Source organism: Paenibacillus sanguinis 2301083 = DSM 16941, assembly GCF_000374825.1.
GTDB classification, from domain to species: Bacteria; Bacillota; Bacilli; order Paenibacillales; family Paenibacillaceae; genus Fontibacillus; species Fontibacillus sanguinis.
The window spans coordinates 1-57,671 of the sequence record NZ_KB895376.1 but is presented as its reverse complement, the minus strand read 5'-3'; the positions used below and the strand labels follow the sequence as shown (position 1 = coordinate 57,671).

The 57,671-nt window shown below is 50.4% G+C and carries 53 protein-coding genes and 1 riboswitch (1 of these 54 running past the window's edge); of the genes, 41 read left to right on the top strand and 12 right to left on the bottom strand.

Features of this window, described 5'->3' with window-relative positions:
* The 3 genes in view from C557_RS0100275 to C557_RS0100265 are tightly spaced (at most 55 nt apart) and all read left to right on the top strand, a layout consistent with a single transcriptional unit that may run on beyond the window.
* On the top strand, nt 1-1,763 hold the 3' portion of the coding sequence (locus C557_RS0100275; protein ID WP_018749806.1) for a peptidase U32 family protein. 265 nt of this gene lie to the left of the window's left edge; 1,763 of the gene's 2,028 nt are visible here — the last part of the coding sequence; the start codon falls outside the window, past its left edge; its stop codon occupies nt 1,761-1,763.
* A 55-nt stretch (nt 1,764-1,818) separates the two neighbouring features.
* Nucleotides 1,819-3,102: an aspartate aminotransferase family protein gene (locus tag C557_RS0100270; RefSeq protein ID WP_018749805.1), complete on the top strand. Its 1,284-nt coding sequence runs from the start codon at nt 1,819-1,821 to the stop codon at nt 3,100-3,102.
* A gap of 36 nt (nt 3,103-3,138) precedes the next feature.
* Entirely contained in the window at nt 3,139-4,011 is an 873-nt protein-coding gene (locus C557_RS0100265) for a UbiA-like polyprenyltransferase (protein WP_018749804.1), read from the top strand.
* A gap of 184 nt (nt 4,012-4,195) precedes the next feature.
* Here C557_RS0100265 and C557_RS0100260 read toward each other — a convergent pair whose 3' ends face one another.
* The 4 genes from C557_RS0100260 to C557_RS0100245 form a co-directional block, all read right to left on the bottom strand.
* Nucleotides 4,196-5,179 (bottom strand): polyprenyl synthetase family protein, encoded by a 984-nt coding sequence (locus tag C557_RS0100260; protein WP_018749803.1) that lies wholly within the window; start codon nt 5,177-5,179, stop codon nt 4,196-4,198.
* A gap of 91 nt (nt 5,180-5,270) precedes the next feature.
* A complete protein-coding gene (locus C557_RS0100255) occupies nt 5,271-5,723 on the bottom strand; it encodes a hypothetical protein (protein ID WP_018749802.1) in 453 nt (150 codons plus the stop codon).
* 138 nt (nt 5,724-5,861) lie between these two features.
* Nucleotides 5,862-7,742, bottom strand: coding sequence for an NAD(P)/FAD-dependent oxidoreductase (locus C557_RS0100250; RefSeq protein ID WP_018749801.1), 1,881 nt, complete (start codon nt 7,740-7,742; stop codon nt 5,862-5,864).
* A 43-nt stretch (nt 7,743-7,785) separates the two neighbouring features.
* Nucleotides 7,786-8,685 carry an FMN-binding protein gene (locus tag C557_RS0100245; RefSeq protein ID WP_018749800.1) on the bottom strand — a complete coding sequence of 300 codons (900 nt, stop codon included), beginning with the start codon at nt 8,683-8,685 and terminating at the stop codon, nt 7,786-7,788.
* 416 nt (nt 8,686-9,101) lie between these two features.
* Between C557_RS0100245 and C557_RS0100240 the strand changes: the two genes are divergently transcribed.
* The 10 genes from C557_RS0100240 (at nt 9,102) to C557_RS0100195 (ending at nt 20,553) form a co-directional block, all read left to right on the top strand.
* Nucleotides 9,102-10,526: a sensor histidine kinase gene (locus C557_RS0100240; protein ID WP_026263218.1), complete on the top strand. Its 1,425-nt coding sequence runs from the start codon at nt 9,102-9,104 to the stop codon at nt 10,524-10,526.
* 63 nt (nt 10,527-10,589) lie between these two features.
* Nucleotides 10,590-10,970: a RidA family protein gene (locus C557_RS0100235; RefSeq protein ID WP_018749798.1), complete on the top strand. Its 381-nt coding sequence runs from the start codon at nt 10,590-10,592 to the stop codon at nt 10,968-10,970.
* A 287-nt stretch (nt 10,971-11,257) separates the two neighbouring features.
* A complete protein-coding gene (locus tag C557_RS0100230) occupies nt 11,258-14,443 on the top strand; it encodes a DEAD/DEAH box helicase (RefSeq protein WP_040676271.1) in 3,186 nt (1,061 codons plus the stop codon).
* Nucleotides 14,440-15,462 (top strand): hypothetical protein, encoded by a 1,023-nt coding sequence (locus C557_RS23980; RefSeq protein WP_018749796.1) that lies wholly within the window; start codon nt 14,440-14,442, stop codon nt 15,460-15,462. The genes C557_RS0100230 and C557_RS23980 overlap by 4 nt, the downstream gene beginning before the upstream one ends.
* Nucleotides 15,463-15,965: 503 nt before the next feature.
* A complete protein-coding gene (locus C557_RS24755; protein WP_205621577.1) occupies nt 15,966-16,199 on the top strand; it encodes a hypothetical protein in 234 nt (77 codons plus the stop codon).
* A 196-nt stretch (nt 16,200-16,395) separates the two neighbouring features.
* Nucleotides 16,396-16,563 (top strand): aspartyl-phosphate phosphatase Spo0E family protein, encoded by a 168-nt coding sequence (locus tag C557_RS24300; protein ID WP_018749794.1) that lies wholly within the window; start codon nt 16,396-16,398, stop codon nt 16,561-16,563.
* Nucleotides 16,564-16,755: 192 nt separating this feature from the next.
* Nucleotides 16,756-17,592, top strand: coding sequence for a zinc ribbon domain-containing protein (locus tag C557_RS0100210; RefSeq protein WP_018749793.1), 837 nt, complete (start codon nt 16,756-16,758; stop codon nt 17,590-17,592).
* Nucleotides 17,593-17,814: 222 nt separating this feature from the next.
* Complete coding sequence (locus C557_RS0100205; protein WP_018749792.1) at nt 17,815-18,120, top strand: hypothetical protein; 306 nt, start codon at nt 17,815-17,817, stop codon at nt 18,118-18,120.
* 76 nt (nt 18,121-18,196) lie between these two features.
* Nucleotides 18,197-18,296, top strand: a riboswitch (purine riboswitch).
* Nucleotides 18,297-18,480: 184 nt separating this feature from the next.
* Nucleotides 18,481-19,071: a xanthine phosphoribosyltransferase gene (locus tag C557_RS0100200; protein ID WP_018749791.1), complete on the top strand. Its 591-nt coding sequence runs from the start codon at nt 18,481-18,483 to the stop codon at nt 19,069-19,071.
* A gap of 81 nt (nt 19,072-19,152) precedes the next feature.
* Entirely contained in the window at nt 19,153-20,553 is a 1,401-nt protein-coding gene (locus C557_RS0100195; RefSeq protein ID WP_018749790.1) for a nucleobase:cation symporter-2 family protein, read from the top strand.
* Nucleotides 20,554-20,592: 39 nt separating this feature from the next.
* Here C557_RS0100195 and C557_RS0100190 read toward each other — a convergent pair whose 3' ends face one another.
* Nucleotides 20,593-20,931 (bottom strand): DUF4870 domain-containing protein, encoded by a 339-nt coding sequence (locus C557_RS0100190; protein WP_018749789.1) that lies wholly within the window; start codon nt 20,929-20,931, stop codon nt 20,593-20,595.
* Nucleotides 20,932-21,304: 373 nt separating this feature from the next.
* Here C557_RS0100190 and C557_RS0100185 point away from each other — a divergent pair, with 373 nt between their 5' ends.
* From C557_RS0100185 to C557_RS0100135, 10 genes are all read left to right on the top strand, one after another.
* Nucleotides 21,305-21,493 carry a hypothetical protein gene (locus C557_RS0100185; protein ID WP_018749788.1) on the top strand — a complete coding sequence of 63 codons (189 nt, stop codon included), beginning with the start codon at nt 21,305-21,307 and terminating at the stop codon, nt 21,491-21,493.
* A 131-nt stretch (nt 21,494-21,624) separates the two neighbouring features.
* The gene (map, locus tag C557_RS0100180; protein WP_018749787.1) at nt 21,625-22,380 is read left to right on the top strand and encodes a type I methionyl aminopeptidase; all 756 of its coding nucleotides are present in this window, start codon (nt 21,625-21,627) and stop codon (nt 22,378-22,380) included.
* A gap of 366 nt (nt 22,381-22,746) precedes the next feature.
* Nucleotides 22,747-23,805, top strand: coding sequence for a cytochrome c oxidase subunit II (coxB, locus tag C557_RS0100175; RefSeq protein ID WP_026263216.1), 1,059 nt, complete (start codon nt 22,747-22,749; stop codon nt 23,803-23,805).
* A gap of 292 nt (nt 23,806-24,097) precedes the next feature.
* Entirely contained in the window at nt 24,098-25,948 is a 1,851-nt protein-coding gene (gene ctaD / locus C557_RS0100170; protein WP_205621580.1) for a cytochrome c oxidase subunit I, read from the top strand.
* Entirely contained in the window at nt 25,945-26,571 is a 627-nt protein-coding gene (locus tag C557_RS0100165; RefSeq protein WP_018749784.1) for a cytochrome (ubi)quinol oxidase subunit III, read from the top strand. The genes ctaD and C557_RS0100165 overlap by 4 nt, the downstream gene beginning before the upstream one ends.
* 3 nt (nt 26,572-26,574) lie before the next feature.
* The gene (locus C557_RS0100160) at nt 26,575-26,898 is read left to right on the top strand and encodes a cytochrome C oxidase subunit IV family protein (RefSeq protein ID WP_018749783.1); all 324 of its coding nucleotides are present in this window, start codon (nt 26,575-26,577) and stop codon (nt 26,896-26,898) included.
* 175 nt (nt 26,899-27,073) lie between these two features.
* A complete protein-coding gene (ctaG, locus tag C557_RS0100155; RefSeq protein WP_018749782.1) occupies nt 27,074-27,979 on the top strand; it encodes a cytochrome c oxidase assembly factor CtaG in 906 nt (301 codons plus the stop codon).
* 240 nt (nt 27,980-28,219) lie between these two features.
* Nucleotides 28,220-28,684 carry a DUF420 domain-containing protein gene (locus C557_RS0100150; RefSeq protein ID WP_018749781.1) on the top strand — a complete coding sequence of 155 codons (465 nt, stop codon included), beginning with the start codon at nt 28,220-28,222 and terminating at the stop codon, nt 28,682-28,684.
* 266 nt (nt 28,685-28,950) lie between these two features.
* Nucleotides 28,951-29,856 (top strand): ABC transporter ATP-binding protein, encoded by a 906-nt coding sequence (locus C557_RS0100140; RefSeq protein WP_018749779.1) that lies wholly within the window; start codon nt 28,951-28,953, stop codon nt 29,854-29,856.
* Nucleotides 29,849-31,123, top strand: a complete 1,275-nt coding sequence (locus C557_RS0100135; RefSeq protein WP_018749778.1) for an ABC transporter permease — start codon at nt 29,849-29,851, stop codon at nt 31,121-31,123. The genes C557_RS0100140 and C557_RS0100135 overlap by 8 nt, the downstream gene beginning before the upstream one ends.
* A gap of 116 nt (nt 31,124-31,239) precedes the next feature.
* Here the strand turns inward: C557_RS0100135 and C557_RS0100130 are convergent, their stop codons facing one another.
* Complete coding sequence (locus C557_RS0100130) at nt 31,240-31,755, bottom strand: GNAT family N-acetyltransferase (protein WP_420805375.1); 516 nt, start codon at nt 31,753-31,755, stop codon at nt 31,240-31,242.
* Nucleotides 31,756-31,866: 111 nt separating this feature from the next.
* Between C557_RS0100130 and C557_RS0100125 the strand changes: the two genes are divergently transcribed.
* The 6 genes from C557_RS0100125 to C557_RS0100100 all read left to right on the top strand — a co-directional run bounded on the left by C557_RS0100125 (nt 31,867) and on the right by C557_RS0100100 (nt 38,251).
* A complete protein-coding gene (locus tag C557_RS0100125; RefSeq protein WP_018749776.1) occupies nt 31,867-32,682 on the top strand; it encodes a MerR family transcriptional regulator in 816 nt (271 codons plus the stop codon).
* Between the two features lie 200 nt (nt 32,683-32,882).
* Nucleotides 32,883-33,941, top strand: coding sequence for an ADP-ribosylglycohydrolase family protein (locus C557_RS0100120; protein WP_018749775.1), 1,059 nt, complete (start codon nt 32,883-32,885; stop codon nt 33,939-33,941).
* A gap of 36 nt (nt 33,942-33,977) precedes the next feature.
* Nucleotides 33,978-34,691 carry a response regulator transcription factor gene (locus C557_RS0100115; protein ID WP_018749774.1) on the top strand — a complete coding sequence of 238 codons (714 nt, stop codon included), beginning with the start codon at nt 33,978-33,980 and terminating at the stop codon, nt 34,689-34,691.
* Nucleotides 34,688-36,154 (top strand): sensor histidine kinase, encoded by a 1,467-nt coding sequence (locus C557_RS0100110; protein ID WP_018749773.1) that lies wholly within the window; start codon nt 34,688-34,690, stop codon nt 36,152-36,154. The genes C557_RS0100115 and C557_RS0100110 overlap by 4 nt, the downstream gene beginning before the upstream one ends.
* A gap of 29 nt (nt 36,155-36,183) precedes the next feature.
* Nucleotides 36,184-36,942, top strand: a complete 759-nt coding sequence (locus tag C557_RS23975) for a PepSY domain-containing protein (protein WP_018749772.1) — start codon at nt 36,184-36,186, stop codon at nt 36,940-36,942.
* A 640-nt stretch (nt 36,943-37,582) separates the two neighbouring features.
* Nucleotides 37,583-38,251: a PepSY domain-containing protein gene (locus C557_RS0100100; RefSeq protein WP_018749771.1), complete on the top strand. Its 669-nt coding sequence runs from the start codon at nt 37,583-37,585 to the stop codon at nt 38,249-38,251.
* A 55-nt stretch (nt 38,252-38,306) separates the two neighbouring features.
* Here the strand turns inward: C557_RS0100100 and C557_RS0100095 are convergent, their stop codons facing one another.
* Together C557_RS0100095 and C557_RS0100085 are read right to left on the bottom strand one after the other, a co-directional pair.
* Complete coding sequence (locus C557_RS0100095; RefSeq protein ID WP_018749770.1) at nt 38,307-40,181, bottom strand: LTA synthase family protein; 1,875 nt, start codon at nt 40,179-40,181, stop codon at nt 38,307-38,309.
* A 374-nt stretch (nt 40,182-40,555) separates the two neighbouring features.
* On the bottom strand, nt 40,556-41,050 hold the full coding sequence (locus C557_RS0100085) for a GAF domain-containing protein (RefSeq protein WP_018749768.1): 495 nt from the start codon (nt 41,048-41,050) through the stop codon (nt 40,556-40,558).
* Between the two features lie 217 nt (nt 41,051-41,267).
* On the opposite strand from C557_RS0100085, the gene C557_RS0100080 reads away from it, so the two are divergent.
* The 5 genes from C557_RS0100080 (at nt 41,268) to C557_RS25115 (ending at nt 44,478) form a co-directional block, all read left to right on the top strand.
* A complete protein-coding gene (locus C557_RS0100080) occupies nt 41,268-41,492 on the top strand; it encodes an aspartyl-phosphate phosphatase Spo0E family protein (RefSeq protein ID WP_018749767.1) in 225 nt (74 codons plus the stop codon).
* Nucleotides 41,493-41,551: 59 nt separating this feature from the next.
* Entirely contained in the window at nt 41,552-42,124 is a 573-nt protein-coding gene (locus C557_RS0100075; RefSeq protein WP_018749766.1) for a GNAT family N-acetyltransferase, read from the top strand.
* Between the two features lie 158 nt (nt 42,125-42,282).
* Entirely contained in the window at nt 42,283-43,806 is a 1,524-nt protein-coding gene (locus C557_RS0100070; RefSeq protein ID WP_018749765.1) for an MDR family MFS transporter, read from the top strand.
* A 140-nt stretch (nt 43,807-43,946) separates the two neighbouring features.
* Nucleotides 43,947-44,288, top strand: a complete 342-nt coding sequence (locus tag C557_RS0100065; RefSeq protein ID WP_018749764.1) for a hypothetical protein — start codon at nt 43,947-43,949, stop codon at nt 44,286-44,288.
* 16 nt (nt 44,289-44,304) lie between these two features.
* Nucleotides 44,305-44,478, top strand: coding sequence for a hypothetical protein (locus C557_RS25115; protein ID WP_018749763.1), 174 nt, complete (start codon nt 44,305-44,307; stop codon nt 44,476-44,478).
* An 87-nt stretch (nt 44,479-44,565) separates the two neighbouring features.
* On the opposite strand, the gene C557_RS0100055 is transcribed toward C557_RS25115, so the two are convergent.
* Both C557_RS0100055 and C557_RS0100050 read right to left on the bottom strand, forming a co-directional pair.
* Complete coding sequence (locus C557_RS0100055) at nt 44,566-45,033, bottom strand: MarR family winged helix-turn-helix transcriptional regulator (RefSeq protein WP_018749762.1); 468 nt, start codon at nt 45,031-45,033, stop codon at nt 44,566-44,568.
* A 901-nt stretch (nt 45,034-45,934) separates the two neighbouring features.
* Nucleotides 45,935-47,203, bottom strand: coding sequence for a BaiN/RdsA family NAD(P)/FAD-dependent oxidoreductase (locus C557_RS0100050; RefSeq protein ID WP_018749761.1), 1,269 nt, complete (start codon nt 47,201-47,203; stop codon nt 45,935-45,937).
* A gap of 294 nt (nt 47,204-47,497) precedes the next feature.
* Between C557_RS0100050 and C557_RS0100045 the strand changes: the two genes are divergently transcribed.
* The 5 genes from C557_RS0100045 (at nt 47,498) to C557_RS0100025 (ending at nt 53,565) form a co-directional block, all read left to right on the top strand.
* Nucleotides 47,498-47,932: a BrxA/BrxB family bacilliredoxin gene (locus C557_RS0100045; protein WP_018749760.1), complete on the top strand. Its 435-nt coding sequence runs from the start codon at nt 47,498-47,500 to the stop codon at nt 47,930-47,932.
* A 178-nt stretch (nt 47,933-48,110) separates the two neighbouring features.
* Nucleotides 48,111-48,920 (top strand): ammonia-dependent NAD(+) synthetase, encoded by an 810-nt coding sequence (nadE, locus tag C557_RS0100040; protein WP_018749759.1) that lies wholly within the window; start codon nt 48,111-48,113, stop codon nt 48,918-48,920.
* Nucleotides 48,921-49,117: 197 nt separating this feature from the next.
* Nucleotides 49,118-50,041 (top strand): ArsR/SmtB family transcription factor, encoded by a 924-nt coding sequence (locus C557_RS0100035; RefSeq protein WP_018749758.1) that lies wholly within the window; start codon nt 49,118-49,120, stop codon nt 50,039-50,041.
* A 393-nt stretch (nt 50,042-50,434) separates the two neighbouring features.
* Nucleotides 50,435-52,213 (top strand): glycoside hydrolase family 2 protein, encoded by a 1,779-nt coding sequence (locus C557_RS0100030; protein WP_040676290.1) that lies wholly within the window; start codon nt 50,435-50,437, stop codon nt 52,211-52,213.
* 26 nt (nt 52,214-52,239) lie between these two features.
* Nucleotides 52,240-53,565 (top strand): family 43 glycosylhydrolase, encoded by a 1,326-nt coding sequence (locus C557_RS0100025; protein WP_018749756.1) that lies wholly within the window; start codon nt 52,240-52,242, stop codon nt 53,563-53,565.
* A 929-nt stretch (nt 53,566-54,494) separates the two neighbouring features.
* Here the strand turns inward: C557_RS0100025 and C557_RS0100020 are convergent.
* A complete protein-coding gene (locus C557_RS0100020) occupies nt 54,495-55,397 on the bottom strand; it encodes an AraC family transcriptional regulator (protein ID WP_018749755.1) in 903 nt (300 codons plus the stop codon).
* A gap of 257 nt (nt 55,398-55,654) precedes the next feature.
* Here C557_RS0100020 and acpS point away from each other — a divergent pair, with 257 nt between their 5' ends.
* Both acpS and mutY read left to right on the top strand, forming a co-directional pair.
* Nucleotides 55,655-56,053, top strand: coding sequence for a holo-ACP synthase (gene acpS, locus C557_RS0100015; protein ID WP_018749754.1), 399 nt, complete (start codon nt 55,655-55,657; stop codon nt 56,051-56,053).
* Nucleotides 56,054-56,065: 12 nt separating this feature from the next.
* Entirely contained in the window at nt 56,066-57,298 is a 1,233-nt protein-coding gene (mutY, locus tag C557_RS0100010; RefSeq protein ID WP_018749753.1) for an A/G-specific adenine glycosylase, read from the top strand.
* A 134-nt stretch (nt 57,299-57,432) separates the two neighbouring features.
* Here the strand turns inward: mutY and C557_RS22710 are convergent.
* A partial coding sequence (locus tag C557_RS22710; RefSeq protein ID WP_018749752.1) for an integrase core domain-containing protein occupies nt 57,433-57,671 on the bottom strand: 239 nt, incomplete at its 5' end.

Sequence of the window (57,671 nt, the reverse complement as noted above, 5' to 3'; positions counted from 1 at the left end):
ACCTGCAGTTCCTGGATTCGGCAGGCCCGGATGCCATTATCGTGCAGGATTTTGCCGTCTTGTCCTTGATTCGGGAAATGGGACTTGGCATTAAGGTGCATTCCTCGGTCATGATGAACGTGCATAATGTAGAAATGGTTCGTGCGCTGCAAGAATTGGGTGTTACACGGGTGGTCACTTCACGGGAAATGGATCTGATGACTACAAGGTATCTTCAACAAGCAACCGGTATGGAGCTTGAGTATTTCGTTCATGGTGATATGTGTTCGGTGCATGGGGCTAACTGCTATTTTAGTTCCATGGTATTTGGCATGAGCAGCAATCGGGGCAAATGTCTCAAGCCATGCCGCTGGGATTACCGGGTCAAGAAGGATGGCTACGTATATCCTGCTGAATATCCGCTGGCTGTAAAAGACATGTTTATGTATGAGCATATCCCCGAATTGATTCATGGAGGGATTACCTCCTTCAAGATTGAAGGACGGATGCGTGACGCAGAGTTTGTTCTTATGCTCGTTCAGGCTTATGGAGATGCCATCGATCGTTATATCGATGACCCTGTTGGTTTTGAGCGCAGCCGGGATACCAAGCTGTTGTATGAAAATCGCAAGCGTGATTTCTCCACGGGCTACGCCTTTGGTCGTCCGGGATTATCGAATATTAACCGTCGTTATGAGGGAACCGGGAAATTTTACAGCACTGGCAAAGTGTTCAGCACACCGACCGCTGAGCGGGAGCTTGGCGAGAAGCGGGTGGGCGCAATCCGTGAAGCGTTGGCTTCCGTGGGAAAAGAGAAGAAGCCAGACGGCCTTGGCAAGAGCGTTATGGAACCAGGAGTGTCTGTGCATGTGAATAATTTCTCGCAGGCGAAAGCCGCTCTGGAGGCGGGCGCAGACTATATCTATCTCTCTGGTGATGTATATGAACCGGACCGTCCATTTACCAAGGAGGACATCAAGTCTCTGGCTTCTATAAAGGGTGCTGCCAGGCTGGTATTGTGCCTTCCGCGTATGATGACTGAGCTGCATTTTGAAATTTATGATGGCTTATTGTCCGGAGAAAGGTTGCCCATTGATGGCTTGATGGTTACCAATTTGGGGGCCATTCGTAAATTTGCCGGCAAAGGGTATCCACTGATTGGAGACTACAACCTGAACGTATACAATCAGCTCTCTGCGGCATTTTACCGTGAACTTGGAGTTACCCGTTTGACCGCATCGATGGAGCTGCCGCTGAAGGATCTGACGGACTTGTTGGCACATGCGCAGGACCCCTTGGAGGTTATTGTCCATGGTTCACCAGCTCTGATGTATATGGAGCATGATTTATATGAAAATGCCGAGGCCTTCCAGTCTATTGGGGAAGAAGATAACCATTATGTAGATAACCATGTTCTGGTGCTTATGACCGATAAAGGCGAGAATCCGGTGTACCGTGACGTTCACGGCCGGAATCATCTCATGATGGCCAAGGAGCTTTGCCTGATGCCAGCCGTTAAGGAGCTTCTGGACGCTGGCTTGTCCGTGTTCCGTATCGAGGGAGCGACCTATCGCCCGGAGCAGCTTGGCGCGATCGTGCGTGCCTATAAGGCCGCATTGGCTGATCCTGCGGCATCTGCCAAGTTTTTTGCGGAGCTTGCACCAGTTTATGCCGGCTATACGTTAGGCGCGCTACAATTTGATGGTGGGCGTGCCAGCGGCATGGCCGGACCAGGGGCAGAGGCCGCGACGGAGGAAGTGGAGAGCGCCCCGGCGCTTCATTAAGAAGCCCAAAGAGTGGAGTATGGCAAGTAAACAATGGAGAAGGGAAGCGTAGAACATGCAGAGCTATATCGGACCGGACGGTATTTTGGAGAAGCGTAAACAATTTTTCTATCCATGCACCAGTCATTTTTACCGGAACCCGCCGCAACTGGTAAAGGGGTCCATGCAATACTTGTATGGTCACGATGGCAAGCGGTACACCGATTTCTTCGCCGGTGTATCCGTGGTTGCCAGCGGGCACTGTAACCCGGAGATTGCGGAGCGCACGGCGGAGCAGCTACGAACGTTGCAGCATACGTGTACGATCTATTTGACACAGCCCAACGTGGACCTGGCGGAGCGGCTGGCCAAGGTGCTGCCAGGCGGTCTCAGCCGCACCTTCTTTGTCAACAGCGGCTCGGAAGCGAATGAGGGGGCGTTGCTGCTGGCCCGTCTTCATACGGGCCGCAGGGGCTTTCTGGCGCTGGAGCAGGGGCTGCATGGCCGGACTTACCTGACGATGAGCGTCACCGGCCTGAAGATGTGGCGTACAGACCCGGAGCTTGCGCAGGACAGCGATGTGACCTTCATCCCGCGGCCTTATGAGCCGGGTATGAGCGCCGATGAAGCGGGGCACCGCTCTATCGCAGCGTTGAAGAGCGTTCTGGCGGCGAAGGGGGACACCATCGCTGCCATGATCGTGGAGCCGATTCAGGGCAATGCCGGGATCGTGACGCCGCCGGATTGGTATTTCGCTGAAGTGAAGCGGCTGTTAAAGCAATATGGGGTGTTGTTGATTGCTGATGAGATACAGACCGGCTTCGGTCGGACAGGGCGGATGTTTGCTATGGATCGTTACCAGGTAACGCCGGATATTTTAACTATGGCAAAGGCGCTTGGCAGCGGAATTCCGATTGCGGGGTTTGCCACGACCGATGAGCTTGCCGCCAGCTTTAACCGCCCGTCGGCGTCCACATTCGGAGGGAATCCTGTATCCTGTATTACCGCGCTGGCGGTGCTGGACTATATTGAGGCACATCATTTGCCCGAGCGGGCCGAGCGGTTAGGAAGCCTGCTGCGAGCGGGCCTGGAGCAGCTTGCCGCACGGTTCCCGGCGTCTGTATCCGAGGTGCGGGGAGAAGGTCTGATGCTCGGCGCAGAACTACGTGCCAATGACCCTGATGCAGCGGCAAGACTTACGGATGATGTGCTTGAAGGCATGCTGCAACACGGGTTTATTATCGGGAAGAACGGTGTGGATCGTAATGTGCTTGCCTTCCAGCCTCCACTGGTCATTACGGAGGAGGATGTGCACGGGATGCTGGAAGCTCTGGAAGCTGTGCTGGGAGAATTGGCCTGACTCAGGCCTATGTATTAAAGGAGTGTGTACTTAATCATGGAAGTTGCCAGAAAAATCGGTACTAAAATAAGGCTGTACAGCGAGCTGGTCATGTTTTCACATACGTTGTTTTCCTTGCCATTTGCCATCATTTCCATGGTATGGGCTGCGGAAGGGATACCCTCCTGGAGAGTTATGTTCTGGGGACTGATCGCTCTGATTGGTGCACGGAATGGAGCCAACGCATTCAACCGTGTAGTCGACCGTGTCTTTGATGAGCAGAATCCGCGGACAGCCCACCGCCATTTACCGCGAAAGCTGTTGGAATCCCGTGAGGTTCTTGTGTTCGTTGTGATCAATTATGCCATCTTTATTTTTGCTGCGGGTATGCTCAACTGGCTTTGCCTGATTTTATCGCCGGTGGCGATCTTCCTGATCTCCTCCTACTCGTATACCAAGCGGTTTACGTACTTAAGCCATCTGTATTTGGGCTTTACCATCGCTTCCGCTCCCATCGGGGCTTGGTTCGCGGTGACGGGGCAATTCGCCTTCACACCGTTTATTCTGGGCACCATTGTCATGCTGTGGATTGCCGGGTTTGATATTATTTACGGAACGCAGGACATCGATTTCGACCGTAGTCACGGCCTCTGGTCGATCCCCAGCGCCTTTGGTCTTAAGAATGGCTTGCGTATTGCCGCCGGGCTGCATTTGATTATGGTGCTGCTCTTGATTGCTCTGATTCCGATTCGACAGCTCGGGTGGATGTACATGGCAGGAATTGCTCTATCTATTCTCCTTCTATTGACCGAGCACAAGATCATCAAGCCCGCAAACCGTAAGCGGATGAACGTGGCCTCTTACAATTTGAATCAGGTAATCAGCATGGTGATATTGCTGTTTACTCTCGGAGATTTTATGTTGAAGTGATTGCTGTATCCAATAGTTAAAGGCGATGCCAAGGGAGTTCATATCCCGGCATCGCCTTTGTTTTTATCTTAAGATTATAGAATTTATAAGTTTTCAGTGGAGCTGAACAATTCTATAATCGCAAGAAAAACTACCGCTTAACGTGGTCTGGCTTCAAAGATCGTACATCAATAGATGCTTTTTCTTATTTCTCCCGTCCACCCAGGTAATCCAGCAGAGCTTGCAGGTCCTGGTGGGAGGGATAATCATTGAGCTGATGAATAATTTCTTGCGCTTCGTGCAGATATTGCTGACTTAGCGCTTCCGTTTGCTGAAGTGCATCGCTAGCCCGGATGGCTGCAACGACTTCATCTACTTGGGCGGCGGAACTATCCGCTGATATCGCTCTGATCTGACTTGCCAGGCTTTCATCGCGCAAGGCAAACAGGACGGGAAGGGTAACCTGGCCTCCGCGCAGATCGCCACCGGCAGGCTTGCCCAGCTTCTGTACCGATTGCGTAAAGTCGAGCAGGTCATCGCGGATCTGGAAGGCCATGCCCAGCTTCTCCCCAAAGGAATAGAGCAGGTCAGAAGTGACAGTATCGGCTCCGGTAGCCTGAGCTCCGATTTGCAGGCAGGTTGCCATGAGCTGCGCTGTTTTATTTTTGGATTTCTCCAAATATTGCTCTATGGTCACGTCGTAGTCGTACAGGTGGGATAACTGCTGGTATTCCCCCAGGCAAAGCCTTGTTGTTGCCAGAGAAGAGAACTGGTAAGCAAAGCGTTCCCGCTCCGCAGAATAGGCGGAGATCAGCTCGATCACTCGGGCCGACATATAGTTGCCGATATGCAAGGCTTCGCTAACACCAAGCTTGACATGCATAGCCTTCTGGCCGCGCCGTAGCGGCGAGTCATCAATGATGTCATCATGAATTAACGAAGCAGCATGAATAAATTCAGCCGCAGCGGCCAGCCGCCATACCTTCTGCGGGTCGGAGACAGGCCCAAACCGGCTACCCACGATAACCATCAAGGGGCGAACTCGCTTGCCGCCAGACCGAATTAATTCCATGATGCTCTTGGCAAGCTGAGAAGAGCGGGGGACATCCCGGTCAAATTTGACCATATTCTCAATCTCGCGGTCTACGGTGTTCAATGGGATATTCAGCGCTTCTTCAAGTCTCCTCATGGCGTCTCCTCCTTGAAAATATAAGCGGCCTCTCACAACAAAAGCGAGCCAAGCTGCGAAGGCCTGGCTCGCTTCACAGGCAAGACATTGGCTAAATGGCCTGACTGGCGGTACTGCGGTTATGCTCAAGTCGCAGGAATAACTCCCAGCCCTTAAGCAGCCGCTCGTCCTCGGGGCGGCCTTCTGCACGTTTGATTTGAATTTGTTTGATAACGGGAGCCAGATGAGAGAGCAAATCGTATTCCTCCCATTTGAGGCAAAGCTCTACGTAAAAGCTGTATAGGTAGTCGCCGTCCAACACCCTGCGGGTTAGCTCCTCGCCAGCGGCAAGATGCTCACAATCCCTATGGCGCTGCAAAGCGAGCTTGATTGCAATGTAAATGGTAAGCAAGCGGCATTGTCGTTCCGCATTCATATCGTATTGCTCCAGAAGTATCGCCATAGGTGCTGCCTCCAGGGCAGGTAAATCTACAATAATGCCGGCCTCGGGCGAACATTCGCCCTGCAATAAGCGATAAGCATCTTGGATGAGATGATGATTCATAAGGACACACTCCTTAAAAGCAGGTAGGCTTGCAGGGGCTCCAGCACCGATTTCGGCAGGAATAGAAAAAGGAAAGTAATGTGCGCCCCTGGCGCACATTACTCCGGGTTTCAAGCTCTCAAGAGCAAAGGTGACTGTCTACTCCGTGTATAAATACCATCTTCGTACAAACGGGATTCGTTTCCATTGTTTCTTGAGCCAAGGAAGAACATAGTAATCCAGACCAAACATGCTGCCCGAACCGCCGATCAAGGCGATGCCTGCAGTCATATACCATAGCATCTCGGTCGATGCCATGCTGGAAGACCAGATCATGACGCCCAGTGCGACTGTAGCTGCAGAAGCTACGGCTGTAAAGAGACCAGCGATCAACATCAGGCCAATCGCAATTTCCGCGAACACCATAAAGAATTGGAAGACAGTAGCCAAGGCGGTATAACCACCATCTGGTGTGTAGAAGAAAATATCCATAACGCCATTAACCATCGACTTGATAAATCCAGGCACCGGCAACGCAGTGACTGCTGTCGATGCGCTTTCCACTGCAGAAGCAGCAGCTTGAGCATCAACCGTTTCAGTAACGGCACCAGCAGCTTCACTGGCAGCGGAGACTGCATCTGCTGCATGAGGAGCAGCCGGAATCAAGAAAATGTTGGAAGGGTCTTTAAGGATTTTAGGCAATTTGTCGATCCCTTCCTCAAGCCATTTGTAACCAACAAAGAGACGAAGCGGCAACAGCCAGAAGTTTGGTGAACGCTTGGAGAAATGACCACCAAGGAAGCTTCTGCGGTTATTTACATGGAAGAACTCATGCATCATGTAAGTCCAGACTTTAGCAAAGCCAGCTACGGTAAAGAGATAATACATGTTAATCATGTGCTTGCTGAGCATGGCCATGAAGCCGGTCAACATGAACATTTTGTTTGGCAAGCCCACGTTGGCTACGCCGTAACGGCTACCGATACATACCATTGTGCCATGGAACCCAGGCTTGTAGGATTTCTTCGGCTTGCCGTGAATATCAGCATGAATATTATGAGCGATAAGCGGTCCGGCTTGCTCGGCATTTTCCACCATTTGCGGCACCGGACGTGTTTCGCCTTCAGGAATAAAGAAGATGTTGTCGCCAACGATATATACGTCTTCATGATCAACGCTTTGCAGCTTGTCATTGGTGACGATCCGTTTACGGCCTTCTTGCTTAACATCAAGCTTGCCAACCAGTTCAGAGCCTTCAACACCGGCTGTCCAAACGATGGTATTCGCTTCAAGCTCTTGCCCTTCGCCCAATTGGACGCTGGATGGTGTAACGCCTGTGATTTTCGCACTCGTTACAATTTCTACGTTCATTTTGCGCAGACGTTTCGCTGCTTTTTCAATCAACTTATCAGGCAGGATCGGCAGGATCTTCGGAGCCATATCGGCAACGACCAGACGAACCTCGCTTGGATCGATGAAGAATTCTTTGCACAGCTCGTCCCGGAATTCAGCCAGTTCCCCAACCAATTCCACACCGGTAAAGCCGGCGCCAACGACAACAAAGGAAAGCATTTTACGGCGTTTAGCCGGATTATTTACTTTAGCCGCTTCGCTAAACATACGGCGAACTTGCTCTTTCAAGCGAACGGCGTCTTCATAGGACCACAGGGTCAACGCATGCTCTTCAGCACCTGGAATACCAAAGAAGGTAGGCTTACAGCCCGAGCCGATAACCAGGTAATCATACTTGTAGGTATGCTGCTCTGAACGAAGCTCCTTGGCATTGAAGTCGATATTGTCGATGGAGTCCAGAACAACATCAACTTTTTGACCAGCAAAAATTTTCTTAAGCTCGATTTTGACAGAATCTTCAGGAGCCCGGTTCGCTGCGACTTCGTGCAACTCGGTCAAAAGCGTATGGTACGGGTTGCGGTCGATCAACTGGATCTCCACATCTTTATCTTTTTTTAACAGTTTGGCCAGGTGTTTGGAAGTGACAACACCACCGTAACCACCGCCCAAAACTACGATCTTCTTCAAGAGACTCACCTCTTCTTAATTTAAGTTCATTAGGGAATATATATTATTTGGCTTGTTCAAGCGCTTTGCCAACAAGCTCGAAATAAGATTGTAGGCTGATAGTTGCTCCAGCGATTGCATCGGTTTTGCCTTCTTCATTGAAAGCTACTGCCGCAGGATCTTGATTTTCCACCAGGTAGGCTTCAGCAAGGGCAGCTTCTTCATGCCACTCGGAGGCAGCACCGCCAGCTTTCATGCCATAGTTGCCGTCGATCGAGGCTTGCTTTTTGTCTTCACCTTTTTCATTCACACCACTGAAGTTAACTTTTACAATTTTGCCGGCAGCTACAACAACATCCACAGTTTCTTTCCAGCCGGATTGCGGATCAAACTCAGCGCCTTCTTCATGATAAGTACCATCTTTGTACTTTACTGAATCAACCGGGCCAGCAGCCAAGGCTTGGTCAGCCAGTGTGAAGAATTCATTCACATGAACAGATACGCCAGCGATAGCATCTGTTTTACCTTCTTCATTTAGGGTAATATCTTTAGGGTCTTGCTTTTCTATCAGATATTGTTCCGCTTTCTCGGCTTGTTCATGCCATTCGGAGGCAGCACCGCCAGCTTTCATGCCGTATTTGCCTTCCTTGGAGTAGGTTACTTTATCCACGGGAACTGTTGCATTAATAGCATTCCAATTTGCTTCTGTAATCTTTCCTCCAGAAACTGTGAGAGTAACATAGTATTGCCAGCCTGTTTTTGCATCGGCTTCACCTTGGGCATAGTAGACGCCGTCCTGGTAGCTGCCGGCTTCAGCACTGTTCGTGCTATTGCTTGCAGGGGTTTCATTAGCAGCAGGCGTATTGCTCGCCGGCTCTGTTGTATCAGCGCCATTGCTCGAACCACAGCCTGCCAACAAACCTAACAGCAGAGCGCTGCTAAGAATGATTGAAGCTTTTTTCATGATAGAGACCTCCAGTGAATGAATTATATATATTAAAATGTGAAGACATTTTAATAACTTCCTTATTTAACTACATAAAGTCAAAACGGGCAAGGGCTAAAAGTGGCCTGCTGCAAAGGAATTGAGCAGTTTGAAAATCGTTTGTCGAGGGAATTTTAGCATATAAAAAAAAGCGATAATGTGAAATGAATCACATTAGTTGTGACATAGCTCAACGCCCTGAATCGAGCAAACCCATGCCCCGTAAGGGATATAGAACGTGCAAACGGTTGCTTAATATTTAAAATATTTATTTTTTAGAAAGCTTGGATATGGCATACTGGAAGCATTGCTGTCAAAAGCGAGGAATGAGCAACTTCGGATCAGCGGCAGGATTATGGCAACTTGGCCATGAAATTAATTTTGGGGGTGACTTGATGGGACTTGGAAATACATTTTTACTTAACTTGGGTATGCTGGTTACCGTCACATATCTGGCTAATATCCTATATAAGTATGGGCTTCGTAGAACCTCGCCACGCATGATTTATATTTTATCGGTGCTGTTGATTATCGTATCGGGATGGGTTTGTATGAAGTTTGGCTTCCGCCTGAAGGATGATGTGCTATTTGATTTGCGGTATGTGCCGTTAATCATCGCCACCTTCGTGTATGCCCAACCAGCCACTGTCATTCTGATTGGCGTGGGCATTGGGATGGCCCGTTTGAGCTTTGGCGTGAGTGAGGCTGCAGTCGTTGGTCTGGTTAATCTCACCATTTTGGGTTTTGTCGGGGCAGGGCTAAGTATCTGGATGAAGCGAACCAATTACCGGTTCTTTGTCAAGGGTCTGGTTACAATCTTAATTATTAACATTGTTAACCATGTGAATCTTGCCTGGTTTGGCGTCATTCCGTTCAGCAAGTATATGCTGGAGATTATGCCGGTAACTTTACCTCTGGGCATTTTTCTTAGCATACTGTTTGCCTTGATTCTACGCGATTTTCAGTTAGGGCATCGGCAGAATCTGGAGCTTAAATACGCAAATGAATTACTTCGCAAGCAAACAGATGAGCTGCATAAGGCTAAAATTGTTTTGGAGGATCGGGCTAAGCAATTGGCTCAGGCTTCCAGATACAAATCTGAATTTTTGGCAAATATGTCCCATGAGCTAAGAACTCCGCTGAACAGCATCATTAACCTGGCGGAAATTATCTCAGAGAGCGACGAGGCAGACGAGGATATTCCGGAATACGGACGGCTCATCCATAAGTCCGGTCATGATTTGCTGCAAATTGTAAATGATGTGCTCGATTTATCCAAGGTAGAAGCCGGTCGACTGGAGGTTGTCGAGGAGGAGGTTGTGCTTGCCGAGTTGCCGGACTGGATGCAGATGCATTTTGAACACATTGCCCAGCAGAAGAATATCCAATTTGTGATTAATCTGGAGCAGGGGCTGCCCAATACGATCATAAGTGACGCACAGCGCATTAATCAAATCTTGCGCAACCTATTGTCTAATGCCTTCAAATTTACTCAAGAGGGCCACGTACAGCTTGATATCCGCCGTGCTGAGAGCGAGGAGATTCCGCATCCCGGCGAATGGCTTGCCTTCGTTGTCACCGATACCGGAATCGGCGTGTCGAAGGACATGCAGGAGGCAGTGTTCGAGGCGTTTCAGCAGGCCGATGGCTCGATTAGCCGTAAATTCGGCGGAACAGGCCTGGGATTGTCCATCAGCAGCAATTTGGCCAGACTGCTCGGCGGCTTCATCGATATGGACAGCACGGAGGGAGAAGGCAGCTCATTTGCTTTCTACCTGCCGTTAAGGCCCGGGAAGATATGCCCTGATCACACGGATTAAGTTGCTCTTGCGGGGTGATTATCGCTACAATGTTAGAAGTAAAGTTAAGAAGGGATGAGGAAAATGGAGAAACAAGTGATATCGACGACAGCAGCGCCGGGGGCAATTGGTCCCTATTCGCAAGGGATCGGGCTAGGTGATTTAGTTTTCACCTCCGGACAACTGGGTCTGGTGCCGGAGACGGGAGAACTGGCAGACGGTGTCGAAGCGCAAGCCGCCCAAGCGCTGCGTAATGTGGCTGCTGTGTTGGAAGCTGCCGGCAGCGGTCTGGATAAGGTTATTAAAACGACGGTATTTCTGAAAGACATGAACGATTTTGCCAAAGTAAATGAGGTGTATGGCACGTTCTTCACAGCACCTTATCCCGCACGCAGCGCAGTCGAGGTGGCTCGTCTGCCTAAGGACGGTCTGGTCGAAATTGAAGTTATTGCCTTGAGATCTTAAGAAGTCTCATTTATTCACTCTGCTCCCAAACAAAATCGTTATTGCATAGTATGGAGGGGTTCGGCGTGCATTCGTCCGAAACCCTCTTCTCTTTTCGGTTTTATATGGTTCGTTTTTCGTATAAACTATAAGCATATGTTCAAAAATTCGCGTTTTCAGGACCAAGTCTTGTGCTTCCGCTGGACGTTTTTTTTAACGTTTTAGTTGAGTGGAGCTGAGACTGAGGAGCGGATCGTACGTTGCGGGTAATAAATAAGGATGGAATTAGGAATCGACGGGAGATCATCATGAATCAACGCCTGTATGGAATTTGGCTCGGGGAGGTGCTGTTCTGCTTCTCCGGGGAATTATCGGAGTCCAAAGTAGATGCATGGACCGCATTGCTGAGGGGTGTGGAGCTTGAATCCGGGGATCGGCCGTTTCAACATGCTGTGTTGCGGCTGGCTGAGATTCGGTTCCCTTACGCTACTCTGCGAAAGTCCTCCAAGACAAGGGAACGCCGCAGCTTGATTGGCCGTACGCTGGAGGGCTTAACGCTGCCGGTTGATAAGACCTGGCAGCTGCTGCTTAACTGGGATGAATCAGCTTGGGAGCAGAGAGGCTTCAAGCCTGGGGTGGAAATGCGCTATTGGAGCAAGGCGGCCCGGTTCGTGCTTGAGTTGCTCATCCGGGGACGTATCGCGCCTTCGGTGCGTCCCTCACCCATTTCCGGGGCGCGGCGCAGGGGAGCGCAAGGACAGGTGCAAGCCGTCTGGGGGCCGTTGCTTACCGAGCCGAAGGATGAAGAACGGTTCCGGCTTTTGGCCGGCTCCATGCCACCCGTCTGCCTTGCGGCGGTACAAAGCCTGCCCGCTGAGGAAGGTAGTTCGCTGGAGGAGCGGCAGATGGCGATTTTGCATCATTTCATGACAGCGATGATCGATCATGAAGCACGGGGAGCGGTGCGGGATTTAGGAAGAAAGCTTAACCCTGCGCGTGCCGATTATCGTCGGGGGTTTTCGCCGCTAGCCGAATTGTGGTGGAACAGCTTGTTAACCGGAGGGCACCCCCCGGATATTCAAGCGAGTACAGCGGAGCTGGCCGGGTTGACCCAAGAGGTGTCTGAGGCTGGAGGGATGCGGCCAAAAGCTGAGAAGGCAGATGTGAAGACCTTGGGTGAACGCACAGACAGTCTGCGGCTTTGTCTTCGATTGGAGCCAGTCTTCATAGAAGATGATAGCGGTGTTCCGAAGGATAATGAGGCGGGGGATTCAAGCCTGTCACGGACGTCGGGTTGGAGATTAAGTATTTGGGGCGAAGGGGTGGAAGAAGCTTCTGTGCTGCTGCCAGCAGGGCTGATCTGGAGCTATCCTGCCTCAGACATGCACATTCATGGTGTGTTGTACCGCAATGTTCAGGAGACCTTGCTGCTTCGGCTAAGTAAAGCTGCCAGTCTATCCAGTGAATTGGCGGATGTCATGAAGATGTGGCGGCCAGAGGAGTTAATCCTCGGGCCTGAGGTGATTTACCGTTTCTTAGGCAAATCCGTTTCCGTGCTGCGTAAGCATGGGGTTACTATACAAATGCCCTCCAAATGGACGCGGGAGGGACGGCGGTCCACAGGGGTCCGCATTAAAGCTGAGGGCTGGGCAAGCTCGAAAGAGGCTTCGACAGAGGGAACTCCCAAGCTGGGGATCGAGCAGCTTGTCAACTTTGAGGCTGAAGCGATTCTTGGAGGCCGGACTATAAGCCGGGAGGAACTGGCGGAGCTTGCGGCGGCGAAGCACCCGCTTGTTTTTTTTCGCGGGGAATGGATCGAGGTAGACGTCAAGGAGATTCGTCAGGTATTAAAATTTATGAAGCGCCGTGAAGAAGGTACGCTCTTGTTCCGCGATCTTATGCACTTGTCTACGGGTGAAGGAAGTATACAGTTCGAGGGTGTAAACATCGAAGAGGTGGAGACCTCGGGCCTGTTATCGGCATTTGTCTCCGGCTCAGCCTTGCGGCATCTACAGCCCAGACCTGTGCCACAAGGACTAAACGGTACGCTGCGGCCTTATCAGGTGCGTGGATATCAATGGCTCTCAACGATGCGGGATTTGGGCTTCGGTGCGTTGTTGGCCGATGACATGGGGCTTGGCAAGACTATTCAGGTTATTACCGTATTGCTGGACCATGTGAATAATAATTCGGGGAAAAGCTTGATTATCTGTCCAACTTCACTGCTTGGCAACTGGCAGCGTGAGATTGCCAGGTTTGCGCCAGCGCTGCGTTTGTATGTGCATCATGGGAGCGGTCGTCACCGGGGAGAGCGATTTGAACAAGAGTATGCCGACGGCGATGTTCTGCTTACGACCTATCAGTTGGCTGGCCGCGATGCAAAAGAACTGCGTTCGGTAGAGTGGAGCACGGTTGTTCTGGACGAAGCGCAATATATTAAAAATTATGGCACCAAGCAGGCGCAAAGTGTCATGAAGCTTAATGCGCCTCACCGCATCGCGATGACGGGGACTCCGGTGGAGAATCGATTGGGTGAATTGTGGTCTATCTTTCAATTCCTGAACCCGGGGTATTTGGGGACACAGGCCTCTTTCCGCTCCCGGTTTGCCTCGGGTGCAGAGCAGCCAAACGATGAATTGCAGAAGCTGCGTCAACTGGTAGCCCCATTTTTGCTGCGCCGGCTAAAGAGTGATCCGGATATTCGCAAGGATTTGCCGGAGAAGATTGAGTTAAAATCCTATTGCACATTGACGACGGAGCAGGCTCGGCTTTACCGCTTGGTGACGGATGAACTCATGAACCGGCTTGGCGAGCATGAGGGCATCGCCCGCAAAGGCCTGGTCCTGTCATCGCTGACTCGCTTGAAGCAAATCTGCAACCATCCTGTGTTGGCAAGAGGGTCTATACAGATGTCCGAGTCGGCGGTTCCGGGACGTTCCGGGAAGTTGGAGCGCCTGGAGGAACTATTGGACCTGATTATGGACAGTGGGGAGGCGGTGCTGATCTTCACGCAATATGTACGAATGGGGGAACTGCTGCAAGAGCGTTTGACGGAGCAATATGGACAGCGGCCATTTTTTCTGCATGGTGGTGTGCCCAAGGCAGAGCGGGATGAGATGGTTCGGGCCTTTCAAGAGGGGAAGGGTTCTCCGATTTTTGTACTGTCCTTGAAGGCTGGAGGGGTAGGTCTGAACCTGACCCGTGCCAATCATGTCGTCCATTATGATCGGTGGTGGAACCCGGCGGTGGAGAATCAGGCGACAGACCGGGTATTTCGCATCGGTCAGCGCAAAAATGTGGAGGTTCATAAGCTGATCTGTCAGGGAACATTGGAAGAGCGCATCGACGAACTAATTGAACGGAAAAAATCGCTATCCGAGCAAGTGGTCGGCTCAGGTGAGCAATGGCTGACAGAAATGAACGATGAAGAATTGCAAAGCTTGATTATGCTGCAAGAGGGAAGCTTTGGCGAGCCGGGAGGAGGTTACCTATGAGCACTGGTGATACAGATAAGCCGGAAAAGGGACAGCAGCCTGAAAAAACGGGATTTGAGCAGCAATCCAAGGAATTGCTGGGCCGCATTCGACTTGACGAGGGTGGGTTAAAGGTAACTGCGGCGGTGGAACATACGGTGCTGATCCCGGTCAACTCATGGCTAGAGAGGACACGGAAAGAAGTCGTAGAGCAGCTCCAGCAGCAGCCTGAACGGATTGCGAATTTGGTGGAGCAAGGCGCCGTTGCCTTGTTGCCGCTATTGCCAGAGCATGTGCCCTGGCTGAAGGAGATGGAGGATGCCAGTCAGGATGAGAGCCTCCATGCCAAGAGCTTTCATGCTGGCAAGGGCATAGCTAAAACGGAGGCCCCAGGGACTGCCGGTGTTAAGGCCATTGGGCCTGGGAGCGAACGGGTGGCAGCTGGAGATAACGTCGCCTCCAAGGCTGTCCGCGCTACCCATAACCGGAGCGAGGCCGTTCCTGCGGTTCAGCAACCCGGCTGGAGCGGCAACGCGCGGTGCTCTTGCAGCGACCCGTGTTGCGCCTGGGTCGCCCCGGCCCAAGCGGCCGTAGCCGCCGCTTGGGCTAGCGGCGCGGACGAGCGCCTGCGGCTGCTCGGCTGGACGCGCGAAGCGCTGCTCGCCGCCGTCTGGGCGGCGTGGGCTGCGGCTGCACCGCTGGCGGACGCCGAGGCCGCGTTGCGCCGGGCTGCGGGCCCGCGCACGAGCGAGCGGCGCCCTGCGGCAGGGCCGCTTGGCCAAACGCTGGCCGAGCGCCTGGCCGAAGCAGCCGAGCAAGGCCGGCTGCATGAGCCCGCGCCCGAGTTCCACGATATTCACGTGGAACTCGGACCGGCGGAGCCTGCGGCTGCGGGTGAGCCGCAGGGCCCGGACCCGGCGCCGTGGGCCGCGATGCTGCCCGGCGTGCGGGGGGCGGCGACCGGTCTTTCGCTGGTCGCCGGTCAGGTCATGCAGCGGGCGGAGGAGCTCGCCGCCCCGCTGCGCACCAAGCCGCGGTGATCGCGGCTTGGGCCTTGGTGGCCTTGGTGGCCTGCGCGGCGTCGCTCCGCAGCCCGCACTTTAGATTTAGACCAACACTGTCGGCCTCCTGTTAGGACCGTAATGGAATTCCTCATGTTAATTTCGCATAATCACCTACAATTTTCCATTTAGACGGAAAACCTCCAGCTAATTTAGCTGATTCAACCAGAAAAGTCAATTTTCAGTCAAATAAACTGGAGCATTTCCCCCTAGTATAGCCTCCAAGTGTTTAACCTCTACTATTATTAATCAAGACTGATGGCTGTCAATCGGGGGTTGTTAAGCAGCAGCTTAAATCGTTTCACCAAGCCTATTCCTGTCAAATTGTTGGATGATATAGCTAAAGTGCTTAGGTATCCAGAGGGATGTTATATTCGGAGTATGTCGAAGAATGCTTCAGAGAGCAGCCTCATTGGCGACGTGTAAAAGTTTTGCTATTGCGTTGTCTTGACCTGCAAAGGTTGGATATGGTTGCTGATATATTGAACCAACTTATGGAAGAACCTCAATATGTAGCAGCTGTGTTCGAAATGGCGGAGGAATTGTATAAGGTTGGCCGCAAAGTAGATGCAATTCCGCTATATCGGTGTGTCGTTCAAAATGAGATAAAACAACACTCCGAGCGTTTAGCGATTAGCCATTACAAATGGTTTCGCGCCGAGATCAGCCAGCCACTGGATATTGATAAATACTATGATTCAAGCAAGACTTCATAAAAGTCACATTTCATGTTAGTAGCCCTGTACCACCAGTTGCTATTCAACCCATGTCTCATGGTGAAGGCGGGCAGCTGGCTAACGATGCAACGATAGAAGAAACGAATCTCGCCATGAGGTCGTTTTTTTATTTTTTCCTTGTTTTTGGCAACCTATACTAATATAAGGAGGGAGGAAGAGAGGAGAAAGACACAGCATGAAGAAATCGCCGATTGAGAAGAAGCGTCTGGAGATGCATAAGCTGGCTCAAAAGTACGGGATTTCCGCTTCTCAGGTACTGAAAAAGTCAAAAGAGCTGGACCAATTATTGAACAGGTATTACCTGGAGCAGTTAAAAGATAGTAAAAATCCTGAACAAAATTAAAATTTGAATTAGTAGCCCCCCCCCCCATAAAAAGCCGTTAATCGTGTGCTTATTCATGTCGTAAAATACATATGGGATTGATATCCAATTCATTTCCAAAGGGTGGAAGCCGCGCCCTGAGTCGGAAGTCGGTTTTCATAGCAGCATGAAATCTGGTATGATAATGAATATTTCGCGGGGAGGAGTCATCTCATGAATATTTTACAACGGCTGAAAGATGGGGCGGGCAAGGTGACTGATCGTGCGCAAAATGTCGTAGAGATCGGGAAGCTAAATACGCAAATTTCAAATATCGAACGTGAACTTGGATTATACTTTCAAAAAATGGGTGAGGTCTTCTACGAGGCTTACCGCAAAAAGGATATGTCCGAAGCGGATAAGGAAATGCTTGATCTGGCTAAAACCTGCGATTTGCTGACCGAGGAACGGGATGAAATCCGTATGAAGGTAGCCGAGTTGAAGAATGAACGGCTATGCGGCGCTTGTGGGCGGAGTGTGGCCGAAGACGCCTTGTTCTGCCAATACTGTGGACATAAGCTGTTGAAGGCCAAAGCGGCAGCAACAGAGCAGCATACTGATTCACCCGCCAGGGAAGCGGCAGCAAGCTCTTCGACGGCTCAGACGGTTCACTCCTTGCTGGAAGAAGGGGCGTTCACGTCGACTGCCGAATCCCAGGCAGGTGAATTGAAGCTGGATGGTAAGCTGGAGCAGTTGCTTGCGGCTGCCTTGCAGGAGGAAAAAAGCGAGTATGGCGAACCGCAACAGGAGCCTGAGTCCAAGCCGCCAACAGTTGATCCTGAAGAGGAGGAACGCTTGCAACGCAACCTCGAACGGGAGCGTAAGCGGCAGGATGAACTGGACCTGCGAATCCGCAAGTGGACCGAAACGGCGGAAGCGGCAGCGCAAAAAGAGGAAGCTGCCCAAGAGCAGGCTCAGACTCGGGTGGCTACAACCAAATGCCAAATCTGCGGCTCGATTCTGGTCAAGGGGACCAAATGGTGTCCCCACTGTGGCTCAGAGCAAATCTAGCTAGCGACGGGGTTACGCTAACCCATCGACGCCTGGCTAGCTTGATGGTAAATAGAAAAGTTCACGTTGTTGTAATAAAATAAACCGCCCAAGCGGCGGGGATGTCCGTAGTATATAGTAAGTACGCAGCCGCCGGGGTTCTGCTCCGGCGGCTGTATGCTTATGAAGACGGCAGGGGAAGCTAAATGCCGCATAACTATCATTTTCGGGAGCGTGAGTCACATGGAATGTATCGTACATTTTGATGTTGTACATAAAGAGGGAATCAAGGAGCTGCGTGGATTGATCTTCATTGATGAGGGCGAGATGCCGGAAGAAAGCGATCTTCTGCAAATGTTCGCAGACATGGGCTATCAATTGCAGCTTCAAGACAGGGAGAACCTGATCTTCAAGCCAACGCAGCCCGGTGCGGATTATGAAGAAATCCGTGTGCGTCGTTTGGACACAGGCCAAACCACGTACAAGGAGGATGGGGAGTTGAAATCCATCCTGACCCATTTACTACCGAAAAATCCTGGACCTCTATAGCTGGCGCTGAGATTCCTCTTCCATTCCCGTGCACATTTGCGTTATACTATCTAACATTGTGTACTAAGTAAGGTTCTTTCTTGAACCACCTCTTTCTCGTATAAGTGCAAGAATGGGCTTGCATGTCTCTACCTGATCACCGGAATGATCGGACTACGGGGAACGCTATGGAACTGCTTGGGGGCCGGAGGGCGTAGTTGACGTCTGTTTTTTCGGTTGTCTCTAGTGATGAATAGGGTTTCTGTCCGCATGTCCATTTCCGATTTAGGGAATGGGCTTTTTTGCGTTTTGCGTTTTGTGTTTTGGCATGGGTTGAACAAGACCTGAATCATGTTAAAGAAGACCAAGGGGGAAGTTGCTATGAAGCTGCTGCAAGACAAAGTCATGAAGGAAGGCATCGTACTGGGGAATCAGGTGCTGAAGGTGGACTCTTTCCTCAATCATCAGATGGACCCGGTGCTCATGAAGGAAGTGGGTGCGGAATTTGCCCGGCGCTTTGCGGATGCAGGAGTTACCAAGGTGCTGACGATTGAATCTTCGGGAATTGCTCCGGCGATTATGACAGCACTGGAACTGAAAGTACCGATGATCTTTGCCCGCAAGCATAAATCGTTGACGCTCAAGGACGATATTTTTGTGGAAAAAGTATACTCGTTCACGAAGCAGGAAACGAACGAGATTACCGTGTCGAAGAAGTTCCTGTCTGCTAAGGATCGAGTATTGATCGTGGATGACTTTCTGGCAAATGGCGAGGCGGCTTTTGGCCTGGCCCGCGTGACGGAGAAAGCCGGCGCCAGTGTGGCCGGGATCGGAATTGTGATCGAGAAGTCGTTCCAGCCGGGAGCGCGGCTGCTGACGGAAGCGGGCTACCGCGTAGATTCGCTGGTGCGCATCGCCTCGCTGGACGAAGGAAAGGTGACTTTTTTTAACCAACGCACATCGGAAGAATAAGCATTTGGTCCTGAAAACTCGACTTTTTGAACCACACTATAAATATAAATTACGGGTTCACCGGGGAGGAACTTGATTTACATGGAACAAGAACGAGTATTTCAAAGACACCGTCATCCATTCAAGACGTTGTCGCTAGGCTTGCAGCATGTCCTGGCTATGTATGCCGGTGCTGTGATTGTGCCACTGATTGTAGGGGGCGCGCTGGACTTTACCCATCAGCAAATGACATATCTGATTGCTATTGACTTGCTGGCTTGTGGTGTTGCTACCTTGCTGCAGGTTTGGGGGAACCGCTTCTTCGGGATAGGCCTTCCGGTCATGCTCGGCTGTGCGTTCCAGGCGGTATCGCCGATGATTGCTATCGGGTTAGAGGATGGGGCAGGGGTATCCGCTATTTATGGGGCCATTATTGCCTCCGGTCTATTCGTGCTTGTGTTTGCCGGTCTATTTGGCAAATTAATTGCATTATTCCCACCGGTGGTCACCGGATCAGTCGTCACGATCATTGGCGTCACGTTGATTCCGGTAGCCATTTCTGACTTGGGCGGTGGCAATCCAGGAGTGAATCCTGAATTTGGCAGCCCGTTTAACCTGACATTAGGCTTTGGTGTGCTGCTGTTTATCATACTCATGAATCGTTTTGCCACCGGGTTTCTGCGCTCTGTCTCTGTACTGCTTGGGTTGCTTGCAGGTACGCTCGTCGCTGCTTTCGCGGGACAAGTAGACCTGACACCGCTGAAGGAAGCAGGCTGGTTCCATGCGGTACAGCCCTTCTACTTCGGCAAGCCGACGTTCCATGTTTCTGCGATTTTGACGATGATCCTTGTGGCGATTGTCAGCGTAGCGGAATCCACTGGCGTATTTATGGCGCTGGGCAAGATCGTGGGCAAAGACCTGACCTCCAGGGACTTGACCCGTGGTTACCGGGCGGAAGGCTTGGCTATTATCCTGGGTGGAATTTTCAATTCCTTCCCGTATACGACTTATTCCCAGAATGTGGGCCTGGTGCAAATGAGCCGGGTGAAAACGCGCGATGTCATCTTTGTTGCCGGGGGACTTCTGGTGCTGATCGGCTTCGTACCGAAGATCGCCGCTTTGACACAGCTCGTACCGACATCGGTGCTAGGGGGAGCGATGATAGCCTTGTTTGGGCTTGTCTTGTCCTCGGGCATCCGTATGCTGGGCGATCAAGTGGATTTGAACCGGCATGAAAATTTGCTGATTATCGCTTGCTCCGTAGGGATGGGGCTGGGCGTTACCGTCTTGCCTGAAATCTTTGACCGTTTGCCGGCGGGGCTGCGCATTTTGCTTGATAATGGCATTGTGGCGGGCAGCTTTACCGCTATTGTTATGAATTTGCTGTTTAATGGGCTAAAGGGCAATGGCAATGGCAATACATCCGCGAAAACGGATGGGGCGGCAAAGCAAGATGCAGCGCCGGACACCTTGACGATGGAATCGGGACAAGTCGGTAGCTGAGCTAAGGGCCTGTAACCTTAGGTCAAGCATCGGCTTGGGCTACATCCGATGAAGCTGCTTCTCGGCCAGTTCACCGATCCAGGGCAGCTTTAGCCATTTACCCTGTAGAGTTGCCAGCATGAGCACAACCCAAAGGGTTACGCCCAATAGTGTGAGCAGCATGCTGACGACCACGCCGATCACGGGCAAGAAGCCGGAAAGGGCATGTGCCAGCATTAGCCCGCCGAACAGCATGACCGATTGCAGAGCATGGAACAGGACGAAGCGGCTGCGCTTCTCCAGTACGAGAAAGATGACGCCGCCAACAAAGGCGAACAAATAACACAAGAAGCCAGCGACGTTCTCGTATAAACCAGTAGATGATTTGAATGGGGACATGGGCCAACCAACCTTCTTTCTGGAAAAAGGATGTCTTCATCACCCACTATATGACGAGCCTTCCCTTGAAAGAACCGCTTGGCCGCGATCGGCAGCAATCGTATATAGATCAGGAGCTTGGCATGAACTCCGTGAGCTGTGAGCTTGCGGAGTTTCTGCATTTTTTGAGAGGAATTTGCGTACAATGAAAAAAACGCTTGCATAAATGTATGTTTGAAAGAAAGCTGAAACCTGTTTCTGAATATGCTACAATAAGCAATAGGAGGTTTTTTCACAACTGAATAGCCGGCACGACTTCAAGAATTTCACCAAACACTTTTCGGCGTCACGAAATCGGAGCATTTACCTTAAACGTTCTGGGAGGGAAAGAGTTATGGCAACGAAAGGTCATGATGAAGTAAAAGAAAGTTTACGGGAAATGACCCGAATCTTTAAACCTAAAGATCCGAAGAAGTTCGTGAAAGAATATGTTCGTAAATATCGTATTATGGGCGGCTATGAGGAGGAATTGACTCACCTGGTAGAGCATGAAATGGGAAAAATGAATTCCTCCGTTTCTTGATGGATTAATAGGCAAGTATATGATCGTTCCGGCGCGTAGGTGATGCGTCCGGGACGTTTTTTTGTCTAGGGCCAAGCCGTCTTGAACCGGACAAAGGCAAAAGTGGAGTATGGGAAGGGAGACAAAGGAACGTGAAGGTGCGTTTAAAAACAAAAGATGAGATTGCCCGAATTCGTGAGGCAGGTAACATTCTTGCGGAATGCCACCAAGGCATTGCCAGTCTGATCGGACCTGGAATCACCACGATGGAGATCGATGCGTTTGTGGAGTCGTTCCTCGCTAAGCGCGGGGCGACTCCGGAGCAGAAGGGGTATCACGGGTTCCCTTATGCGACCTGTGCTTCGGTGAACGATGTGGTATGCCACGGTTTTCCCGGGACACGCAAGCTGGAAGCAGGAGATATCGTGACGATTGACATCGTGGTGAACAAAAAGGGCTGGCTGGCGGATTCAGGTTGGTCGTATCGGATCGGAGAGGTTAGCGAGGCCGCGGAGAATCTGCTGACGGTAACGGAGCAAGCTCTGCTGGCAGGTATTGCTCAGGCTGTGCCGGGGCATAAAATCGGCGACATTGGTTATGCGGTGCAGCGAGTAGCCAAGGCATCCAAGATCGGTATCGTGAAGGCCCTGATTGGGCATGGCATTGGCCGAGTTATGCATGAAGCGCCGGATGTGCCGAACTTCGGTCGGCCGCACACAGGGATTACCTTGCAGCCAGGCATGGTAATCACCATTGAGCCTATATTTACAGGTGGTGAGACCGGTGCAGTTCTATGGGAAGATGATGGCTGGACCATTCGGACAGCGGATGGAAGTCTCGGTGCACATTATGAGCATACGCTGGCTATTACGGAAGATGGGCCGTTAGTTTTATCTGTTGTAGAGTAGAGAGGGGCAACCTCTCTTTTTTTTTACGTCTTGATGTCGAAAAGTTTAGAAAAATGTCAAAAACGGGCTTAAGCTGTAGCCTGGCTGCATAGTCTAAATTCGTCTGTTTTTGATAGCCCTTTCAAACACAAATTCAAAAATAGAAAACGCTAACAAAACCTTGTGGAATACGGATTTTTTTGGTTTTCATAATTTTGGAAACCAATGTTGAATCATTGACAAAAAAGGGGTTCGATCATATATTTAATAGGTGATCATTATAATTGACACAAACATGCTTTTCGTGGTATTAATTGCAATTTCTAAATGGTATGTGGCAGAAATGATGAAATGAAACGGAAGAAAACGGAAGAAGTGGGGTAGATCATGATGAAATCGTGGAAGGCTGTAAGGCGGCTATTACCCTTGTTTGCCATGCTATCGCTCATCCTGTCCGCATGCGGCCGTGAAGACCTGTCTGTGCTAAGGCCGCAAGGGCCTGTGGCGGAAGGCCAATTCGGGCTGATTATGCTGTCGATTACCATCATGATAGCCGTGATGCTCGTGGTGTTCGGCATCGCTGCCTATGTGTGGATCAAATTCCGCCGCAAGCCTGGGGAGACGGAGATTCCCAAGCAGGTTGAGGGCAGTCATAAGCTGGAGATCCTCTGGACGGCGATTCCGCTGGTACTGGTTCTGATTCTGGCGGTAGCTACGGTACAGAAGGTTTTTGCCTTTGGAGAGGATTATTCCAAGGATGCCAATGCGGTTAAGGTTAAGGTGACCTCGCATTTGTATTGGTGGGAATTTGCTTACCCGGAATACGGGATTACAACAGCTCAGGATTTGATTATTCCAACGGGGAAGAAGATTGCCCTTGAGCTGAAGACAGCCGATGTGCTGCACTCGTTCTGGGTTCCTTCGCTGGGTGGCAAGACGGATACCAACACGGATGGAACGATCAATAAAGCTTGGCTGGAAGCAGACCATGAAGGGGTATTCCTGGGCAAATGCGCCGAATTGTGCGGGACTTCCCATGCCTTCATGGAGTTCAAGGTCAAGGCTGTAAGTCAGGAGTCGTTCGACCGTTGGATTGAGTCGATGAAGGCTCCGGTCCAGACGATTGAAGATCCGGCGCTGGCAGAAGTGTTCAAGGCGCAATGCTTGAGCTGCCACGCAGTTGGCGATCAGGGAGGGCCGCTTGGACCTAACCTTACGGGGATTGGCAATCGAGAGACGGTGGCGAGTATTCTACATAACGCCGAGGCTTCAGGCAATCCAATTAACGGAAAGCCGGTCAAGGACAATCTGGTAGAGTGGCTGACCGACCCGCAGAAGGTGAAGCCGGGCAACAAGATGCCAAGCCCCAAAGAGGACCTGGGGCTGACTGATGGCGAGATTGAGGCGATTGCCGAGTATCTGGCGAACAGCACCTTATCCTACTAGAGGTTGTTCAAAAAATCGTCTTCCCAGAACGAAGCTGTTCGAGAAGTGTATTCGACATCGAATCTTGAATTCAGCCGGGCCTTCCGTTGCTCACGTAGATCTGTCTACGCTCCGCTACTCAGTCCCTAGCTTCATCCAACCTTCTCGGTCCTGTAAACCCGACTTTTTGAACTTGTACTCTACTAGAGGTTGTTCAAAAAATCGTCTTCCCAGAACGAACCGGATGGATAGGAATTTAAAGGAGGTACAAACCTTGGCTCACGCCCACACTGTCAAGCGGCACAAGGGGTTGATGGATTGGTTGACGACAGTCGACCATAAGAAAATCGCCGTTTTGTATTTGCTGGCTGGCGGCTTCTTCTTTGGCATCGGCGGTATTGAGGCCTTACTAATTCGTATTCAGCTTGCCAAGCCAATGAATGATTTTGTAACCGCGCAGCAATTTAACGAACTCATTACGATGCATGGGACTACGATGATTTTCCTGGGTGTCATGCCCATTATTTTTGCATTGATGAATGCTGTTATTCCGCTCCAGATCGGCGCGCGTGATGTGGCGTTTCCATTCCTTAACTCGCTGGGGTTCTGGACCTTCCTCTTCGGCGGACTGCTGCTGAACCTGAGCTGGATTATGGGTGGAGCGCCGGATGCAGGCTGGACCGCCTACACTCCGCTATCAAGCACAGAATACAGCACGACGCATGGGGTTGATTTCTATACGATTGGTCTGCAAATCGCTGGCCTGGGTACGCTGATCGGCGGGATTAACTTCCTGGCGACAATCATTACAATGCGAGCTCCGGGCATGTCCTTCATGCGTATGCCGATGTTCACCTGGACCACCTTTGTGACGTCCGCGATGATCCTGTTCGCTTTCCCGGCGATTACCGTAGGTCTCGTGTTATTGACATTCGACCGGATTCTGGACGCCAATTTTTTTGACGTCGCGAATGGCGGGAATCCGATTCTCTGGCAGCATATTTTCTGGATATTCGGTCATCCCGAGGTTTATATTCTGATTTTGCCGGCCTTTGGTATGATTTCCGAGGTAGTCAGCACCTTTTCCCGCAAGCGGTTGTTCGGGTATAGCTCCATGGTGTTCGCTACCATCCTGATTGCATTCCTTGGCTTCATGGTCTGGGCGCATCATATGTTCACCACGGGGATGGGACCGGTTGCCAATGCCTTGTTCTCCATTGCCACCATGTTGATCGCCGTACCGACCGGGATTAAGATTTTTAACTGGCTTTTTACGATGTGGGGAGGACAAATTCGCTTTACCACAGCTAACCTGTTTGCTTCCGGGTTTATCCCGACCTTTGTGATGGGCGGAGTGACAGGCGTGATGTTGGCCTCAGCGCCTGCCGACTACCAATACCATGATACTTATTTTGTAGTGGCGCATTTTCACTACGTTATTGTCGGGGGCTTGGTATTGGGCTTGTTTGCTGGCCTGCATTACTGGTGGCCAAAGATGTTCGGTCGTGTGCTGGACGAGAGATTAGGCAAATGGGAATTTTGGACCTTTATCATCGGCTTCCATATGACCTTCTTCATTCAGCATTTCCTTGGTTTGATCGGGATGCAGCGACGCGTATTTACGTATTTGCCGAATCAGGGCTTTGACCTGATGAACCTGATCAGCACCATTGGTGCATTCCTGATGGGCGTTGGCGTGATTATATTCCTGGTCAATGCGGCAATTACGGCCAAGCGGCCGCAGGATGCGGCTGCGGATGCCTGGGAGGATGGACGTACACTGGAATGGGCTATACCGTCGCCGCCGGAAGAGTACAACTTCAAGCAAATTCCGCTGGTGCGTGGTATCGATGCTTTCTGGAAAGAGAAGGTGGCTGGCAATCGCGAGATGATGCCGGCTGAGCCTGTAGGGCCAATTCACATGCCATCACCAACCATTTTGCCGTTCATCATGTCCGTAGGCTTGTTTATAGCGGGGTTGGGCTTTATGTTCACAAATGATGATTTTGGCCATGGCCTGATTAATTTTCTCTTCAACAAATACATTGTTGTCGGCATCGGTCTGGGGATTACGTTCATTTCGATGTTGCTTCGTTCCTTGAATGATGACCCGGGCTGGCATATTGAGCCAGAGGAACTGAACGGGAAGGAGGTCAAAGCATGACGACGCCACAAACGCTAAACGCAGCGGAGACACTTCCGTTGGAACCGGAGAAGGCCACGCTGGAAGGGCGCAATAAAATATTGGCCTTCTGGTTGTTTCTTGGCGGTGAGGCGGTATTGTTCGGAACCTTGTTTGCCACCTTCCTGACCTTGCGCAATCAAGTTGCAGACGGTCCCTCCGCCAAGGAGCTGTTTCACTTGCCCCTGACTGCGGCCATGACCTTTATTCTCTTAGTCAGCAGCTTAATGAGCGTATTTGCCATTCAGGCGATGCACCGGGGAGACAAGAGGAAGCTGGCCGTTTGGCTTGGTGCGACAGTTGTGCTGGGCCTGGGCTTTCTGGGCATGGAGATTTATGAATTCGCTGAATACGTAATACACAAAGGATACGGCATGACAACGAGCGCCTTTAGCTCGGCGTTCTATACGCTCGTTGGTTTTCACGGGGCGCATGTATTGTTCGGAATCGTTTGGATTGCGCTGCTGATCGGGCAATTGTTAAAGAAGGGGCTCACCGTGGTTACCGCGCCGAAGATTTATGTGGCAGCGATGTACTGGCACTTTATTGACGTGGTATGGGTGTTCATCTTTACGGTTGTTTATCTGCTCGGAAGGGTGGTCTAGCCTATGGTCAATCAGGAATCGGAAGGACGTGCACCGATAGTGAAGCAGCGCCGGCGACATGAAGGACCTGAGAAGCATGTCATTGCTTTTATTTTCTCGATCGTCCTGACGCTGATCGCATTTGCGGCTGTAGCCGCCGGCGGAGTGAATGTGGCCTTCACCGTGATCTTGCTGCTGGTGATGGCAGTATTGCAAGTTTTGGTCCAACTTGGTTACTGGATGCACATGAAGGATAAGGGGCATATGATCCCGATTATCTTTATGGCCGGTGGTTTCTTCGTTGCCTTCCTGGCCATTATTGCCGCCTTGTATTGGATGTGGTGGTAGATGTAGTAATATAATTTCAGCGGAAAATGATTTCTGCAAAAACGGTACCATTCCTTAATAGTCGGGTTCTTGTTGAACCCCTTTTTAGAGGGATGCTGTCACCGTTTTTGTCTGTTATTAGGGACTTGTTCACAATTTGGACAGAACTAACATCGGCAGGAAAGGAGGGATGAACGTGCTTGGCTTGGAATATTTTAAATTTGCCGATGTATGGAGTCCGGTATTTCTGGCTGTCATTTTGCTATTGCTCGGGGGATATATTGTACTGATTGGCCCGGGCTCAGAAAGATGGGGATCGGGAGAGGCGACACCGACCTTCCGGAAAGTGTTGTTTGTTCTGGGACTTTTCTTGCTTTACATGGCCCAGGGTGGTCCAGTAGAGCTGCTTGGTCATATCATGTTCAGCTTTCATATGATCAGCATGGCTTTGTCTTATCTGGTTGCTCCTCCGTTGCTAATGTTTGGACTGCCACCCTGGGTATGGAGACGAGTGGTCGGCTTTCTCCGGGATACCCCGCTAAGGAAGCTGCGGTTTATGATTCACCCTGTGGTTGCTGCGGTGGTGTTCAACGGGCTATTCTCGTTCTACCATCTTCCGATAGTGCATGACTATGTAATGTTGCATTTCGGGGTGCATCGCCTGTACTATATCGTCTTGTTCATAGCAGCGCTGCTGATGTGGTGGACACTGGCTTCCCCATTGCCTGAGAAGGCGGGAGTGCAGGGACTCAAGAAGCTGGGCTTTATCTTTCTGAATATGGTCCTCTTGACGCCAGCCTGCGGTTTGATTATCTTTGCTAAGGAGCCCTTGTACGCTACCTACAGTGATCCTGCAATCTGGTCGCGGGCGATGGGATATTGTGTGTCCGGCGACCCTTCCAAGCTGCTTAGCGAGTTTGGAGGACCGGAGTTCTTTGGCTATTTGCCGCCCGATGTTGACCAGCAGGTGGGAGGCATCCTGATGAAGTTCATTCAGGAGATCATCTTCGCTTCGATGCTGGCCTACGTCTTCGTTCAGTGGTATAAGCAGGAGAACCATGAGTCTGCGGAAGAAGAAATACCGCCTCGTTCTTTCATTTGAGGCTTAAGTCTATAATTAGTTGGACTAAAGAATAGGCTGAATAAGCAAGCGAGAAAAATGATTCTGAAGAAGCGGAGCGTTCGCCTTTGTGAGTGGATTTCAACCGCATAAGAATCTATTAGATAAGAGAAATCCATGAGCAACAGCGATCGTAAGAACATTTTCTCGTCTGCTTCTTTGCGTAAATCACTTGTCTAACTGATCTAAATATAAGAAAATCACCGTTTAGGAGGAAGAAACTTGGATATATTTTTATTGTTCCCGACCATCAGCACTGCTTTTATTGTAATTAGTGCCGTGCTGGTAGCCATCGGATGGTGGCTGATTATCAAGGGGAAGCGGGAAGCGCACAAGAAGACGATGATTGGCGCGGCTGTTGCTGCGTTGCTATTCTTCATCATTTACATGTCACGAACAGTATTTATCGGCAATACTTCATGGGGCGGACCGGATAGCTTGAAGGGCTATTATCAGACCTTCCTGATCTTCCACATTATTCTCGCGACGGTCGCGGCTGTTTTTGGTATTACGACACTGGTGCTTGGCTTTAAAGCCAAATACGCAAAGCACCGCAAATGGGGCAGGGTTACCTCGGTAATCTGGTTCTTGACAGCAATCACGGGTGTAGCCGTATATGTGCTGCTGTATTTGCTCTATCCGGGTGGCCACACAAAGCCGGTCTGGGAAGTTATTCTTGGTATGTAATGATTTGATTTAATGAAAAATGGCGATATGAAGGGTATACCTTTGTATCGTTTTTTTTATACTTCTCTGGAGGAATGTCCCGGGCTTGAAATCATTCTGAAGCAAAGTGTATAACATAAGAGCAGAGAAGGAGAGGAACAGAACTTCATGAATCAGAGAGAGCAATTGGAATTGTGGCTGCCAGCTTATCCGCCTGTTGGACTTGTTGGAGAAGCGGTAGCTTGTTTATTAGATTAATTAATAAGGGACAGGGAGGGAGAGGGAGCATGACACATCCGTTAGTGCTGAATCAGGTCATGAAGCAATTTGGGGATAAGACGGCGGTAAGTCCAATTTCACTACAGGTTGAAGAGGGAGAAATTTACGGTCTTCTGGGGGCCAATGGCGCGGGCAAAACGACAACCATGCGCATGGTGCTCGGCTTGATCTATCCGGACGGAGGGCAAATCACTTATCATGGCAAGCCTTACAGCAAGGAGCTTCAATCTCTCATGGGATATCTACCCGAGGAACGGGGGTTATATCCTAAGGTGAAGGTGAGTGATCAGATTATATATCTGGCCCGTCTGCGCGGGATGAATGCAGCGGAAGCCGCTATAAATCTGAAATACTGGCTGGATCGCTTTGACGTTCCGGAATATTACAATCAGAAAATTGAAGAGTTGTCCAAGGGGAATCAGCAGAAAATGGGCTTTATTGCTGCCATCGTGCACAAGCCGAAGCTGGTCATTATGGATGAAGCGTTCAGCGGGCTGGACCCGGTCAACGTGGAATTATTGAAGGAGACGGTTAAGGAGCTGCGGGATCAGGGAACGAGCATTCTGTTCTCCACCCACCGCATGGAGCATGTGGAGGAATTGTGCCAAAACATTACAATTCTGCATCGCTCACAAACGGTGCTGCAAGGCAACCTGAAGGAGATCAAGAAGCGTTACCCGCGTGAAGAGGTTTTATTGCATACGGCTGGAGAGGTCACGGGATTACAAGAAATTAGCGGTGTGCGGCAGGTGGAACGAAGTGAACGGGGATACGTCATTCGGATAACCCAGGCTTTAGCCGCCCAGGAGATTTTGCGCAAAGCGATGGATGTTAGTGTAGTTGAGCACTTTGAAATTAAAGAGCCAACCCTGAATCAAATCTTTATCAAAGAGGTGGGTGAGTCGAATGCATAAAATGGGTACAGTGATTGCCTTTACATTCATGAACAAAGTGAAGACGAAGTCCTTTGTGATTACTACGCTGGTGTTGGCTTTGCTGGTATCGGTTGGTCTGCACGTACCCTATTTTATCGACCGCTTTACCCATGCTGGAGAGACAGCGCCGCAGCAGATAGGCCTCGTTTATAACGAACAAGCGGAGCTGGCGAAGTCATTGCAAGTCTATCTAGAGAAGCAGTCTGCGCAGGACTACAAGCTGCTCCCTTACGAGGCAGCCGATGAGACGATGCTTCATCAAGCAGTTCAATCCGGGGAAATCGATGGCTACCTTATGTTTGCTCAAGGTACTGAGGACAGCTTCCCGGCGATCACCTACACTTCAAAATCCGGCACGATTAGCCCAGGTCTCCAGGCGACACTGCAAGCCGCCCTGCAAAATGTCAAGACCGAGTACTTGACCAGGGGGATGCTCAGCGAGAAGCAGCTCGCTGCCTTGAATGCTCCCGTACAGCTTGGTGTAGCTCAAGTCTCTACAAGCGCGGCGCAAGCAGAGGGGGAGAAGGCCGGGGAATTCAATTACGTACTCGTTTACGTGCTGATTATTCTGTTCTTCATGACGATCACGATGACAGGGAATATGATTTCGGCTGAGGTGACTGCGGAGAAGAGCTCGCGAATTATGGAAATCCTCATTACCAGTGTGTCTCCACTAGCCCAGATGTTCGGGAAAATCATCGGGATGTTCTATATTGGACTGCTGCAAATCGGTATCTTCGCCGGGGTCATTGCACTGAACATCGCGCTGCCTTACAATCGGTTGGTCTTGGCAGACTTTAACCTGGATGTATCCGACATTCAAATCGAGGTACTCATCCTGGGATTCATTTTCTATATACTTGGCTACTTCTTATATGCGACGTTGTTTGCGGCTATTGGCTCGCTGGTCAGCCGTACAGAGGAATTGGGACAGGCGATTATGCCCATCACCATGCTGACTCTGGCGGCCTTCTACATCGGTATCTTTAGCCTCAGTATGCCCAATTCCCTATTGATGAAGGTGAGCTCTTATATTCCGTTCGTCTCACCGGTGTCCATGATTGTGAGGGTGGGCCTCGGCACACCGCCGATCTGGGAAATTGTCTTGTCGTTAGTCATATTGGTTATTGCCATTCTCGCCTTCGGGTGGTTATCCGCGAAGATTTATCGCACAGGCGTTCTGCTCTATGGAAAGCGTCCAACCTTCAAGGAGCTGCGCAAAGCGATGAAGGCTTACAAAATGTAGAGACTACAAATTGCTATAAATCCCCCAATTCTATCGGTGATCAGGCTGTGGGACAGCCTGATTCCGATGAGTGGAGTGCTATACACCGCTTCCTGAGTCTTTAATGTAGCTCCGGGTCAGCTATTGTAAACCTGCTCAAGCAGAACCTTGTTCATCTTTTCATATTGCAGGTCGGTCAAAAGCTCCGGGTAACTCATGATCTTCAAATGCAATAGCGGATTGCCTGGCCGTAGGGGAGGCTGGATATGATCATAACTATTGAGGTGAAAACCAAGCCGCTCGTAGAATTGAACCCGCTTCCGCTGCAGCTCCGTCTCCAGAGGTTCGACCTCCAGAATGATCGGCAGTTCGGATTGCTCCATGTAACGCCTCATTAATTGATTCCCGATGCCCTTGCCGCGAATCGTCGGGGAGACGGCCAAATTCTCAATATATCTAAAAAAATCAAATTCCCAGCTGCAGAGTAAAGCGATGACCTCGTTATTTGTATTGGTTTCGGTTAATATCTGATAATTCTGATTCGCTAGCAGTTTTTTCTGATCTGAATAGGTCCGGAATTCTGTAACAGGAAAGGACTTCTCCATGATGCTGTATACCTGATCAAAGTTCTTCAGTTGAATCAACTTCCTCACTCCTTAACATCGGTGTTTTGAATTGTTGACCTGTATAAGCCACTCTAAACTCTGGTACAATACTAGAGTCAAGTGAGGATCATGAGTTGAATTTGTTGAGGAGCAGGGTCAATGAGAGACTATTATAAAATAAGTGAAATCTCGAAGCTATATGGCATTGGTGTAGATTCTTTGCGTTACTATGAAGAGTTGGGTATATTAGAACCGCGTCGAAATGCCAGCAATTATCGTATCTATGGTTTGAATGATATCTATAAGCTGAATATTATTCGCGATCTGCGCATGCTCGACTTTTCTATGCAGCAAATCAAGGATTATCTCGATGATCAGTGTCTGGATAAGTCTTTGACGCTTTTGCATGAGGAGCAGCGGCTGATCCAGGCGCAAATCAGGAAGCTGCAACAAAGGAAGCAGCGAATTCAGGAAAGAATCCAGGTGTTATCTGCTGCAGCAAAGGTCAGTACGGGGATGTTCAAAGTTGAGAAGCTGCCTGTCCGCCCTTGCTTGCGTTTCAATGTAAAGATTACAAGAGATGAAGAAATGGATTTCGCCGTAAAAAAACTGCATGCCAAGCACGAGTACAAGATCCCTGATTTTGGGAACCAGCTCTATGGGGCCTCTGTTTGTGTTGATGAGCTTGCTTCAGGCAGGCCCGTGGTGTTTGATTCGGTGTTTTTTATCCTGTCCCCTGAGGAGCAGGATTATGACTTCGTACTTCCTGAAGGAGATTATTTATCTGTGTATTACCGCGGGGGGTATCAACAGAGCGCGGACAGACTGCTGGAAGCTCTCAGGCATATTGAGGAAAATAGTCTGCAAGTGCTGGGAAATCCCTTTGAAATCTATGAGGTGGATAATAGAGATACGCTGCTGGAGGAAGAATTTCTGACGCAAATTCAAATCCGGGTCAGCAAAAAGGATAAATAACTCAACTTTCGCAGCCTAAATTTCCAAAAAAACCTTGATATAGCTGGGTATAACGGAGATCCATTCGTGTAGCTACCTTGCAGAGTAATCCGTCGCATCGCAGAGCAAGACCGCGTTCTTAATGAAGACGTTCTTAATGAAGATTAGTACAATTGCATGATCAATATATTGTGTTACTTTAAGCGGGGAGGGGATGCAGAGTGAAGAACGATGAACGGTTCAGGGCTTGCTTGTTGGGCGGGGCTATCGGGGATGCTCTGGGTTATCCTGTAGAATTTATGAGCCTGGAGCAAATTAAGGCGCAATATGGCCCGGAGGGAATTACAAATTTAACCTTGGACAAATATACCAGGAAAGCACTGGTGTCCGACGATACGCAGATGATGTTGTTTACGGCGGACGGGATCGTGCGGGGGTATGAACGGTGCAGTGAACGGGGAATTGGTTCCTTTGTCGGCAGCGGGGTATATCCGGCCTATTTAAGATGGCTGTATACACAGACAGGGCACCTGGATCATGAGCAATGGCTGCGTCCTGAGAGGGGATTGGGTAATGCGGCAAGACGCTGGATTTTGGATGTGGAAGAACTGTTCGCTCGCCGGGCGCCGGGGCTCACCTGCCTTTCGGCTCTGGAAAGCGGCAAGGTAGGGACGATGGAAGAACCGCTTAACGACAGCAAGGGCTGTGGCGGAGTGATGCGGGTGGCTCCGGTAGGGTTATTTTTGTATAATGATCCGGAATATGCGTTTCGTACAGGATGTGAAGTAGCGGCATTGACGCATGGGCATCCTACCGGCTATTTGGCGGCGGGAGCCTTGGCCTTGATGATTGCCGAATTGTCGAACGGTAACACCATGGAGGGAAGTGCAAGCTCTGCCATGCAGGAGCTGACCAAATGGCCGCATAGCGAAGAAACGTTGACGGCTATGGAGCAGGCGATGGAGCTGGCGGATAGCAGCTTGGCTGCTGAAGAAGCCATCACCCGTCTGGGCGAAGGCTGGATTGCCGAGGAAGCCTTAGCTATTGCTCTATATTCCGCTTTACGGGAAGAGGGATTTACGCAGGCCTTAGTCGTGTCTGTCAACCATAACGGAGATAGCGATTCAACCGGGGCCATCTGCGGCAATTTGCTGGGAGCGCGGGACGGGATGGCAGTCATCCCGGAAGCATGGCTCAATCAATTAGAAATGAAGGACTTTATCGAAGAAATAGCGGACACGCTGCTGCGTACTTTTGGACGGAAAGAAAGAAGACACTAGAAGCGTGGTGAACAAGTAGCAGGAGGTGGGAACAGGGTGAGTGAGACCACGATACTGGTTGTGGAGGATGAGCGCAAGATTGCCCGACTTCTGCAAATTGAATTGGAGAGTGAAGGCTATGGAGTCAGCCTGGCCCCCGATGGCGTGGAGGGCTGGGCCGCGTACAAGGCGGGCGGCATCGCGCTGGTGCTGCTGGACGTCATGCTGCCCGGCATTAGCGGTATTGACTTATTACAGCGCATCAGAGCGGTCGATACCGATACGCCGATTATCATGCTGACGGCCAAAGGCTCGGTTGCAGACAAAGTGACCGGACTTGATCTGGGAGCCAATGATTATGTCACCAAGCCCTTCGACATGGAAGAGCTGCTGGCCCGCATCCGCGTCCTGCTTCGCAAAACCCCGGCAACTAACGGCGCTCAGGCGGAGGGGCAGCCTGATCCTGATGAGTGGCTTTGCGCCGCCGATTTGCGTCTTAATGAGGCGGCCCGGCAGGTGGAGCGGGGAGGCCGCGAGATTGTGCTAACCCAGCGGGAGTTCGATCTGCTGGCGATGCTTCTGCGTCACAAGCGGCTGGTTCTGAGCAGGGAGCAATTGCTTAACCAGGTGTGGGGATTTGAATATACCGGAAACACCAATGTGGTGGATGTATATATTCGCTATGTCCGCAAAAAGGTGGATGAAGGCTTTTCCCCGGAATTGATTCATACCGTCAGGGGCGTGGGCTACGTGCTCCGGGATGCAACATGAAGCTGGGGAGTAAGATCCATTTATATTCATCGGTGTTGTTTGCCATCCTCCTGCTGACGGCCAATGTGACGGTATACACGCTATTTCACAGGCTGATGATGGACCGGGAGCTGAGCCAGCTATTGGCCGAAACCGAGCAGGCCGCCGAGGCGCTGCGCATGGCGGAAGGTCAGGTGGCGCTCAATGGGCTGCTGCGGGCTTATGTGCCGCTGAACGGAACGCTTCGGTGGGTGGAGGCGTCCGGAGAAGGCAGCGCTTTGGTCGCTTCCGCCAATCAACTGGAGCTGGGACGCCAGGAGCAGGCCTTCTATATTGAGCGCAGGCTGGAGCAAGTGGCAGTCAACGGGGAGCGGTACGGCTTCGTTTCGCTTCCGGTGATTGGCCCGAGCGGGGCGGTGGCCAATGTCCAGATGATGTCCAGCCTGGCCGAGCTGACGGAGCTTTTACGTATTCTGCGCCTGGTGCTTATTAGTGTATCCGCGGCCGTGCTTGTGCCTGTGGTTATCTCCAGCGGGATTCTGGGTCGGCTGGTGATGCGGCCGATTGCCAGCATGACAAGCACGATGCGCAGCATTATTCGCAGCGGTGAGTTTGCCAGGTTGAAGCAGACGGGCAAATCCCGGGATGAGCTGGCGGAGATGGGCGATACGTTCAACGAGATGATCGGGCTGCTGGAGGAGAGCTTTGTCCGCCAGGAGCAGTTCGTGTCTAATGCTTCGCATGAATTGAAGACGCCGCTGACGATCATTGAGAGCTATGCCAGTCTGCTGAAGCGGCGGGGAGCCGAGCGACCCGACCTGCTGGAGGAGTCTGTGGAGGCGATCCATTCGGAGGCCGTGCGGATGAAGACCATGACGGAGCAGTTGCTGCTGCTGGCGACCTCCCGGCGGGAATGGCAGGCGGATATGCAGCCGGTTCATCTGGTTGAATTCACCAAGGGAATTGCCGCTATGTTCTCCCAGGTGCATCGCCGCGAAGTAGCGGTGTTAACCAGCCTGGATCCTGCACCTGCTGCTGCATTGGTTCCGGCAGATGACGCTGCCGCTGATGATACTGCCGCTGACAATGCGCCGATTACACAGGACCTTGTGGCCTCGGCAGACCCGGATATGCTGAAGCAGGTGCTGTTTATCCTGCTGGATAACGCACGCAAGTATAGCCAAGGGAATATTGAGCTATGGGTCGGAAGCCGGCAAAGCCGTCCATTCCTTGCGGTCAAGGATCAGGGGGAGGGGATTCCGCCGGAGGATCTTCCCCATGTGTTTGAACGGTTCTACCGGGTAGATAAAGCGCGAAGCAGGGAGCAAGAGGGCCCCGGAGGCACGGGGCTTGGTCTGTCGCTGGGCAAGGAGCTATGTGAAGCGATGGGCGCGCGGCTTGAATTGGAAAGTACACTTGGAGCGGGCACGAAGGCGATGATCTGGCTGGCGAACGCTGGAGAGGATGAGCAGCAGGGTTTATGATTACCCTGTGACAGACAGGAGGAGAGGGCATGCATATATTCACGGGGAAGCGAAGCCGACTGGCGGCTCTCGCTCTGGCCGGCGGGCTGCTGTTCATCGCCGTGGTGGCAGGGATGGTGTATAGCACAGATCGCGATCCCGGGCTCACGCTTGCCGAAGCCGAGCAAAGGGTGCTGAATAGCTACAGAGGAAGCATCGTGGATAGTCGTTCGCAAGGCGATCATTTCGTGGTGTTTCTGAAAACGGAGCGCGGCTTGTATGAACTGATGGTACGAAGAGCCAGCGGGGATATTGCGGAAATTCGGCGGCTGGAGGAATATGCCCAGCAGCCGCCGACTGGCGGCAATGATTTGGAGGGCAATGTTCCTGGCAAGGATGATCTGTCAGGCCCTCCCTCCGTTCCTTCCGATCCGTCTGCTCCCGGCGGGCAACCTGGCAAGGAACCCCCTGGAACGGCGCTGCCCACGCAGCCGAACCCTAAGCCCCCTGGCGGGAAAGGTGGAGGGGAAGGCTCAGGGGGGGAAGGGACACCCGCGCTGGATCAAAACGGGGTGATTTCGGAGAAGGAGGCCGCAGGACTGGCATTGAAGTCGGTGCCGGGACGGGTCAAGGATATCGACAGAGAAGAGGACGAGGGACTGCGTTATTATCTGATCGAGATTGAGACTGCGGATGGCCGTGAGGCTGAGGTGCAGTTGAATGCTGCTTCCGGAAAGGTCATTTCTGTCACCTGGGATGATGATCATGATGAGGATAACGACGACGACCATGACGATGATTCCGAATAAAAAATGTGAATAAGTTATTTGGCTCAAACTAAAAATTAGCGGTTGATCGTTAGCAAGACTTATGAGACGCATTGCACGTATCCCAAGAATTCGCTGAATGCCCGCTGGTTCCCAGGTTCTATTCGGGGATTCCTCTTCTTATTAATAGGGAAAAACTCAGCTTGTTGAGAAAGTTGGTTTTCCGTACATCTCGCATAGAAGAGCCCTTAGCCTATAAGGGTTCTTCTCCATAGAAATGGTACGTTACGCCCTTTCTCAACAGTCTGAAAAACTCCTGTTAAATGGCTCAAATCCGCCAGAAATCGGGGATTTATATGGATTTCCTCCTGCTAATCATTATGAAATGGTCGATTTTTTGGGAAAAGCCCGAAATTAACATGATGATTTCCTGTTATATGTCATATTTGGTGAAATACAGGCGAATTAGCATGAGGATTTCCCGTTAGAGGTATATTCGTTTTTGATTTGCTCCCGAATGGATCATGTCAACCTCTGATTTTTGTTTGATTCTTTTTTTATCATCAAATTCTAATCTTCTTGTAATGGTTCTCTTAGATTAGCCGGGTAAAGTAGGAAGCGTACCGAGGATATCCGGTTCAGGAAGAGAATGAACAAGAAGAAATGAAGGAGATGGATACGCATGAGAAACAAGAAATCATGGATGCTTGGAGTTGGACTGGTGGTTGCGTTGGCAGGCACGAGCGCAGTAGTGGGCGCGGAGGCGGCGACCGCCTACATCGGCAAGGCGAAGGCGAAGCAGATTGCACTTGCGGAAGCGCCGGGCAAGGTGACGGACATTGACCTGGAGCGCAAGCGCAGTGTGGTCTATTATGATGTGGAAATCGATCGGAAGGATAGCCGGCGTGAAGTGGACGTGCATGTTGAGGCTGTGACCGGTAAGGTGCTGAAGGTTCAAGAAGATGATGATGACGATGATCGTCGTCCAACGGCTGCTCCGGCGGTTGGAAATGGCAAAGGCGCAGCTTCCAAGCCAGCCGCACCAGCAGCTAACAAGGCAAACAAAGCAATTACGAAGCAGCAGGCAGCCAAATTGGCACAGCAGGCAGTGAAGGGCGAAGTCCTTCGCGTAGAGACCGATTGGGATGATGGACATAAGGAATATCAGGTGACGCTGAAAACGGCGTATGGTTATGCCGAGGTTGAACTATCCGCGGCTACCGGCAAGGTGCTGGATATTGATCATGACGATGATGATGACTACGATGATGACGACTACGACGATCATGATGATGACCGTTACGATGACGATCGCTATGACGACGACGATGATGACGACGATCGAGATTAAGGATACACCTCCAATCACACCTGACGTGGTTGGAGGTTTCTTTTATAGGGTTCAGTTACTCCTCGGGCTTAACCCGATCGGGCAATTGCTGTACATAGCTATCTGACAGCCGGAGCAATTCAAGAGCGCGATTGAATTCATCTTCGGTCGTCAGTGATTGGTGAGCCGCAGTTGTTTCTAGCGGATGCTCTGTTCCATCGCTGTACCCAATCCCCGGTATGAACAAGGCCTGATTATTCAGGAAAGAACCGGAAGGCAGATAATAACGCTGCGGGAGCAGGTTAAACTCGGTTTGATTGAACAGGTCTTCTCCAAAGTGTAAATGCTGGTCCAGATGAATACCCAGCAAGTTAGCGACTGTCGGCAAAATATCCACCTGACCGCCTACATTGTCCTTAACCGATGGGGCCACTCCGGGAACGCTTATAATAAGCGGGATGTGGATCATATCCTTATACGTATACTCGCGTCCGTAAATGTCCTGCATCAGTGCCAGGCCTTGCTTATCCAGCGAGTACATCGGCAGGCCAAGATGATCGCCATAGATGACAATAACACTGTTGTCCCAAATGCCCTTCTGCTGCAAATCTTCTACAAATTTCCCCAGCGCATAATCTGCATAGCTTTGAGCCCGCAGGTAGTCGCCAACCATATTGTCCTGATACTGCTCTGACAGCACAATGCGGTCCTTCTCTGGCGGTATCGTGTACGGATGATGCGCGGTCATGGAAATAACATGAGAGTAGAACGGCTGGCCGCTCTGCTGCATGTTGTTTAATACATCAGCCGTTTTCTTGTACAGCACCTCATCTGATGGCCCGAAAAAAACAGTATCTTCGGTTCCGAAAAATGGCTGATCATAATACTTGTCGAAGCCAATCGCATCGTAGAGCTCGGCACGGTTCCAAAAATCAGCCACATTGGTATGGAAGGTCGCGGTACTATAGCCTTGCTCACTCAGCAATTTCGGCAGGCTCGGCAAGTCCTTGTTTGGATAGTTCTGCGTAGCGGCTTCATTGTACGGAATATAGAATGATGTGTTAACCACAAACTCCGCGTCAGATGTATTTCCTTGCCCGACCATTTGATAGAAATGCTTGAAGTAGATATTCTCCTTCGCCAGACGATTCAAATTAGGAGTAATTTCCTGACCATCCACTTTTAAATCAACTAGGAAGTTCTGAAACGACTCCAATTGAATAATAATCAGGTTTTTGCCCTTGGCAACGCCAAAATAATTCGGATCTTCGGGAATGGTGATTCCCTTCAATTGATTAACTTTTGCTTGAGTAATCTCCTTGGAATCAATTAAATCTTTCTTCTTGCTGCCCGAGAAGATCGTGTAGGTTTCATAGTTTAGAATCCCCATTTGCTCGGCCTTCTTGATCTCGTTCATGCTAGCTCGGTTCGGCCAGATGTTAAAGATGCAGACCAGTAACGAGATGCCAAAGATGACGGCAACAACGCCGGTGCTGCCTTTTTTCAAGTTGAACAACATTTTGAGCTTCTCCGCGCCCTTCTTGCGGAACAGCCAGAAGCTGATAATTACGATATCCAGAAAAATGAGCAGATAGTAAGGGGCCAGCAACGAAAATACGCTATTCTTCACAGCCGTAACCTGGTTGACCTGTTCCAGAGCATGGTAGGTTACCATTACCCCATAGTATTTATGATACATGATGGCCGCAAAGAATACGGCGGTAACAATCAGATTTACAGTCAGATAGAGCCCAATCTTCCGCTTGGAGGCGAACCATTCAATCAGGCAGAACAGAACCCAGACAAACGGAATTTCCTTGAGCAGTGGTCCCCAGGGAGGAGCCCCGTCAAAGATGGCAATCCAAACGAGATAAATTTTCAAAGTCATAATAGCGGAGAAAAAAACAAACGGCTTGATGTTTGCAAGCCGAATGCGGTTTAGTTGTAGCACGGCGTGTTCCTTCCTTTCCGCAAAATGGTTCTCTATTACGTGCAGGCAGCTTGAAGCACCTTGCGCGTTTACATTGGATTTACAATTTTAATGCTCCTAATATAATACATGAAATGAACACAAGAAGAAAATAATTCAATTCACTCAATTAGCAGGAAATTCCACGTTAAGCCAGGTTTATGTAAGATTTATGATCATTATTGGGAGGTTGTAGCCTTATTGGCCCGATTAAAGCAGGAAAATGAAGAGGGAGAAGCCTGTAGGGTCCATAAATCGAAGTATGCACGCATCAAGCAGCTTTCTAACATAGAAAAGGCAACGGCATAGAAGATAGGCCGCTGCCAGGCTAAACAGGTAACTTTGCTAGCTATTCGCTAATTGGATACGTGGAGTTGCCCAGTTAATATAGAAACAAACTGCTCCAGGAAGGCTTGATCTTCAGCGTCAAACCGTCCTTTAAGCGGGCTGTCAATATCCAGAACACCTAATAACTGATTTTCCTTAACCAGTGGTATGACAATTTCGCTGTTGGAGGCTGCGTCGCAGGCAATGTGTCCTGGGAAGGTATGAACATCTTCGATGCGCAGTGTTTCACGGCGCTCCGCGCTTGTTCCGCAAACTCCCTTGCCCAGAGGGATACGGATGCATGCGGGCAGGCCCTGGAAGGGACCGAGAACAAGCTCCTTGCCATCGTACAAATAGAAGCCAACCCAATTAATATCTGTTAAATAGAAGTTAAGTAATGCAGCAGCATTGGCGAGGTTGGCTATCATGCTGCTCTCACCGGCGATTAACGCCTCTAGCTGCGTCAAAGCTGCCTGTTGTTGCTCTACACGGGAGCCTGAATTGGCGGCGTCTGCCTGAAACATGTATATTTCCTCCTTGGATCGCCTTTGCTCAACAGCCAGGCGAGACTCATCTCACCTCATTATAATGAAGTTTGGGTCTGAGGGACAACTTCCACTGCGAAGTTAATATCTGTTTGCAAAGTACGACATCGTGTGCTAAATTTTATCAAATTTGCAAAATATGTTTTTTGGCATCATGCGGTAAAATGAGGTCAAGCTTTAAAGAAAGGTGATTCTTATGGTACCTGAATCCTCAAGGGGCGCACGCCTTAATAATAGAAAAGTAAGCAATGATTTGAAAGCGACCATCGAGCATTTGCGGCTAGAATTGATGAATGCAGCTACGCAAGACGACAATTTTAGCAGCGGGACAGTGCTGGAATTAAGCCAACGGCTGGATCGTTATATCGTGATGGCCCAAAGCCAAATGTTGGGCAAGCAGGCTTCTTCCTTTGACTCGTAGGCCTCAAGTGTGATTAGCTAGGATCATGCTGATTTGTTGAGACAAAGGAGGATTCAATCGTGTACAAATGCGGTGGAGATATTCCCGTGTTGGAAGGAGAACGAATTTTTTTGCGCCGTATGGGGCGCAGGGATGCCGAGGTCCTATTTCGTTATTGGGGTGATCCGGAGGTCACGAAGTATATGAACGTTCCGGCCTTTGCTTCTGTTCAAGAGGCTTGGGAAATGATCAGCTTGCTTAACAGCCTGGCCGAGAGCGAGGATGCGCTTCGTTTTGGCATTGAACTGAAGGAGGAGCGCAAGCTCATCGGCAGTTGCGGATTTAATGCCTGGGAGCTGTCCGGCGCCTATCGCGGTGAGATTGGCTATGATCTAGGGCGTGAATATTGGGGACACGGCTATATGTCGGAGGCGATTCGCATGCTGCTCGCCTATGGCTACGAGACGATGGGCTTGAACCGGATCGAGGCTTTGGTTGATCCCCGCAACAAGGGTTCGCGCAAGCTGCTGCAAGCCTTTGGCTTCAGGGAAGAAGGCCTGCTGCGCCAATATCAACAAGTGGGTAGCCGATTCATTGACCTGCTGATGTGCTCTTTGCTTAAGCAAGAATACTATTCGGCAGAAGTGAGATGAGGTTGGCTAGCTTGTTTTATGGAAACATCGGACCGCCTGCTTATGATGGCTGCGCTTTGCCAGCCGTCTGTCTTTCTTTTTTCCACGCTTTCCTCTATAATTGAGGCTTATGGAATCATTGACACGTGTTGGAAGAGGAAAGGAAGTCAGGCTTGGTTATGGCAAAGGTTACACTCAGACGCAATTACATACTCATAGGACTGTTATTGTCCACATTCCTGGCCGCGATTGAAGGTACAGTGATCGGTCCGGCTGGCCCGCGTATTGTGGGGGATTTGGGTGGTGCACATCTACTCGGCTGGGTATTTACCGCCTATTTATTGGCTATGGCCGTCACTACGCCTGTTTTTGGTAAAATCAGTGACCTGTTTGGCAGAAAGCCGGTATTTGTAATCAGCTCGCTCTTATTTCTGGCGGGATCGATCCTGTCGGGAACGGCTCATAGTATGGGGCAGCTCATTGTCTTTCGCGCGTTGCAGGGTATTGGGGCGGGAGGCCTCATTCCGGTGACGTTTACGATTATCGGCGATATTTACTCTATCGAAGAACGCTCCAAAATTCAGGGCTGGCTCAGCTCCGTTTGGGGCATTTCGTCGTTGATTGGACCGCTCCTTGGGGGCTATGTGGTTGACTCGCTGAATTGGCGCTGGGTCTTTTATTTTAATATCCCGTTCGGGTTGCTCTCACTGGTCTTCATCATTCGTTTTCTGCATGAAAAAATGGAGAAACGCAAGGCACGCATCGATTACGCCGGAGCTATCACCTTTACGGTGGGAATATCGGCTCTGTTGATCGGATTGGCTACGGGAGGACAGCAGCTTGCCTGGTCGTCACCGGTCATGCTTGCCTTGCTGGGCGGAGCTGTGTGCTGCCTGATTCTGTTCTTCTTTATCGAGAAGCGGGCCGCTGAGCCGCTCGTTCCGCTTAAGCTGTTCCGCATTCGCGATATCGCCTTCTCGAACCTGGCCAGTCTGCTGGCTAGCGCCCTGCTAATCGGGTTAACCTCCTATTTGCCGCTTTGGATTCAAGGTGTACGCGGGCAGAATGCAACGATTTCCGGGCTGGCGCTGGCACCGATGTCCATCGGTTGGACGCTGGGATCGGTGCTGGGCAGCCGTTGGCTGATTTCTCGCGGTTCTCGCTATACATCGTTGATCGGGATGGTTATCATTAGTCTGGGGGCTATAGGCCTTTCCTTGATGAGCGAGAGCACGCCGGTATGGATTATGCTTTTATGCAATGCTCTGTACGGCATCGGCTTCGGCTTTTCGTTTACTGTCTTTACGATCATTGCCCAGTCTTCGGTAGGCTATAGTCTACGCGGTGCGTCTACTGCCCTAAATTCGTTCGTCAAATCGATAGGCCAAACCATCGGGGTAACGGTCTTCGGAACCTTGATTAATCTTCATATCGTTGCACAGACTGCGGGAAGAACCTTTAACGGAACCCCGATCTCCCAGAATGATATCGATCAGTTGCTCTCTCCGGAGAAGGTCCATTTATTGCCGCCCGCGCTGTGGAGCGAGTTGAAGCATGTGCTTGGGGAAAGCTTGCATACCCTATTCATCGTCATGGCCATTATTGCTGTGTTGGGGGTAATCAGTGTATTGGGACTGCGTAATCGGGCACCGGGCGAAGAGCAGAGTCGTGCTTCCGCAGATGTAGCGCAACGCAACTTATAACCGAGGCTTTAACGAGGTATAAAACAGGCTGTTCCTCCACAACTTAAAATGCAGCTTCAAAAAGTCGAATTCCGTTTCTCAAGTTACTCCGTGAGCAAAAGACGATTTTTTGAATTACCTCTGTAGAAAGGGGGGACAGCATGAGCAGAGAACTCAACATAGATCAAACCACGTTGGTCAATGCCTGGCAGACTCAGCTTCCGGAGTATTTGAATCCCGGAGATTCTGCGCAGGTGCAGGCCGATCTTGCCGATCCGGATAGCTTGCGGATTCATATCAATGCCGCAGGGCGCCAATTCTATTCCTTTGATTTTCAGTGCTCCTACATGGACCCGCGTGAAGTACGTGTGGAGTTAGTAGATGTAGAGCGGGAGGGCCGTACGGTTGCAGAGACCAGCACGGAGATTCAGGAACTGACCGGAGACTATGTCCGGCATATTCATGAATGCGCACAAGCCTTGGCATCGTTAACCAATCCATAAAGCGAGGGGAATGTATATGGCGAGAAGCAAGTCGGGCAGAGATAAGAACTTGACGAATGTTGCTGAGCAATTGGACCGTAATCCTGTCAATGCACTGGATGCGCAGCAAATGCAGCAGCAGGCTAATGACCGCAGGCATCGAGATGTTCATCAGCACCACAAGGGCAAAGATATGGACCCTACCCACTAAATGCACAGGAGGCTGTTCCCCCAATCACTATAGAGTGAAGGGGGAACAGCCTCCGTGTTTTTCAGTGAAACATCAGTGCCTGTCAGTTTATTTCCGCAGAAGCGGAGCCAATTTCTCGGCCTCTCGTCCCATCTTCTTCAGCAGTTCGATCATCGTTTGCTTCTCTTCATCGGTCAGGCCACTGAGCGCATGATCGATGCGGGCGGAGAATTCCGGATAGAGCTGGTTCATCAATTCTTGTCCTTGCGGAGTCAACTCGGCGTAGATGACGCGGCGGTCGCGTGGGCAAGGGGTACGGTGCAAAAGACCGGCCGCCTCCAGCTTATCGATGACATAGGTAACGTTGCCGCTCTGAAGAAGCAGCTTGGCGCCAATTTGCTGAATCGGTTGGGACCCCTTGTAATAAAGAACCTCCAGTACCGCAAATGCAGTAGGATTAAAGCCTTGTATTTTACTTCCCGTAACCGCGTGCTCGTTAACGCTCTTAAAGGATTTGGCAAAGACTCTGTACAAATGCAAGGATAAATCTGTCCCGCGTTCTTCGGTTTTTAACATGTGCATCCCGCCTTATATTTTACTTGTGAATAATTGAACTTTGTTGGAATTATTGTAATCTTAATGCACCGCAGAATTAAAAAAAATATAATTTATCACAATTTGCAGTTTATTTAATGTAAATATTTGCTGATTTTTTAAGGGAGTAAAAATCGGACTGCTGATCGGACGGTGATATAACCTTAGAACATCAGCTATACCAAGCAGTCACTGTTTGGTGACCGGCCCCTATGAATATAGAAAAGCGGCTTCGAGTATATGGAGAAATCTCCACTCCCAAAGCCGCTTATCTGAAAGAGGGCGCCCGTTTGGACGTTCTCTGCTAGCTATATTACGGCTAAGTAAGCCGTTCAATCTATCCCGCTTTATTTGGGGATCAAAACAAAAACCAGAGGTTGACATGATCCATTCTTCGGGAGCAATGCAAAAAACGAATATACCTCTAACGGGAAATCCTCATGCTAATTCGCCTATATTTCACTAAATATCACATATAACAGGAAATCATCATGTTAATTTTGGGTTTTTTTCCAAAAATCAATCATTTCATAATGATTAGCATGAGGAAATCCATATAAATCTCGATTTCTGACGGATTTGAGCCATTTAACGGGAGTTTTTCAGACTGTTGAGAAAGTTGGTCTTCCGTACATTTCGGATAGAAGAGCCCTTAGCCCATAAGGGTTTTTCTCCATAAAAATGTTACGTTACGCCCTTTCTCAACATTCTAAGTTTTTCCCTATAATTAAGAAGAGGAATCCCCGAACAGAACCTGGGAACCAGCGGTATTCAGTGAATTCTTGGGGTACGTGCAATGTTTATAAGATAGTATCACGTAACGTGATAGTAAATGCTTCTATTTGAAATTTTTTTAATATCCTTGTGTTGCTGCTGAAAGCTTTTAATTCAAGGCCGCTTGCCCTGCGTGGTGCCCGGCCGTAAAGCCGGTGGTGAAAGCGGCAGTAATATTGTATCCACCCGTATAGCCGTGAATATCGAGAATCTCTCCGCAGAAATACAGACCTTCCATCAGCTTGGAGCCCATGGTCCGAGGATCAATTTCCTTAAGATGTACACCGCCTCCGGTCACGAAGGCTTCTTCAAAGGGACGGGTACCGGATACCTTGATGCTCAATGCCTTCAATTCCGCAATAAATGCTTGCCACGGACCCTTGGGCAATTGCTCGAAGGTTGTCTCTGGGGCAAGCCCGGCGCGGGCGAACAGCAAGGGGAGCAGTCGCTCGGGCAGGGTTCCTTTCAAGACATTCTTGAGTGCCTTCTTGGGGTCATCCGCCGCCAGCCTCCTCAAGTGTTGCTCCAATTCGTCAGGGCTCTGATCCGGGAACAGGTCAAGACTCATAGTGACATCTTGTCCTCCATTTTTCTGCTTCACGCTCCGAATAAAGCCGCTGCAACGCAAGGCAATAGGGCCGGATAAGCCGAAATGAGTGAATAGCATATCTCCCCTATGGCTTACGACGGTCTTGCCCTTGTGGTTCAATACGGACAAGCGGACATCCCGGAGGGATAGACCCTGCAGCTCCCGTCTCTGAATGAACGGCTCGCGGGATATAATCGGTACCTCGGTGGGATACAGGTCGGTGATGGTGTGACCAGCCTGCTGCGCCCAAGGATAACCGTCTCCGGTAGAGCCGGTATGCGGAACAGATTTCCCTCCTGTAGCGACAACGATGGCCCGAGCATCCATAAATTTGCCGCCTTCCAGGGCAACACCCAAAGTTCTTCCCTCACCGTAGCGGATTTCCTTGACAGGATGATGGACAAGCAGATGGACACCTAGGGAACGAGCCTTGCCAATCAAGGCATCGACCACGGATTTGGCCTTATCGGACACGGGAAACATTCTCCCGTTATCCTCTTCCTTCAGGGCAATTCCCAGCCCCTCGAAGAAAGCAATAATGTCCCGGTTGTTGAATAGAGAGAAGGCGCTATACAAGAACCGTCCACCCCCTGGAATATATGTGATTAGCTCATCGATTTCCTTGGCATTGGTTACGTTGCAACGGCCGCCACCGGAAATGCCCAGCTTCCGACCCAACTTATCCCCCTTGTCCAGAAGCGCAACGTCTGCACCTTGCTCTGCGGCCGCGATAGCAGCCATAAGACCGGAGGGACCCCCTCCAATAACGATGACGTCGACCTTTTTCATCCTTTTCTCTCCTTTATTTGTACCTTGCTCGGCACGTTTAAGCATCGTGTTATGCAATATCTGTACTACCCGCTTATGGGCGATGTTTTGTTGAAACGCGGCTCCCTAATGTATTGCTCAATCAGCAAGCTTCTATTATAGCGATAAATGATGCGTTCCTTCAATGTTAGAGCTTACATATCGGTGGCAGAGTTGCTATCCGTTGCTAGAAATGTATAATTGAATTGATATGGCAAAAGACGCTGTTAAAGCGGCTTATACGTCATTTAAGTATGCCTAAGGAGTGATTGGAAAATGTCGATGTCATTTGACCAATATATGCGTGATATGGTTCAACCGATGAGAGATGAGTTAACGGTATTGGGTATTCAGGAATTGCGTACGCCGGAAGAGGTGGAGGAGAAGGTGCCTGGGGCCGAAGGGACGGCACTGATTGTCGTCAACTCGGTGTGCGGTTGTGCGGCAGGCCAATGCCGTCCGGGCGTTGCGAAGGCGTTGGGCCATGATTTGACGCCGGACCATCTGTTCACCGTATTTGCCGGGCAGGACAAGGAAGCTACAGCGAAGGCCCGTGAATATTTTGCACCGTATCCTCCGTCATCGCCATCTATTGCTTTAATGAAGGATGGACAATTGGTGCATTTCATCGAGCGCCACCAAATTGAAGACCGCTCGGCTGAGGAGATTGCTGCCGAACTTACCGGGGCATTTGACCGCTTCTGCCGATAAGGCGGCGATTGAAACGGTGAGCCCAGGTTCGCCCCGAAGTAACGGTAACTTACCGGTACGTCCGGGGCGCTTTTTACATTTTTTAAAAAAGGTCATTCCAACCTGACTTTTTGCAAGCGTATTTGTTTGAAAGCGCATTTGTTTGAAAGCAAATAAAAATTTGGAGGGGTTGAGAGAGATGAGTTTACAGCAGGAAATTATTGAACGCCTGGGCGTGAAGCCTGTCATTGATGTGGAGGAGGAAGTCCGCAAACGGGTGAATTTTCTAAAAGAGTACGTTAAATCCTCTCGCACAACAGGTTTGCTGATTGCGATTAGCGGCGGCATTGATAGCGCAGTAGCTGCTGCATTATGCAAACGAGCTACGGATGAACTGACCTCAGAGTCTGGCCAGCCTTACATGACGCTAGGGGTATTCCAGCCCTATGGGCAACAAGAGGATATTGAGCATAGCTACGAGGTAGCCAAGGCCTTCCGTCTGGAGCATACGGCAGAGACCAATATTGAAGAGGCCGTAAATGAGATTGCCCTGGAAGTGGAGCATAGCTTCAAGAAAATCGGCAAGCCTCGTCACATCAGCCACCAAGGCAAGGGCAATGTTAAAGCGCGGACGCGGATGGTCGTGCAATATGCATTGGCTTTTGAATTTAATCTAATCGTGGTCGGTACAGATCACGCTTCCGAGGCGATTACGGGCTTCTATACGAAGTGGGGCGATGGGGCGGTTGACATTACGCCGCTCAGTTCATTGAACAAACGTCAGGTTCGGCAGCTTGCCGCTTATCTGGGTGTACCGCAAAGCATTCTGGACAAGGCTCCGTCCGCTGGCTTGTGGGAAGGGCAGACCGACGAGAAAGAACTGGGCATCAGCTATGATGACAACAGCGACTATCTCGAAGGAAAAGAGATCGATCCGGCCGTCAAGGAGCGCCTGGAATCTTTCTATTTACGTACTGAGCATAAACGCAACCCAATTCCCGGCATTTAAAGGTGAACACACCACAAAAATGTGGCAAACTTGTTTTGTTACAATAAAAATAAATTTTTATAAGTTTTATTCTTATTTTATTGTAATAAATGTGAGTTCAAGAAAGACAGACTTTTAGCGTCTAGGCTTATGCTTCCGCAGTGCCAAAGCTGACTTTTTAAACAACCTTTATAAGATGATAAGTAGGTGGACAATAGATGCTGGAACTGTCTATTAATGATCCTGACCGCTTGGTCAAGGTAGCGCATGCGCTGAGTACGCATACACGAATCGGGATAATTAAGCTGTTGTTGGCCAAGCCCAATATGAATGTGCTGGAAATTGCCGAGAAGCTTGATATCCCGGTCTCTACGGCGGCCAATAATGTTAAGGTGCTTGAGGATGCCGAATTGATCGTCACCGAACTTCAACCGGCAACCCGTGGAGCCATGAAGGTATGCAGCCGCAATTTTGACGATGTGCACATGATCTTGAACCCGAGCGCGTATGATCACAATCGTGGCAAGGTGCAGGAAGTTGAAATGCCCATCGGGAATTTTATCGATTTCGATATTGTACCGACCTGTGGCATGGCAAATGGGGCAGGAATCATCTTCCAGGAGGATGATCCGAACAACTTCTATCATCCTGACAGTCGAAGTGCCGAGCTTATCTGGCTTCGCAAAGGTTGGATTGAATATCGCTTCCCGCGTAAATTCCCTGACGGGGCAAGGCTTCGTTCGTTGGAGTTCTCCTTGGAATTGTGCTCGGAAGCGCCCAACTACAACAATGATTGGCCCTCTGAAATAACCGTTTGGGTGAATGATGTAGAGATCGGGTCATGGATATCTCCCGGTGATTTCGGGGATCACAGGGGGAAGCTGAACCCTTCGTGGTGGTATGACAACAGTACCCAGCACGGATTGCTTAAGACATGGTCCATTGATATGAACCGCAGCACGATTGACAAGGAGAAGTGTTCGGATGTCACGTTGTTTGACCTCCGTTTGGACACCAAGCCGTTCATTACGTTTCGAATTGGACTCAAGCCTGATGCGAAGCACCAGGGAGGACTCAACTTGTTTGGCAAAGGGTTTGGCGATTACCCGCAAGGGATTATCATGCGACTGGAGTATGATTGACGACCGCGACAGCCTAGTCTGGTTGCCAGCTTCAATAGCTTAGAAGGAAGCCTTCTCTATCTTCTGAATCGAAGAATAAAGAAAGGCTTCTTTTGTATGTAAAGAAACAATAAATATAAAAGAAAGCGTTGACAATAAAATAGACGACGGGTAGTATCTTAATTAAATACGAAATAATTGTAATTAATTAATTATTTTGTGAAGGAGATTAGAGACTACATGACAACAGAAGCGTATATCAAGGATTATCCAAGGCCGCAGTTTGATGGCTTGGGTTGATCTGAATGGGGAATGGGATTTCAGGTTTGCTGACAGGGGGGACGCTGGTTCGATCAAAGGCTAAGCGCTTTACTATTCCAAATAAACTAAGCATTGGAGTGGATAACAGTGACAATGAAATCTAATGATGTGACAGTCCTGCGTACAGAATATCCAAGGCCTCAATTTGTGCGTCAGGATTGGTTATGCTTGAATGGACAATGGGATTTTCATTTTGACGATACCGATGAAGGCGAGGAGGCAGGCTGGTATCTGGAGGGGGGCTCTGCTCCATTCACACAGAAAATTTCAGTTCCCTTTACCTTTCAAAGCAAGCTGAGCGGTATAGCTGATCCTTCCTTCCATGACATTGTATGGTACTGCCGTTCCTTCGAGGTCCCTGAGAAGTGGAGTGGCAAACGAACCGTGCTGCATTTTGGAGCCGTTGATTATGGGGCCAAAGTGTGGGTGAACGGTCAATTGGCAGCAATCCATGAAGGTGGTCATACTCCCTTTCAGGCAGATATTACACCGCTCCTGAAGGCCGGGAGCAATACGATTGTGCTGCGGGCGCAGGATTACAGCCGAGACGTAACCTTGCCACGGGGCAAGCAGTATTGGCTGGAGAATTCAGCCAGCATCTTCTACACACGGACGACGGGGATCTGGCAAAGCGTCTGGCTGGAGCCGGTGTCTGCCATTCATTTGAGCAAAGTGATGCTTACCCCGGATATTGATCACAATGAAATTTGTTTGCGTACTTTTATAGAAGGCTTGCCTAACGGGGGCGATTCCAACCTAAAATTGCGAGTGCAGATTTCGTTTCAGGGAGAGATAGTGGCCGAGGATGAATACGCGGTAAAGCGTGCTGAGCAGACTCGCACCATCGGCTTGAGTGACTTTACTGATCACGGACATGGACGGCTGTGGAGCCCGGAGCATCCCAACCTGTACGACATAAAATACAGCCTGGTGCAAGCGGGCGAGCTCATCGATGAGGTGTCCGGTTATTTTGGCATGCGCAAGGTGTCGATTGAGAATGGCAAGTGGTCCTTGAACAACCGGCCTTATTACCAGCGGCTTGTACTGGACCAGGGGTACTTCCCGGAAGGGCTGCTGACAGCTCCTGCGGATGGAGACATCAAGCGCGATGTGGAACTGACCAAGGAAATGGGCTTCAATGGTGTCAGAAAGCATCAGAAGACGGAGGATCCGAGATTTCTGTATTGGTGCGATAAGCTGGGCTTGCTGGTCTGGAGTGAGGCGGCGAATGCTTATGAATATTCCGAACAGTATGTTCGCCGTTTTACGAAGGAATGGATCGAGATTATGGAGCGGGATTACAGCCACCCTTGCATCGTAGCTTGGGTACCGCTCAACGAGAGTTGGGGGGTGCCAAATGTGCAGATCGATCAGCGTCAACAGCAGCATGGGTTGGCGATGTATCATCTGACGAAATCACTGGACCTGACCCGTCCGGTCGTATATAACGACGGGTGGGAGCATATGCTTACAGATCTGGTCACGATTCACGATTACGAGAGCCGCCAGGAAGTGCTGGAGGAACGATACAGGGCTGCGGAAACAGCAGTCGAGGCCATGCCGGCGAACCGTCGAATCTTTGTCGGTGGAGCATCCTATCAGGGTCAACCCATCCTCGTGTCTGAATTTGGCGGCATTGCCTTCAAGAAAAGTGATTGGGAGGGCTGGGGATATTCTGGCGCGGACAATGAAGAAGACTATCTTCGCAAGCTTAAGGCTGTGGTGGACCCGATGTTCTCTTCCCCGATCATTCAGGGTTATTGCTATACCCAATTGACGGATGTGGAGCAGGAAATCAACGGCTTGCTGACGTATGACCGGGTGCCAAAGGCGCTGCTTGAGGATATTCGCAAGATCATGACCGGAGCATAACATTTGCGAAAGGCGGGATTGCGATAATGGCAATAGCCGGGACGAAAGTCGTAAACTTTTACAATGTGCTGCTACAGAACGGAGCTGACCCATGGGTGTATAAGCACACGGACGGATACTACTATTTCACCAAAACGACCGGCAATAACGTAACGATTTGGAAATCCCGGCATTTGACTGATCTGGATGCAGGTCAGACCCGGGCCATTCCAACCGGAGGACAACATATTTGGGCGCCCGAGCTTCACTATGTTAACGGGGCGTGGTATGCGTATTATGCCAAGGATGACGGGGACAATGCCAATCATCGTATGTACGTCCTGGAGAATACCAACGCCGATCCGTTGCAAGGCACATGGCAGGATAAAGGGCAAATTACCGATGCGACCAATAAATGGGCCATCGATGGCACGGTATTACAGGTGAATGGACAATTGTATTTTATCTGGTCCGGCTGGGAAGGGGATGTTAATGTCAGTCAGCAATTATATATCGCTCATATGAGCAACCCGTGGACCATCGATTCTGCACGAGTGGAAATCTCGCGCCCTACCCTTGCGTGGGAGACCAATCATTCCCCACTCATTAATGAAGGGCCGCAGGTTGTCGTGCGCGGGAGCCGGATTTATCTGGTGTACTCTGCTAGCGGCAGTTGGACGGATGATTATTGTCTGGGTTTGTTGACAGCCAATGTCTCGGCAAATCTGCTTGATCCGACTTCATGGCACAAGCGCAGCCAGCCAATTTTCAAGTCGGGCAACGGATTGTACGGGCCGGGCCATCATTCTTTTACGAAGTCGCCTGACGGTACAGAGGATTGGATTGTCTATCATGTCGCCAAAAACCAGGGAGCAGGCTGGAATCGCGAGGTGCGGTTGCAGAAATTCACCTGGCATGCTGATGGTACGCCGAACCTGGGGGAGCCAGCAAATCCGAATGCACCGGTTGCCTTGCCTTCAGGCGAGGGCTCGCGTGTGAGGTATGAGGGAGAACATGGCACCTTTGCCGGTGTGGCATATGCTTCGGGAAGTCCAAACGGTTCCGGAGGTCAAAAGGCAGGCCATATTGATACGCCGGAAAGCTATGTGCAGTTCGAGATTGAGGTTGCGGTGGCGGGTGAATATGTATTGCTGGCCCGAACGGCCAACGGTACCGCTGGTGCCTCATGGTCGCATCTGATGCTCAGCGTTAATTCCGCTCCCGCCAGTCCGTTCTACATTACTCATAAGGGCTGGGAGAACTGGGAAGTGTCGACGGCTGCGATTCACCTTACAGCAGGCACCAATACCATTCGCTTCTCCAAGGGAGAGGGATATGGGGAAGTAGACTGTTTTGACATCAAGCCGAGATGAGCTGAGAGTTGGGCACTTGGTATGATTGGAGGATGAAATGCTCACCAGTTCCGAGGCCGATGTCGGCGGGATGAACTGCGGAACTACTGTCGCCCATGAGGGGTGATGGGCCATTTGGAAATATTGAATTTTAATACATTTTCATATTAAGAAGCCAGTGCAGGCAGGTTATCAAAAATTCCTGACACTGGCTTTTTTTGAATATTATAGAATTTGTAAGCTTTCAGCGGAGCTGAACAATTCTATAATCGCAAGAAAAATTGCCGCTTAACGTGGCCTGGCTTCAAAGAGAGTACATCAATAGATGTTTTTCTTATGTAACAGCTCATTGGAGGGGAGTAAAATAAATTGAGTAACAGGTCAATTTATATCTGGTGAATAACAGAACATACAAGTGAGAGTCGAGTGAGAGTTAAGTGAGAGTCAAGGAGCCAAGTGAGAGTTGAGTGAGAGTCAAGTGAGAGTTAAGAGATAGCCAAGTGAGAGTCGAGTGAGAGTTAAGGAGCCAAGTGAGAGTCAAGGAGCCAAGTGATAGCCGAGTGAGAGTCAAGTGAAGGTTAAGTGAGACCAAATGAGATTCAAGAAGCGGAAGAAGCTCGTGCCTTTGCAAGATCTGTACTTGCTGTGGCCGGGTCGTTACAAGTAAGCTGAGTGTAAATGCACAACTAGTGGGAAATTCTCCCGCTAATCTATGCGAAAATGCTGGATTTTGAGGTATAACTGGAAAACCTCCCTATAAATCTGTGCTTCAGGCCATTTTTCGGCGCTTTAGTCCAGATTATATGGAGGAATTCCCTATAATACTATTTTATCACTCTAAAAGCGATTTTTATATGGATAATTTCCCGCTAATTTGAGAAATTCAGACTGTTGAGAAAGGTCCTTCCTTCCGCAAACAGCTTAGTCCATAGAGACGGCTGCTGTTTTTATTATGATTTGGATACAGGCTGAACAGGAATATAGATGTCGATTTGTCTACCTTCCTTCGGCCAGCTCCGTTCGTCGTACCATTCAAAATCCGGAGCAGCTACCTGCTCGTAGCCTGATGTAGGGAACCAGTTGGTAAAGATATCATCCCAGGTTTGCTGAATGGAAGCGACAAATTCGCTCTGGTTGGCCGGAGGTGTCGTGAAGATGGCATATGTCGTCGCCGGAATAGTGTATTCGGTCAACCCCTTAGGAACAGGGGTCGATTCACTGACTTCAAAGCCGATGATATAGAGGAAGGAGCCGTCCTCATTTAATGTAGTGCATATGCCTAACTCGACATTGGGATTTGTCTTGCCTGGTATGGTTTTTCCCCATTGCTCCTGAATATATTGCTGCCAGAAGGCGGGTATCTCTGTGCTGTTTTCCCCTTCAACGGTAGTTGTCTTCATGGAATAGCCCATAATGTGCATGGCTGGCAATGACTCGATACGATATTGCATGTCATAATCTCTCCGATCGTAGTTTATTGGGGTGTTTATGTTGCGCAGTAAATTGGCTTTGGAAACAATGCAGGGCAGGTGGCCTTGCTTGCGGCATTCGGTCGGTAATTTACCGAACATTTTACGGAATGCCCGGGTGAAGGCCTCGTGGGAACTGAAGCCACAGCTCAAAGCGATGTCTAGTACTTTCAGTTCAGACCCGGTTAATAGCTCGGCCGCTCTGGAGAGTCTCCGCTTGCGGATATAGGAGGACATCGTGTCCCCGACGAAATATAGAAAGGTACGGTGGAAATGATAATCCGAATATCCCGCAGCCTTGGCCACCCCCGCTAACGTAAGCTCTTCGCCGAGCCGCGCTTCGATATAGTCTACACTTTGTTGAATGATAGTGAGTTGGTTCATGCCATTCCTCCAGACCGGTCAATGAGAGGTAGTTCAGAAAGTCATCTTTTCATTTTCATTACAAGTTTTGACTTTTTGAACATTTGTTTAAGTTAACTTTAAGCTTAGTATAGTCCAGTATAGCGGCAGTTTCTTGATCATGCTTGCTCTTTGTATCACATATTCGCGCCCGGGGTCTTTCCCTGTTACAATGGGAAATGGCAATGGCTTGCAAGGAAGAAGCCCGGGCCGGGTGAAGAAGGAAGAGGGGATTTGCCTTGATTCTTGGAGTAGGACATGATGTTGTGGAAATTGAACGTATTCAGCGCATGCTGAACCGAGCGGCAGGCGAACGTTTGCGTCGACGGATTTTAACACATGCCGAGCTGGAGCTGCCGGGACAAGTCGCTCGCCCTGCTGAATTTCTGGCGGGACGCTTTGCGGCCAAGGAAGCGCTCAGTAAAGCGTTTGGCTGTGGCATTGGCGGTATTCTTGGCTTTGGTGATATGGAGATATTGCCAGATCGAACGGGCCGTCCGTCCGTCACGCTGTCAGCAGCAGCCTGGGATCGCCTGGCGCTGGACAAGCAGGGGACCGGACGCTGTGTCATACATCTGAGTATTACGCATGAACGGCAGTTGGCTTCGGCATTTGCTGTTGTGGAACGCGTGGAATAGAAGGAGAGCGGGATGCAGGAGAGCAAGGTTTTCTTTAGTACAGAATTGCTGATATGGTACGAAGGGGCGAAGCGGGATCTGCCTTGGCGCAGACACCGCGATCCCTATTATATATGGGTTTCGGAAATCATGCTTCAGCAGACACGGGTGGATACGGTCATTCCGTATTTCCAGCGCTTTATTGAGCGTTTTCCGACGGTAACGGCATTATCGGAGGCGCCGGAGGAGGATGTGCTGAAGTGCTGGGAAGGGCTCGGCTATTACTCCCGGGCCCGCAATCTGCAAGCAGCGGCCAGGCAGGTTGTCGAACGGCACGGCGGGGTCGTGCCGGATAACAAGGTGGAGGTATCCGCCTTGAAGGGGGTTGGCCCCTACACGACGGGGGCTATCCTGAGCATTGCCTTTAACCGCCCGGAGCCGGCGGTGGATGGCAATGTCATGCGGGTGCTGTCGCGTTACTTCATGATTGAAGAGGATATCATGAAGACGGGAACGCGCACCCTGATGGAGGAATTGGCCGCGGAGCTGATCCCGCAGGGGCGGGCCTCGGACTTCAATCAGGCGTTGATGGAGCTGGGTGCGCTAATCTGCACACCCAAGTCGCCGCAATGCCTGATCTGTCCGGTCATGGCCCGCTGTACCGGCCGGCTTGAGGGCGCGGAGGAGCGCCTGCCAGTCAAGAGCAAAGCGAAGTCGCCGCGACCGGAGTACCGCCTTGCCGCCGTCTTGGAAGGCGGCGGCGAACTGGCCGGGCGCGTGCTTGTGCGCCAGCGGCCGGACACGGGGCTGCTCGCACGCATGTGGGAGCTGCCGCATATCCCGGCCGGCGCCGTAGCAGGCGAAGGCGCCGGACTGCCGGACGGCCCGGCGATGGACCGCCTGGCCGCGGAACTGGCCGGGGCGGGATTTCCCGCCAGGCCGGAAGGGGCGATGATGAACGCGGAGCACACGTTCAGCCACATCCATTGGAACCTCCGCGTTTTTCGGTTCTCGGCGGCGGAGGTCCGAGCTACAGCAGGCCGCGGCGTGTCGGACGCGGCTTCGCTCAGCAGCGCCAGCGCTGGCGGCTTTGTGCAAGTGGCCGCCGTTGCCGAGAGTGCAGCCGAATACGAGACGGCTGGCGATACTGGTGGCATTGCCAATACTGATGGCACGGGCGAATATCGTTGGATTACCCGGCAGGACATGGACAAGCTGGCTTTTCCTAATGTATTCCTGAAAATATTAAACAGTTACTTTCAGTAACTAGTGGTGGCCTGGCTTAATAGACCTTATGATTTATAAATTTAGCGGGAGATAGTCATGCTAATTGGCTGATATCAGGCCTGAAACTCGAATTAAAGGGAAATCTGGACCTCTGTCAAGAAAGTGGACACTCTTTAACCGACTCTTCTCTTATTGAACTGCGCAGCAAAACGAACCGGTGATAAATAGCCTAGTGAACCGTGGATCCGTTTGCGATTGTAGAAAAACTCAAGATAGCGGTAGATTTCATCGTAGGCTTGTTGCTTGGTCTTAAATCGCTTGCAATAAATCAGCTCTTTCTTCAGAATGCTATGAAAAGACTCTATACAAGCATTATCATAACAGTTGCCTTTGCGGCTCATGCTGGCCTTCA

What these genes read in the sequence shown, in the direction of transcription:
- C557_RS0100135 (WP_018749778.1), top strand. Translation starts at nt 29,849, where the DNA reads ATGCATAAAATGGGTACAGTGATTGCCTTTACATTCATGAACAAAGTG.
- C557_RS0100255 (WP_018749802.1), bottom strand. Translation starts at nt 5,723, where the DNA reads ATGAATCATCATCTCATCCAAGATGCTTATCGCTTATTGCAGGGCGAA.
- C557_RS0100235 (WP_018749798.1), top strand. Translation starts at nt 10,590, where the DNA reads ATGGAGAAACAAGTGATATCGACGACAGCAGCGCCGGGGGCAATTGGT.
- C557_RS25115 (WP_018749763.1), top strand. Translation starts at nt 44,305, where the DNA reads ATGGCGAGAAGCAAGTCGGGCAGAGATAAGAACTTGACGAATGTTGCT.
- C557_RS0100050 (WP_018749761.1), bottom strand. Translation starts at nt 47,203, where the DNA reads ATGAAAAAGGTCGACGTCATCGTTATTGGAGGGGGTCCCTCCGGTCTT.
- C557_RS0100195 (WP_018749790.1), top strand. Translation starts at nt 19,153, where the DNA reads ATGGAACAAGAACGAGTATTTCAAAGACACCGTCATCCATTCAAGACG.
- C557_RS0100265 (WP_018749804.1), top strand. Translation starts at nt 3,139, where the DNA reads ATGGAAGTTGCCAGAAAAATCGGTACTAAAATAAGGCTGTACAGCGAG.
- C557_RS0100055 (WP_018749762.1), bottom strand. Translation starts at nt 45,033, where the DNA reads ATGTTAAAAACCGAAGAACGCGGGACAGATTTATCCTTGCATTTGTAC.
- C557_RS0100165 (WP_018749784.1), top strand. Translation starts at nt 25,945, where the DNA reads ATGACGACGCCACAAACGCTAAACGCAGCGGAGACACTTCCGTTGGAA.
- C557_RS0100260 (WP_018749803.1), bottom strand. Translation starts at nt 5,179, where the DNA reads ATGAGGAGACTTGAAGAAGCGCTGAATATCCCATTGAACACCGTAGAC.
- C557_RS0100245 (WP_018749800.1), bottom strand. Translation starts at nt 8,685, where the DNA reads ATGAAAAAAGCTTCAATCATTCTTAGCAGCGCTCTGCTGTTAGGTTTG.
- C557_RS0100160 (WP_018749783.1), top strand. Translation starts at nt 26,575, where the DNA reads ATGGTCAATCAGGAATCGGAAGGACGTGCACCGATAGTGAAGCAGCGC.
- C557_RS0100110 (WP_018749773.1), top strand. Translation starts at nt 34,688, where the DNA reads ATGAAGCTGGGGAGTAAGATCCATTTATATTCATCGGTGTTGTTTGCC.
- C557_RS0100140 (WP_018749779.1), top strand. Translation starts at nt 28,951, where the DNA reads ATGACACATCCGTTAGTGCTGAATCAGGTCATGAAGCAATTTGGGGAT.
- C557_RS0100080 (WP_018749767.1), top strand. Translation starts at nt 41,268, where the DNA reads ATGGTACCTGAATCCTCAAGGGGCGCACGCCTTAATAATAGAAAAGTA.
- ctaD (WP_205621580.1), top strand. Translation starts at nt 24,098, where the DNA reads ATGGATTGGTTGACGACAGTCGACCATAAGAAAATCGCCGTTTTGTAT.
- C557_RS0100065 (WP_018749764.1), top strand. Translation starts at nt 43,947, where the DNA reads ATGAGCAGAGAACTCAACATAGATCAAACCACGTTGGTCAATGCCTGG.
- C557_RS0100125 (WP_018749776.1), top strand. Translation starts at nt 31,867, where the DNA reads ATGAGAGACTATTATAAAATAAGTGAAATCTCGAAGCTATATGGCATT.
- C557_RS0100085 (WP_018749768.1), bottom strand. Translation starts at nt 41,050, where the DNA reads ATGTTTCAGGCAGACGCCGCCAATTCAGGCTCCCGTGTAGAGCAACAA.
- C557_RS0100205 (WP_018749792.1), top strand. Translation starts at nt 17,815, where the DNA reads ATGGAATGTATCGTACATTTTGATGTTGTACATAAAGAGGGAATCAAG.
- C557_RS0100020 (WP_018749755.1), bottom strand. Translation starts at nt 55,397, where the DNA reads ATGAACCAACTCACTATCATTCAACAAAGTGTAGACTATATCGAAGCG.
- C557_RS0100035 (WP_018749758.1), top strand. Translation starts at nt 49,118, where the DNA reads ATGCTGGAACTGTCTATTAATGATCCTGACCGCTTGGTCAAGGTAGCG.
- C557_RS0100200 (WP_018749791.1), top strand. Translation starts at nt 18,481, where the DNA reads ATGAAGCTGCTGCAAGACAAAGTCATGAAGGAAGGCATCGTACTGGGG.
- C557_RS0100210 (WP_018749793.1), top strand. Translation starts at nt 16,756, where the DNA reads ATGAATATTTTACAACGGCTGAAAGATGGGGCGGGCAAGGTGACTGAT.
- C557_RS0100185 (WP_018749788.1), top strand. Translation starts at nt 21,305, where the DNA reads ATGGCAACGAAAGGTCATGATGAAGTAAAAGAAAGTTTACGGGAAATG.
- C557_RS0100100 (WP_018749771.1), top strand. Translation starts at nt 37,583, where the DNA reads ATGAGAAACAAGAAATCATGGATGCTTGGAGTTGGACTGGTGGTTGCG.
- mutY (WP_018749753.1), top strand. Translation starts at nt 56,066, where the DNA reads ATGCAGGAGAGCAAGGTTTTCTTTAGTACAGAATTGCTGATATGGTAC.
- coxB (WP_026263216.1), top strand. Translation starts at nt 22,747, where the DNA reads ATGATGAAATCGTGGAAGGCTGTAAGGCGGCTATTACCCTTGTTTGCC.
- C557_RS0100070 (WP_018749765.1), top strand. Translation starts at nt 42,283, where the DNA reads ATGGCAAAGGTTACACTCAGACGCAATTACATACTCATAGGACTGTTA.
- nadE (WP_018749759.1), top strand. Translation starts at nt 48,111, where the DNA reads ATGAGTTTACAGCAGGAAATTATTGAACGCCTGGGCGTGAAGCCTGTC.
- C557_RS0100190 (WP_018749789.1), bottom strand. Translation starts at nt 20,931, where the DNA reads ATGTCCCCATTCAAATCATCTACTGGTTTATACGAGAACGTCGCTGGC.
- C557_RS0100270 (WP_018749805.1), top strand. Translation starts at nt 1,819, where the DNA reads ATGCAGAGCTATATCGGACCGGACGGTATTTTGGAGAAGCGTAAACAA.
- C557_RS23975 (WP_018749772.1), top strand. Translation starts at nt 36,184, where the DNA reads ATGCATATATTCACGGGGAAGCGAAGCCGACTGGCGGCTCTCGCTCTG.
- C557_RS23980 (WP_018749796.1), top strand. Translation starts at nt 14,440, where the DNA reads ATGAGCACTGGTGATACAGATAAGCCGGAAAAGGGACAGCAGCCTGAA.
- C557_RS0100025 (WP_018749756.1), top strand. Translation starts at nt 52,240, where the DNA reads ATGGCAATAGCCGGGACGAAAGTCGTAAACTTTTACAATGTGCTGCTA.
- C557_RS0100240 (WP_026263218.1), top strand. Translation starts at nt 9,102, where the DNA reads ATGGGACTTGGAAATACATTTTTACTTAACTTGGGTATGCTGGTTACC.
- C557_RS0100030 (WP_040676290.1), top strand. Translation starts at nt 50,435, where the DNA reads ATGAAATCTAATGATGTGACAGTCCTGCGTACAGAATATCCAAGGCCT.
- C557_RS0100230 (WP_040676271.1), top strand. Translation starts at nt 11,258, where the DNA reads ATGAATCAACGCCTGTATGGAATTTGGCTCGGGGAGGTGCTGTTCTGC.
- C557_RS0100045 (WP_018749760.1), top strand. Translation starts at nt 47,498, where the DNA reads ATGTCGATGTCATTTGACCAATATATGCGTGATATGGTTCAACCGATG.
- C557_RS24300 (WP_018749794.1), top strand. Translation starts at nt 16,396, where the DNA reads ATGAAGAAATCGCCGATTGAGAAGAAGCGTCTGGAGATGCATAAGCTG.